At 59.8% G+C, this 57,671-nt stretch carries 50 protein-coding genes and 6 pseudogenes (1 of these 56 running past the window's edge); 34 read left to right on the top strand and 22 right to left on the bottom strand.

Going from position 1 to position 57,671, the window contains the following annotated elements:
* The 9 genes from czcN to czcE all read left to right on the top strand — a co-directional run.
* Positions 1-146: the final stretch of a heavy metal efflux RND transporter CzcN gene (czcN, locus tag ABDB81_RS08000; protein ID WP_020206397.1), read on the top strand. Its footprint begins 505 nt before the window's first position; the window shows 146 of its 651 coding nt (coding positions 506-651); the start codon falls outside the window, past its left edge; its stop codon occupies positions 144-146.
* A 314-nt stretch (positions 147-460) separates the two neighbouring features.
* Positions 461-808: a CDF family cobalt-zinc-cadmium transporter CzcI gene (gene czcI, locus ABDB81_RS07995; RefSeq protein WP_137924345.1), complete on the top strand. Its 348-nt coding sequence runs from the start codon at positions 461-463 to the stop codon at positions 806-808.
* Between the two features lie 75 nt (positions 809-883).
* Positions 884-2,140 carry a heavy metal efflux RND transporter CzcC gene (gene czcC, locus ABDB81_RS07990; RefSeq protein WP_024570390.1) on the top strand — a complete coding sequence of 419 codons (1,257 nt, stop codon included), beginning with the start codon at positions 884-886 and terminating at the stop codon, positions 2,138-2,140.
* A gap of 17 nt (positions 2,141-2,157) precedes the next feature.
* Positions 2,158-3,720 (top strand): heavy metal efflux RND transporter CzcB, encoded by a 1,563-nt coding sequence (czcB, locus tag ABDB81_RS07985; protein ID WP_004635340.1) that lies wholly within the window; start codon positions 2,158-2,160, stop codon positions 3,718-3,720.
* A 16-nt stretch (positions 3,721-3,736) separates the two neighbouring features.
* Entirely contained in the window at positions 3,737-6,928 is a 3,192-nt protein-coding gene (gene czcA / locus ABDB81_RS07980) for a heavy metal efflux RND transporter CzcA (RefSeq protein WP_004635342.1), read from the top strand.
* Between the two features lie 50 nt (positions 6,929-6,978).
* Positions 6,979-7,929: a cation diffusion facilitator family transporter gene (locus ABDB81_RS07975; RefSeq protein ID WP_004635344.1), complete on the top strand. Its 951-nt coding sequence runs from the start codon at positions 6,979-6,981 to the stop codon at positions 7,927-7,929.
* Between the two features lies 1 nt (position 7,930).
* Complete coding sequence (czcR, locus tag ABDB81_RS07970) at positions 7,931-8,608, top strand: heavy metal homeostasis two-component system response regulator CzcR (protein ID WP_008646724.1); 678 nt, start codon at positions 7,931-7,933, stop codon at positions 8,606-8,608.
* A 4-nt stretch (positions 8,609-8,612) separates the two neighbouring features.
* Positions 8,613-10,043, top strand: a complete 1,431-nt coding sequence (czcS, locus tag ABDB81_RS07965; protein ID WP_011229349.1) for a sensor histidine kinase CzcS — start codon at positions 8,613-8,615, stop codon at positions 10,041-10,043.
* A gap of 108 nt (positions 10,044-10,151) precedes the next feature.
* On the top strand, positions 10,152-10,553 hold the full coding sequence (gene czcE / locus ABDB81_RS07960) for a copper-binding periplasmic protein CzcE (protein WP_011514820.1): 402 nt from the start codon (positions 10,152-10,154) through the stop codon (positions 10,551-10,553).
* A gap of 298 nt (positions 10,554-10,851) precedes the next feature.
* Here czcE and ABDB81_RS07955 read toward each other — a convergent pair whose 3' ends face one another.
* Both ABDB81_RS07955 and ABDB81_RS07950 read right to left on the bottom strand, forming a co-directional pair.
* The gene (locus ABDB81_RS07955) at positions 10,852-11,130 is read right to left on the bottom strand and encodes a hypothetical protein (RefSeq protein WP_008646716.1); all 279 of its coding nucleotides are present in this window, start codon (positions 11,128-11,130) and stop codon (positions 10,852-10,854) included.
* Positions 11,131-11,312: 182 nt separating this feature from the next.
* Entirely contained in the window at positions 11,313-12,380 is a 1,068-nt protein-coding gene (locus tag ABDB81_RS07950) for a porin (protein WP_011229350.1), read from the bottom strand.
* A gap of 296 nt (positions 12,381-12,676) precedes the next feature.
* Between ABDB81_RS07950 and flgB the strand changes: the two genes are divergently transcribed.
* Both flgB and ABDB81_RS07940 read left to right on the top strand, forming a co-directional pair.
* Positions 12,677-13,099 carry a flagellar basal body rod protein FlgB gene (flgB, locus tag ABDB81_RS07945; protein WP_008650726.1) on the top strand — a complete coding sequence of 141 codons (423 nt, stop codon included), beginning with the start codon at positions 12,677-12,679 and terminating at the stop codon, positions 13,097-13,099.
* A gap of 499 nt (positions 13,100-13,598) precedes the next feature.
* On the top strand, positions 13,599-16,088 hold the full coding sequence (locus tag ABDB81_RS07940; protein WP_011514822.1) for a heavy metal translocating P-type ATPase: 2,490 nt from the start codon (positions 13,599-13,601) through the stop codon (positions 16,086-16,088).
* 57 nt (positions 16,089-16,145) lie between these two features.
* Here ABDB81_RS07940 and ABDB81_RS07935 read toward each other — a convergent pair whose 3' ends face one another.
* From ABDB81_RS07935 to ABDB81_RS07920, 4 genes are all read right to left on the bottom strand, one after another.
* Positions 16,146-16,424: a zinc ribbon domain-containing protein gene (locus ABDB81_RS07935; RefSeq protein ID WP_223277440.1), complete on the bottom strand. Its 279-nt coding sequence runs from the start codon at positions 16,422-16,424 to the stop codon at positions 16,146-16,148.
* A 256-nt stretch (positions 16,425-16,680) separates the two neighbouring features.
* Positions 16,681-17,802: a glycosyltransferase family 2 protein gene (locus tag ABDB81_RS07930; RefSeq protein ID WP_008650723.1), complete on the bottom strand. Its 1,122-nt coding sequence runs from the start codon at positions 17,800-17,802 to the stop codon at positions 16,681-16,683.
* Complete coding sequence (locus tag ABDB81_RS07925) at positions 17,799-18,182, bottom strand: GtrA family protein (RefSeq protein WP_008650722.1); 384 nt, start codon at positions 18,180-18,182, stop codon at positions 17,799-17,801. Before ABDB81_RS07925 ends, ABDB81_RS07930 begins: the two co-directional genes overlap by 4 nt.
* Positions 18,179-19,786, bottom strand: a complete 1,608-nt coding sequence (locus ABDB81_RS07920) for a glycosyltransferase family 39 protein (protein WP_008650720.1) — start codon at positions 19,784-19,786, stop codon at positions 18,179-18,181. Before ABDB81_RS07920 ends, ABDB81_RS07925 begins: the two co-directional genes overlap by 4 nt.
* Before the next feature lie 849 nt (positions 19,787-20,635).
* Here ABDB81_RS07920 and ABDB81_RS07915 point away from each other — a divergent pair.
* Positions 20,636-20,962 (top strand): hypothetical protein, encoded by a 327-nt coding sequence (locus ABDB81_RS07915; protein ID WP_049768032.1) that lies wholly within the window; start codon positions 20,636-20,638, stop codon positions 20,960-20,962.
* Positions 20,963-21,060: 98 nt separating this feature from the next.
* On the top strand, positions 21,061-21,624 hold the full coding sequence (locus ABDB81_RS07910; protein ID WP_012435773.1) for a mechanosensitive ion channel family protein: 564 nt from the start codon (positions 21,061-21,063) through the stop codon (positions 21,622-21,624).
* Between the two features lie 145 nt (positions 21,625-21,769).
* Here the strand turns inward: ABDB81_RS07910 and ABDB81_RS07905 are convergent, their stop codons facing one another.
* Positions 21,770-21,847, bottom strand: a complete 78-nt coding sequence (locus tag ABDB81_RS07905) for a YHYH domain-containing protein (protein ID WP_223819874.1) — start codon at positions 21,845-21,847, stop codon at positions 21,770-21,772.
* Between the two features lie 200 nt (positions 21,848-22,047).
* Between ABDB81_RS07905 and ABDB81_RS07900 the strand changes: the two are divergent.
* The 4 genes and pseudogenes from ABDB81_RS07900 to ABDB81_RS07885 all read left to right on the top strand — a co-directional run.
* Positions 22,048-23,557, top strand: a pseudogene (locus ABDB81_RS07900) (phage integrase family protein); the annotation flags it as partial.
* A gap of 195 nt (positions 23,558-23,752) precedes the next feature.
* Entirely contained in the window at positions 23,753-24,784 is a 1,032-nt protein-coding gene (locus ABDB81_RS07895; RefSeq protein WP_237381006.1) for a GDP-L-fucose synthase, read from the top strand.
* A gap of 136 nt (positions 24,785-24,920) precedes the next feature.
* Positions 24,921-25,295: an NUDIX domain-containing protein gene (locus ABDB81_RS07890; protein WP_137928166.1), complete on the top strand. Its 375-nt coding sequence runs from the start codon at positions 24,921-24,923 to the stop codon at positions 25,293-25,295.
* 508 nt (positions 25,296-25,803) lie between these two features.
* A complete protein-coding gene (locus ABDB81_RS07885) occupies positions 25,804-26,538 on the top strand; it encodes a glycosyltransferase (protein ID WP_137928167.1) in 735 nt (244 codons plus the stop codon).
* Between the two features lie 355 nt (positions 26,539-26,893).
* Here ABDB81_RS07885 and ABDB81_RS07880 read toward each other — a convergent pair whose 3' ends face one another.
* Positions 26,894-27,103 (bottom strand): hypothetical protein, encoded by a 210-nt coding sequence (locus ABDB81_RS07880; RefSeq protein ID WP_137928168.1) that lies wholly within the window; start codon positions 27,101-27,103, stop codon positions 26,894-26,896.
* 1,005 nt (positions 27,104-28,108) lie between these two features.
* Here ABDB81_RS07880 and ABDB81_RS07875 point away from each other — a divergent pair.
* On the top strand, positions 28,109-28,570 hold the full coding sequence (locus tag ABDB81_RS07875; RefSeq protein ID WP_137928169.1) for a CzcE family metal-binding protein: 462 nt from the start codon (positions 28,109-28,111) through the stop codon (positions 28,568-28,570).
* Positions 28,571-28,692: 122 nt separating this feature from the next.
* Positions 28,693-28,929, top strand: a complete 237-nt coding sequence (locus tag ABDB81_RS07870; protein WP_137928170.1) for a hypothetical protein — start codon at positions 28,693-28,695, stop codon at positions 28,927-28,929.
* 109 nt (positions 28,930-29,038) lie between these two features.
* On the opposite strand, the gene ABDB81_RS07865 is transcribed toward ABDB81_RS07870, so the two are convergent.
* Positions 29,039-30,304: a type II restriction endonuclease gene (locus ABDB81_RS07865; RefSeq protein ID WP_137928171.1), complete on the bottom strand. Its 1,266-nt coding sequence runs from the start codon at positions 30,302-30,304 to the stop codon at positions 29,039-29,041.
* A 161-nt stretch (positions 30,305-30,465) separates the two neighbouring features.
* On the opposite strand from ABDB81_RS07865, the gene ABDB81_RS07860 reads away from it, so the two are divergent.
* Genes ABDB81_RS07860 through ABDB81_RS07840 form a run of 5 tightly spaced genes read left to right on the top strand, consistent with a single transcriptional unit; the run spans position 30,466 to position 34,179 of the window.
* Complete coding sequence (locus ABDB81_RS07860; protein WP_137928172.1) at positions 30,466-30,738, top strand: DUF2933 domain-containing protein; 273 nt, start codon at positions 30,466-30,468, stop codon at positions 30,736-30,738.
* On the top strand, positions 30,735-30,875 hold the full coding sequence (locus tag ABDB81_RS07855; protein ID WP_237381005.1) for a hypothetical protein: 141 nt from the start codon (positions 30,735-30,737) through the stop codon (positions 30,873-30,875). The genes ABDB81_RS07860 and ABDB81_RS07855 overlap by 4 nt, the downstream gene beginning before the upstream one ends.
* A complete protein-coding gene (locus ABDB81_RS07850; protein WP_255459752.1) occupies positions 30,872-33,148 on the top strand; it encodes a heavy metal translocating P-type ATPase in 2,277 nt (758 codons plus the stop codon). The genes ABDB81_RS07855 and ABDB81_RS07850 overlap by 4 nt, the downstream gene beginning before the upstream one ends.
* A 48-nt stretch (positions 33,149-33,196) precedes the next feature.
* Positions 33,197-33,610, top strand: a complete 414-nt coding sequence (locus ABDB81_RS07845; protein WP_137928065.1) for a DUF411 domain-containing protein — start codon at positions 33,197-33,199, stop codon at positions 33,608-33,610.
* A gap of 44 nt (positions 33,611-33,654) precedes the next feature.
* Positions 33,655-34,179 carry a cytochrome c gene (locus tag ABDB81_RS07840; RefSeq protein ID WP_137928064.1) on the top strand — a complete coding sequence of 175 codons (525 nt, stop codon included), beginning with the start codon at positions 33,655-33,657 and terminating at the stop codon, positions 34,177-34,179.
* 94 nt (positions 34,180-34,273) lie between these two features.
* On the opposite strand, the gene ABDB81_RS07835 is transcribed toward ABDB81_RS07840, so the two are convergent.
* The 5 genes from ABDB81_RS07835 to ABDB81_RS07815 all read right to left on the bottom strand — a co-directional run bounded on the left by ABDB81_RS07835 (position 34,274) and on the right by ABDB81_RS07815 (position 39,604).
* Positions 34,274-34,750 carry a cupredoxin family protein gene (locus ABDB81_RS07835; protein ID WP_137928063.1) on the bottom strand — a complete coding sequence of 159 codons (477 nt, stop codon included), beginning with the start codon at positions 34,748-34,750 and terminating at the stop codon, positions 34,274-34,276.
* A 71-nt stretch (positions 34,751-34,821) separates the two neighbouring features.
* Entirely contained in the window at positions 34,822-35,739 is a 918-nt protein-coding gene (gene copD / locus ABDB81_RS07830; RefSeq protein WP_137928062.1) for a copper homeostasis membrane protein CopD, read from the bottom strand.
* Positions 35,740-35,745: 6 nt separating this feature from the next.
* Positions 35,746-36,132, bottom strand: a complete 387-nt coding sequence (copC, locus tag ABDB81_RS07825; RefSeq protein ID WP_137928061.1) for a copper homeostasis periplasmic binding protein CopC — start codon at positions 36,130-36,132, stop codon at positions 35,746-35,748.
* 42 nt (positions 36,133-36,174) lie between these two features.
* Complete coding sequence (locus ABDB81_RS07820; protein WP_346810621.1) at positions 36,175-37,137, bottom strand: copper resistance protein B; 963 nt, start codon at positions 37,135-37,137, stop codon at positions 36,175-36,177.
* 604 nt (positions 37,138-37,741) lie between these two features.
* Positions 37,742-39,604: a copper resistance system multicopper oxidase gene (locus tag ABDB81_RS07815; protein ID WP_160475184.1), complete on the bottom strand. Its 1,863-nt coding sequence runs from the start codon at positions 39,602-39,604 to the stop codon at positions 37,742-37,744.
* Positions 39,605-39,805: 201 nt separating this feature from the next.
* On the opposite strand from ABDB81_RS07815, the gene ABDB81_RS07810 reads away from it, so the two are divergent.
* The 3 genes from ABDB81_RS07810 to ABDB81_RS07800 all read left to right on the top strand — a co-directional run bounded on the left by ABDB81_RS07810 (position 39,806) and on the right by ABDB81_RS07800 (position 42,423).
* A complete protein-coding gene (locus ABDB81_RS07810) occupies positions 39,806-40,492 on the top strand; it encodes a heavy metal response regulator transcription factor (protein WP_137928059.1) in 687 nt (228 codons plus the stop codon).
* Entirely contained in the window at positions 40,489-41,874 is a 1,386-nt protein-coding gene (locus ABDB81_RS07805) for a heavy metal sensor histidine kinase (RefSeq protein ID WP_137928058.1), read from the top strand. The genes ABDB81_RS07810 and ABDB81_RS07805 overlap by 4 nt, the downstream gene beginning before the upstream one ends.
* 132 nt (positions 41,875-42,006) lie before the next feature.
* Entirely contained in the window at positions 42,007-42,423 is a 417-nt protein-coding gene (locus ABDB81_RS07800) for a copper resistance protein CopN (protein ID WP_237381003.1), read from the top strand.
* Positions 42,424-42,447: 24 nt separating this feature from the next.
* Here the strand turns inward: ABDB81_RS07800 and copK are convergent, their stop codons facing one another.
* Both copK and ABDB81_RS07790 read right to left on the bottom strand, forming a co-directional pair.
* Complete coding sequence (gene copK / locus ABDB81_RS07795; RefSeq protein ID WP_029307141.1) at positions 42,448-42,732, bottom strand: periplasmic Cu(I)/Cu(II)-binding protein CopK; 285 nt, start codon at positions 42,730-42,732, stop codon at positions 42,448-42,450.
* A gap of 549 nt (positions 42,733-43,281) precedes the next feature.
* The gene (locus tag ABDB81_RS07790; RefSeq protein WP_137928056.1) at positions 43,282-43,470 is read right to left on the bottom strand and encodes a hypothetical protein; all 189 of its coding nucleotides are present in this window, start codon (positions 43,468-43,470) and stop codon (positions 43,282-43,284) included.
* On the opposite strand from ABDB81_RS07790, the gene ABDB81_RS07785 reads away from it, so the two are divergent.
* The 5 genes and pseudogenes from ABDB81_RS07785 to ABDB81_RS07765 form a co-directional block, all read left to right on the top strand.
* The gene (locus ABDB81_RS07785; RefSeq protein WP_137928055.1) at positions 43,469-43,750 is read left to right on the top strand and encodes a hypothetical protein; all 282 of its coding nucleotides are present in this window, start codon (positions 43,469-43,471) and stop codon (positions 43,748-43,750) included. The two genes, ABDB81_RS07790 and ABDB81_RS07785, sit on opposite strands and share 2 nt — an antisense overlap.
* A 1,034-nt stretch (positions 43,751-44,784) precedes the next feature.
* Positions 44,785-45,186, top strand: a complete 402-nt coding sequence (locus ABDB81_RS07780; protein WP_137928054.1) for a hypothetical protein — start codon at positions 44,785-44,787, stop codon at positions 45,184-45,186.
* A gap of 195 nt (positions 45,187-45,381) precedes the next feature.
* Positions 45,382-45,858, top strand: a pseudogene (locus ABDB81_RS07775) (ATP-binding protein); the annotation flags it as partial.
* A 15-nt stretch (positions 45,859-45,873) separates the two neighbouring features.
* A pseudogene (locus ABDB81_RS07770) lies at positions 45,874-46,082 on the top strand (hypothetical protein).
* 27 nt (positions 46,083-46,109) lie between these two features.
* Positions 46,110-46,208 (top strand): annotated as a pseudogene (locus ABDB81_RS07765) (transposase); the annotation flags it as partial.
* 287 nt (positions 46,209-46,495) lie between these two features.
* On the opposite strand, the gene ABDB81_RS07760 reads toward ABDB81_RS07765, so the two are convergent.
* The 5 genes and pseudogenes from ABDB81_RS07760 to ABDB81_RS07740 all read right to left on the bottom strand — a co-directional run.
* The gene (locus ABDB81_RS07760) at positions 46,496-47,437 is read right to left on the bottom strand and encodes an NAD(P)/FAD-dependent oxidoreductase (RefSeq protein ID WP_171020518.1); all 942 of its coding nucleotides are present in this window, start codon (positions 47,435-47,437) and stop codon (positions 46,496-46,498) included.
* A gap of 491 nt (positions 47,438-47,928) precedes the next feature.
* Positions 47,929-48,447, bottom strand: a pseudogene (locus ABDB81_RS07755) (Tn3 family transposase); the annotation flags it as partial.
* A 62-nt stretch (positions 48,448-48,509) separates the two neighbouring features.
* Positions 48,510-50,414: a tyrosine-type recombinase/integrase gene (locus ABDB81_RS07750; protein WP_137928053.1), complete on the bottom strand. Its 1,905-nt coding sequence runs from the start codon at positions 50,412-50,414 to the stop codon at positions 48,510-48,512.
* A gap of 155 nt (positions 50,415-50,569) precedes the next feature.
* On the bottom strand, positions 50,570-51,739 hold the full coding sequence (locus ABDB81_RS07745) for a tyrosine-type recombinase/integrase (RefSeq protein ID WP_137928052.1): 1,170 nt from the start codon (positions 51,737-51,739) through the stop codon (positions 50,570-50,572).
* A gap of 171 nt (positions 51,740-51,910) precedes the next feature.
* Positions 51,911-54,125: pseudogene (locus tag ABDB81_RS07740) on the bottom strand (Tn3 family transposase); the annotation flags it as partial.
* 265 nt (positions 54,126-54,390) lie between these two features.
* Between ABDB81_RS07740 and ABDB81_RS07735 the strand changes: the two are divergent.
* On the top strand, positions 54,391-54,882 hold the full coding sequence (locus ABDB81_RS07735) for a hypothetical protein (RefSeq protein ID WP_137928051.1): 492 nt from the start codon (positions 54,391-54,393) through the stop codon (positions 54,880-54,882).
* Positions 54,883-55,693: 811 nt separating this feature from the next.
* Here ABDB81_RS07735 and ABDB81_RS07730 read toward each other — a convergent pair.
* A complete protein-coding gene (locus tag ABDB81_RS07730) occupies positions 55,694-56,140 on the bottom strand; it encodes a carboxymuconolactone decarboxylase family protein (protein WP_029306687.1) in 447 nt (148 codons plus the stop codon).
* A 154-nt stretch (positions 56,141-56,294) separates the two neighbouring features.
* On the opposite strand from ABDB81_RS07730, the gene ABDB81_RS07725 reads away from it, so the two are divergent.
* The coding region (locus ABDB81_RS07725; protein WP_346810575.1) for a PLP-dependent aminotransferase family protein at positions 56,295-57,671 on the top strand (1,377 nt) is incomplete at its 3' end.

The raw sequence follows: 57,671 nt of genomic DNA, 5'->3' as shown, positions 1-57,671 counted from the left end.
GGGAGTCGACATGGACGGTCCATGTGTCTTCCTTTCAACGCAATATTGCGGACTCGGTCTGGTTTCTCGGCCTGTCGGTGGTCGTGGAGTCGTTTGATTTGTTCCATGACGCCGGCGTCCTCCGGGCGGTCGTGACGCTTGCCTGATGCGGGCAACTCCGCATACACGTACAGCCATGCACTACGCTCACGTCTCCGATTCTGTTGTCGAGAGCATGCTCGTGATGCTGGTCGGCCTGATCGTCCTGTATGTGGGGTTCGCTGTCTATTTGCGGTGGAAGCATGGGCCCGCCCCCAAGCGTAAGACTGATGAGGGGCGAAAGCGGCACCCCAAAACGAGCAGGCGAAAGCGATAATCGTAATCTGCTCTTAATGCTGGTGATCGAGGATTCATGTAAACTTCGGCGACGGCCCAGCCGTTAGTACTTTAACCCCAAGCCCCCCGCACAGTCTCCCAAGGAATGCGACGTTTCGTTCTGATCTTCGTGCTGCTCATTTTGCCGTTCCAGTTTTCCTGGGCGGCAGCGGCACGCTATTGTCAGCACGAGAAAGCCACGGCCACTTGGCACCTTGGGCACCACGAGCATCGTCATCAGCAGCCGGAAGGTAAAACGGATGCCGAGAAAAAGCCATTCGTGGATACAGACTGCGGGGTATGCCATCTGGTCTCCCTCCCGTTCGTCTATGGACAGACGCAGGACGTGTTGATAGCGAATCGGGTAGAAGTGACCGATACTCAACATGCGTCCGAGTTCTCGTCTCTGAATGCCAGGGCTCCCGACCGTCCTCAGTGGCAGCGTCTCGCTTGATCGGCGAGACGACGACTCTTTTTCTCCTTTCGTCTCTCGCCGAATTCTCCTGGTCACATACCTTGGTGCAATTCGATGCGAAGACTATTTCTGCCGCTCGGGCTGGCGGTAGCATTTCTCAGCCCAAACTTTGCCGTAGCGCAATCTGACACCGGCACGTCCATGGTGCCCGTCTTCCCAAGGGAAGCGGCGGGACCGTTGACCCTCGAGGCCGCGTTGTCGCTGGCGGCAGGAAGCAATTTCAACCTGTCCGCCGCCGCCAAGGAACTCGATTCCACAGAAGGTGGGATCATGCAGGCCCGGGTTATTCCGAACCCGGAACTCCAGACGCTGGTCGAGGACACGCGGAAATCCACCCGTACATCCACCGCCCAGATGAATATCCCCATCGAACTGGGCGGCAAGCGCTCGGCTCGTATCAATGCCGCGGAAAGGACGCGCGAACTGGCGCAGGCAACGCTGGCTGGCGTTCGCGGTGACATTCGGGCGCAGGTAATCGAGAGCTTTTTTTCCGTCTTGATCGCACAGGAACGCGTCAAGCTGGCAACTGGCTCCGCGGATATCGCTGCGAGGGGCGCGCAAGCCGCTTCACGCCGCGTCGCGGCCGGCAAGATCTCCCCGGTTGACGAAACTAAGGCACGTGTCGAACAGGCCAACGCCGAACTTGAATTGGCCGAAGCAACGGCGAGCCTGCAGTCCGCCCGTCAGGCGTTGACGGCGTTGTGGGGCAATGCATCGCCGCAGTTTGCCGAAGCACAGGGCAATCTGGACGCGCTGCCATCCAGGCCGGCGCCTGAACTCCTTCAGAAGGAGCTGGAAAACTCACCGCTGGTGGCCGCAAGCCGCGCTGAACTTGACCGCCGCCAGGCATTGGTGGGCGTTGAGCGCAGCCGCCAGTATCCGGATCTGACAGTCAGTCTGGGTGCCAAGCGAGATACAGAAGCCAACCGCAACATGGCGGTGATCGGTGTGGCGATCCCGTTGCCGATTTTTGACCGGAATCAGGGCAACTTGTATTCGGCCATTCGCCAGGCGGACAAGGCCCAGGATGAATATCTGGCCAATCGCATCAGCCTGACCCGAAATCTCCTGATGGCATCGAACCAGCTGTCGGTATCGCGCGCCTCGGCACAAACGCTGAAGCAGACCGTCTTGCCAGGCGCCGAGCAAGCCTTCAACGCGGCGACCATTGGCTTCGAGGCCGGCAAGTTCAATTATCTGGACGTCCTGGATGCCCAGCGCACGCTGTTCCAGGCACGCATCCGCTATCTCGGCGTGCTTGGACAAACCTATCAGGCGGCGACCACGATCGATCGCATTCTGGGACGTTAAGACGGGATTCATAAAACATGGCTATTTCGAACAAACAAAAGGCTGCCATTGCGGCCATCGTACTGGTGGGCGGCGTCGCGACTGGTGGCGTTCTGCTGAGCGGGCGCTCTGCGCCGGAAGAGCAGGGTGGGCACTCGGAATCCAAGGGGCATGGCGACACCGAGCACCATGGCAAGCAGGCGGCGGAAGCCGACCACAAGGATGACAAGTCACACGGCGACGGCGAGCATCACGAGGTCAAGAAGGGCCCCAATGGTGGCGCGCTCTTTTCGCGTGATGGCTATGACGTCGAAATTGGCACGGCCGAATCCAAGGGCGAGGCCCGTATTCGGCTCTGGGTTAGCAAGTCTGGGAAGGCGGTGGCAAATGGCGTGGCAGCGACAGGCCAGCTCGTGCGGGCTACGGGCGAGTCTCAAGCGCTCAAGTTCGTGGTGTCTGGCGACGCGCTGGAAAGCCAACAGCCAGTTGCCGAGCCCCATGTCTTTGACGTGACCGCAAATGTGACCTTGCCCGGTTCGTCTTCGCCACTCGCCGTGCGGCTCTCGAAAGAGGAAGGCAAGATTGAGTTGACAGCGGACCAGCTGGCCAAGACAGGGGTAGTGGTTCAAACCGCGGGCTCGGCAAAGGTCCAGGCTGGCGTCCAGTTCCCCGGCGAAATCCGTTTCAACGAAGACAAGACAGCCCACGTGGTGCCGCGACTGGCTGGCGTCGTAGAGAGCGTTCCGGCCAATATTGGGCAACAGGTTAAGAAGGGACAGGTTCTCGCGGTCATCGCGAGCACCGGACTTTCTGACCAGCGCAGCGAACTGCTCGCAGCACAGAAACGTCTGGATCTGGCGCGTGTCACTTATGACCGCGAGAAGAAGCTCTGGGAACAGAAGATCTCTGCGGAGCAAGATTATCTGAGCGCCCGCAACGCGCTGCAGGAAGCGCAGATCAGTGTCCAGAACGCGCAGCAGAAGCTGACCGCCATTGGCGCCAGCAACAGCTCGACGGCACTCAATCGCTACGAGCTGCGCGCACCGTTCGACGGCATGATCGTTGAAAAGCATATCTCGCTTGGGGAAGCGGTGGCGGACAACGCCAACGTGTTCACGCTGTCGGATCTGTCGTCCGTCTGGGCCGAGTTCGTGGTGTCTGCCAAGGATGTCGAGCGGGTGCGCATCGGCGAAAAGGCGTCGATCAATTCGGCATCGTCCGATGTGAAGGCAGATGGCACCGTTTCATACGTGGGTTCGCTGCTGGGCGAGCAGACGCGGACGGCGAAGGCCCGCGTAACATTGACCAATCCACAGATGGCTTGGCGACCGGGTCTCTTCGTCACGGTCGACGTATTCGGTGCTGATGTCGAGGTGCCCGTTGCGGTGAAGACCGAGGCCGTCCAGGACGTCAATGGCGAGAGCGTAGTCTTTGTCGCGGTTCAAGGTGGATTCGTGCCGCAGCCGGTGAAGGTCGGCCGGACAAACGGCAAGGTCATCGAGATTGTCGAGGGCCTGAAGCCGGGCGCACGTTACGCCGCCGCCAACAGTTTTGTTCTGAAGGCCGAACTTGGCAAATCCAGCGCCGAACACGGCCATTGATACGGGGGAAACAGCAATGTTTGAACGTATCATTAGTTTCGCCATCCAGCAGCGATGGCTGGTCCTGCTCGCCGTGTTTGGAATGGCCGGGTTAGGGATTTTCAGCTACAACCGACTACCGATCGACGCGGTCCCTGACATTACCAACGTTCAGGTTCAGGTCAATACCTCGGCACCAGGCTATTCACCGCTCGAAACCGAACAGCGTGTTACGTATCCGATCGAGGTCGTGATGGCCGGCCTGCCGGGACTCGAACAGACGCGTTCCCTGTCCCGCTATGGCTTGTCGCAGGTGACGGTCATCTTCAAGGATGGCACGGACGTCTATTTCGCGCGCCAACTCGTCAACCAGCGCATCCAGGAAGCCAAGGACAATCTGCCTGAAGGCGTTGTGCCGGCGATGGGGCCTATTTCGACCGGCCTCGGGGAGATCTATCTATGGACCGTTGAAGCCGAAGAGGGTGCTCGCAAAGCTGACGGGACTGCCTATACGCCGACAGATTTGCGCGAAATCCAGGATTGGGTGGTACGGCCGCAACTGCGTAACGTGCCCGGTGTCACCGAGATCAATACTATCGGTGGTTTCAACAAGCAGTACCTGGTCGCGCCGAGTCTTGAACGGCTAGCGTCGTACGGGCTGACGCTGACCGACGTCGTCAATGCGCTGAACAAGAACAACGACAACGTGGGTGCGGGCTACATCGAGCGTAGGGGCGAGCAGTATCTGGTTCGTGCGCCGGGTCAGGTTGCGTCCGAAGACGACATCCGCAACATTATTGTCGGTACAGCGCAGGGGCAGCCGATCCGCATTCGCGACATCGGGGATGTGGAGATTGGCAAGGAACTGCGTACCGGTGCGGCAACCGAGAATGGCAAGGAAGTTGTGCTGGGCACGGTATTCATGCTCATCGGCGAAAACAGCCGGGCTGTGTCAAAAGCGGTCGATGAAAAGGTCGCTTCCATTAACCGTACGATGCCGGAAGGTGTGAAGATCGTAACGGTATACGACCGGACACGTCTGGTCGACAAGGCCATTGCGACCGTCAAGAAGAACCTTCTTGAAGGCGCGGTGCTCGTCATCGTAATTCTGTTCCTTTTCCTGGGTAACATCCGCGCGGCGCTGATTACCGCGACGATCATTCCGCTGGCGATGTTGTTCACCTTCACGGGGATGGTGAACTACAAGATCAGTGCGAACCTGATGAGCTTGGGCGCGCTCGACTTCGGCATCATCATCGATGGCGCGGTGGTGATTGTCGAAAACTGTGTGAGGCGACTGGCGCATGCGCAGGAACACCATGGCCGGCCATTGACGCGCTCCGAGCGGTTCCATGAGGTGTTTGCCGCAGCGAAGGAGGCGCGTCGCCCACTGATCTTCGGTCAGCTCATCATTATGATCGTCTACCTGCCGATCTTTGCGCTGACGGGGGTGGAAGGCAAGATGTTCCACCCGATGGCGTTCACGGTCGTCCTGGCGCTGCTGGGCGCGATGATTCTGTCCGTGACGTTCGTTCCGGCTGCGGTCGCCTTGTTCATCGGCGAACGGGTGGCCGAGAAAGAAAATCGTCTCATGCTCTGGGCGAAGCGTCGCTACGAGCCGCTGCTGGAAAAGTCGCTCGCGAACACGGCCGTTGTATTGACGTTTGCCGCGGTGTCAATTGTTCTGTGCGTGGCCATTGCGGCCCGCCTGGGCAGCGAGTTCATCCCCAATCTGAACGAAGGCGACATTGCCATCCAGGCGCTGCGCATTCCTGGCACGAGCCTGTCGCAGTCCGTGGAGATGCAGAAGACGATCGAGACGACCCTCAAGGCAAAATTCCCCGAAATCGAGCGCGTGTTTGCGCGGACAGGTACGGCGGAGATTGCATCCGATCCGATGCCGCCGAATATTTCGGATGGCTACATCATGCTCAAGCCTGAGAAGGATTGGCCAGAGCCGAAGAAAACACATGCCGAACTGCTGTCCGCCATCCAGGAGGAAGCCGGCAAGATCCCCGGGAACAACTACGAGTTCTCCCAACCGATCCAGCTGCGGTTCAACGAGCTGATCTCCGGGGTCCGCTCGGACGTCGCAGTCAAGATCTTCGGCGATGACAACAACGTGCTCAGCGAGACGGCGAAGAAGGTATCGGCCGTGCTGCAGGGCATCCCCGGCGCGCAGGAGGTGAAGGTAGAACAGACCACCGGCTTGCCGATGCTGACGGTCAAGATCGATCGGGAGAAGGCGGCGCGATACGGGCTTAACATGAGCGACGTGCAAGACGCGGTGGCAACGGGCGTCGGAGGCCGTGATTCCGGAACCTTCTTCCAGGGCGATCGTCGTTTCGATATCGTGGTCCGCCTGCCCGAAGCTGTGCGCGGCGAGGTCGAGGCTCTGCGCCGATTGCCGATTCCGTTGCCAAAAGGAGTGGACGCGAGAACGACGTTTATCCCATTGAGCGAGGTGGCGACGCTGGAAATGGCGCCCGGCCCGAACCAGATCTCGCGCGAGAACGGCAAGCGCCGCATCGTGATCAGTGCCAACGTTCGTGGACGTGATATTGGTTCATTCGTGCCCGAGGCGGAAGCGGCTATCCAAAGCCAGGTCAAGATCCCGGCTGGCTACTGGATGACATGGGGTGGCACCTTTGAGCAACTGCAGTCCGCCACCACCCGCCTGCAGGTGGTAGTGCCGGTGGCGCTGTTGCTGGTCTTCGTACTGTTGTTTGCGATGTTCAACAACATCAAGGATGGCTTGCTAGTCTTCACGGGCATTCCCTTTGCGCTGACTGGCGGGATTCTTGCCCTGTGGATACGCGGCATTCCGATGTCCATTACTGCAGCGGTGGGCTTCATCGCGCTGTGCGGGGTGGCGGTGCTCAATGGTCTGGTGATGCTGTCGTTTATCCGATCGCTGCGCGAAGAAGGGCATTCCCTCGACAGCGCGGTCCGAGTTGGCGCCCTGACGCGACTGCGTCCGGTGCTGATGACGGCCCTGGTGGCATCCCTGGGTTTCGTGCCGATGGCCATCGCCACCGGTACGGGCGCTGAGGTGCAACGTCCCCTCGCAACGGTGGTAATCGGTGGCATCTTGTCGTCCACGGCGCTGACCCTACTGGTGTTGCCGGTGCTCTATCGACTTGCTCACCGCAAGGATGAGGACGCGGAAGATACTCGCGAGCCAGTCACTCAGACGCATCAACCGGATCAAGGCCGCCAGCCTGCATGACGTAAATCCTTGGGCGGTCATCGTACCGCCCAATTTTTATAGGAGTTTCTATGGGCGCAGGTCACTCACACGACCATCCCGGTGGCAACGAGCGATCGCTCAAGATCGCCCTTGCGCTGACCGGTACGTTCCTGATTGCCGAAGTGGTCGGTGGTGTCATGACGAAGAGCCTGGCGTTGATCTCCGACGCCGCGCACATGCTCACGGACACCGTCGCACTGGCCATCGCACTGGCTGCTATTGCGATCGCCAAGCGACCCGCGGACAAGAAGCGGACATTTGGCTACTACCGTTTTGAGATTCTTGCCGCGGCCTTTAACGCATTGCTGCTGTTCGGTGTGGCTATCTACATCCTGTACGAAGCCTACCTGCGGCTGAAATCGCCACCTCAGATTGAGTCAACCGGCATGTTCGTCGTGGCTGTGCTGGGCCTGATCATCAATCTCATCAGCATGCGCATGCTGTCCTCCGGGCAAAGCAGCAGCCTGAACGTGAAGGGTGCTTATCTGGAAGTCTGGAGCGATCTGCTCGGGTCGGTTGGCGTCATCGCCGGTGCGATCATCATCCGCTTCACGGGCTGGGCGTGGGTCGACTCCGCCATTGCGGTGCTGATCGGCCTCTGGGTACTGCCTCGCACGTGGATCCTGCTGAAGTCGAGCCTGAATGTGCTGCTCGAAGGCGTACCCGATGACGTGGATCTGGCAGAGGTTGAGAAGCAAATTCTGGCGACGCCCGGGGTAAAAAGCTTCCATGACCTCCACATCTGGGCACTTACCAGCGGCAAGGCGAGCTTGACGGTTCATGTCGTGAATGACACGGCCGTCAACCCGGAAATGGAAGTGCTACCGGAATTGAAGCAGATGCTGGCTGACAAATTCGATATCACGCACGTGACCATTCAGTTCGAACTGGCACCATGCGAACAAGCGGATGCAGCTCAGCATTTCAATGCATCGCCAGCACTGGTCGGATCGAAGTCGCTTGCTGCAGGAGGAAACTAAGGTGCGGGTACTTGTTGTAGAAGACGAACCGCGTACTGCGGAGTATTTGCAGAAGGGATTGTCGGAGTCGGGTTTCGTGGTCGACATCGCGAACAATGGTGGCGATGGGCTCCACATGGCGGAAGAGACCGACTACGACGTCATCATCCTGGACGTCATGCTGCCAGGTATGGACGGGTGGACGGTCATCAAGTCCATTCGATCCAAGTCCGAGACACCCGTACTGTTTCTGACGGCGCTGGATGATGTGGCGGATCGTGTCAGAGGCTTCGAGTTGGGGGCAGACGATTACCTGGTCAAGCCCTTCGCCTTTGCCGAGCTCCTTGCCCGTATCCGGCGTTGCTTGCGCCAAAGCACCTCGAAGGAGTCCGAGCGATTGCGCATTGCCGATCTGGACATCGACGTGCTTGGAAGGCGGGTATTCCGGGGAACTACCCGCATTGAATTGACGAATCAGGAGTTCTCGCTGTTGCACCTGCTCATGCGCCGGAGAGGGGAGGTGCTGTCGCGAACCACGATCGCGTCCCAGGTCTGGGACGTCAACTTCGACACGGATACCAATGTCGTTGACGTCGCGATCCGGCGCCTGAGATCCAAGGTGGATGATCCCTTCGATCAAAAGCTGATCCATACCGTACGGGGAATGGGCTATGTCCTCGACCCAGAGCGCGGCCGGTGACGGAATGAGGCCCGGGACTTCGATAACCCCGCTGTCACTGACGAGGCGGCTTGGGCTCTTCTTTGCATTGGTACTGTCTATCGCGCTGGCCAGCATGGGCGCCTTTGCTTACTACTCGCTCGCCGCGCAACTCGAGGCCAGAGACGATGAGGTTGTAAAGGGAAAACTCGAACAGGTCGAGCATTTCTTGCGCGAGGTGGACGGGGTGCAGGGCGTCCCGGCGGCGCAGCATCGCTTCGATGATCTGGTGCGAGGTTACTCGGACCTCATCGTTCGCGTCACGGCGCTGGATGGCCGGCTTTTGTTTCGCACGGGCAACGATGCATTGCTGGAAGGCACTGACCAAGCGGCGGTCACGGGAAAGTCATCGCTCATGTTCCAGTCCGCCGATGCGGTGTTGGGGCGAGACGGTACGCGGGCGACGGTGTTCGTGGCGAAGTCTGGCGAGGACAGGAAGCAGGTGACTGCGCGATTCCGGACGACGCTCGTGCTTGGTACCACCGTCGGTGTGATATTGACGGCCCTGGTGGGGGCGGCCATTACGCGCCGTGAGCTGGAGCCGGCGCACGTACTTATCAAGCAGATCAACCGGATCAGTGTGGAACGGCTGAGCTACCGGGTGGACATGCCACCCAAGCCCACCGAAGTGCGTGATATCGCCTCTGCGTTCAATGCGATGCTGCAACGCCTCGAGGATGGTTATCAGAAGCTGTCGCGGTTCTCCGCCGATCTTGCCCATGATTTGCGCACGCCGCTTAACAACCTCATTGGACATGCCGAGGTCGCCTTGTCACGAGACCGCACCGGGCCCGAGTATGTCGCCTTGGTGGAGGAAAGCCTGGTCGAATACCAGCGACTTGCGAGGATGATCGATGCGATGTTGTTCCTCGCGCGAGCTGACAGTGCCAATGTGGCGCTCGAGTTGACGGAACTCCAGTTGAATGCAGAACTTCGCAAGTTGTCCGCCTACTTTTCGGTGCTTGCAGAGGAGCGAAGCGTCGTAATCAGGGTAAGCGGGGATGCCACCCTGGTCGCTGATGCCATTCTGTTCCAGCGTGCGATCAACAATGTTCTGTCAAATGCGGTCCGTCATGCGTGGCCGAATTCGATGATAGATCTGGTGGTGCGCCGCGAAGCGGCACATTGTTGCATCGACATCACGAACGTTGGAGACCCAATCCCGGAGCGGGAACTTTCCCTCATCTTTGATCGGTTCTTCCGTGGGGATAGGGCGAGATCCAACTCGTCACAGTCCACGGGGCTGGGCCTGGCCATCGTCCTGTCGATCATGGAGCTCCATGGCGGCGACGCGTCAGCCGTGAGCGGCTTGGATGGGAAGACACGCTTTACATTGCGCTTCCCGCTCAACGGTGCTGAAGCCTCAGCGCGGGTTTCGGTGGGTAGGCCGAGTCAGGACCGACCAGTCGTTGGGTAGAGTGGTGCAATGAGCCCGATTGCCTATTTGTAATCGCCGGGCAAGGCTGCAGCATGCGTACAATTTATACACTCGTTTTCATAGATCAACGAAGTCTCTAGAAAGGAGATGACTATGAAAACGAAGAAACACGCCTTGCTGTTTGCGGCGTTGCTGTTGGGTGGGATGTCGGCTTCGTATGCTTTGGAAATGACCGGGTTGAAACCGGGCGTGCCTGCGTCGACGGCGACGGCGCAGGCGATGGCGAAGCGTCACGCGACCTTGTATGGCGATCCAGCCGGCCAATCTCAGGCCAGTCGCATTATCGACGTGAAGCCAGGGATGCGGTATGTCAACGTGGACTCTGGCGAGACGGTGGCGTTTCGGGCCGGCGAGAAGATCGTCGCATGGACCTTCGCCCAGATGGTCAGGGATACGAGTGTGGACCTTGGCTTGTTGATGCCGGATCTGCCGGGTAGCGCTGGCGTGCGCGTCTATATTGATAGAAGCGACCTCTTCACAGGTGGCTGAACGTTGCTGAACCGGTGAACTACAGGCCCCGCACAATGCGGGGCCTTTTTCATCGTCATTGGCGTCGGTTCTGCCGCTTAGCAATACACGAGGCGATGGGAAGTTGTAGCACGCGCCACCGCATCATGAACGGCACCGGATTGACGCCGATGGAGGGAAAAAAAGCTTGCCCTCCGGGGAGGGCAAGCTTCGGAAGCTTTCGCCATCGGGATAAAGCGAAAGAGCACCAAGAGCCAAGCAACTGACGGGTGCCTGGCTCCCCCACAGAGGTCGGTCTGAGTTTCAGGGACGGCTTGCGTCAAATTCCGCGTGCGCCATCGGTGAACACATCACGCGGCCCAATACGCGAGCCGTCGGTAAATACGTCACGCTGGCCGAGGCGTGCGCCGTCGGTGAACACGTCGCGCTTGTCGATGCGTGCACCGCCGGCGTAAATGTCGTTGACTGCGGCGCGTCCGCCGTCGGTGTAGGGGTCGCGGGGACGGTGGATCTGGCCATCAGGGGTAGCAGCGATGGCGGAGCCGGCGGCAGCAATCGTGAGGGCAGCAGCAATCAGGGCAGTGTGAATCGTCTTCATGGAATCTCTCCGGAGTCAATGTTTGTGAGTCTCTAATCGCTCACCGTGTTCACAGTCTAGCTACCGGACCTGCTCCACTGAATTACCCGCGTATTACGATCCTGTCATAAAAAAATGCCTCCCGGTTGGGAGGCACAAACTCTCTTGAATTAACAAGAAAGTGTCGATTCTTTTGAGCTCGCTCAGAACTTGTGGCGTACGCCTACGACGACGCCGGTCTGATCCTTGCCAGGGACAACGTTGGTCGGGCTGCCGGTCGTCGAGTTGTAGCCGTTCATGCCCAGCTGCGAGTTGCCGCGGTTCAGTGCATAACCGACGTTCATATACACATCGGTACGCTTCGAGAAAGCGTAATCTGCCGAGGCAACGAACAGGAACGGGTCTGCGCCAGAATTGCGGCTGTCCGTGTAGTAGGCGGCGCCGGTCAGCGTCAGTGCGGGCGTCAGGCCATAGCGCAGGCCGGCCCAGTAAATGTTAGAACCGTTCGTCGGCAGCGCACCGACATTGCCGTTGTACCAGCGATAACCAATAAATGCCTTAGCCGGTCCGAAAGCGTAGCTCGCGCCAATTAGAGCGCGGCGGTCCTTGCGGTCGGCCGTGGCGACGGTGCTGCCCTGGATCTCGTCGTACACCGCGCCGACAGCGAGGGCGCCGGTTTCATACATGAGCGATACGCCCATGTTTCGATCGACCTTGTAGTTCCCCGGCACTTCGCCGCCGCCGGTGCGGCTAAAGCTGTAGAGGCCGGTGACCGTCAGGCCACTGAAGATGCCACGGTACTTGATAGCATTGTCAGCGCGACCCGCCAAGACGTCATCCATCTTGAAGAGCGAGTAGCGCGGCGCGAAGCCCATCGGGTCGAGTTGCAGCGTGGTGTCATACATTGGTGTCGTTTGACGACCCAACGTCAGTTGACCATATTTGCTACCCAATCCTACGAAGGCACTACGATCAAAAAGACGGGTGCTGTTGTTCTGTGCGCCGGTGTCGAACGAAATGCCGCTTTCCAATTCGAAGATGGCTTTCAGACCGCCGCCAAGGTCTTCGACGCCACGCAGGCCCCAACGCGACGTCGACATGTTGCCGGAGGTCATGCGAACCTGGTTCGAGCCACCGGGCGAAGCCGATGGGACGTTGCTCAGATACTCGATACCCGCGTCGGCCACACCATACAGCGTGACGCTCGATTGAGCGAATGCGGTTGTAGCGAACAGACCGAGGGATGCGACGGCAATGCGACTAATCTTCATGGATTCTCCTCATTAAGACCCGAAATTAATTTGGTGGGGGCGAGTATAGAAATCTGCAGATGACGGTCAGATTGCGAAGTAATTACGTGGGGTCACTTCGTCGCGTGATGACGACAAGGTGGAACGTACCGGGGTTATGTGGATTGACATGGCTTTCGCGCGGACGCGTCAACCTGTGTGCGCGCGAACATTGCGGGCCGGTAATGGGAAACTCACGAAAAGAGGTCGCTTCTCTCGAAGCAAGATCGACTGCCTTTGCAATACGCTGCGGGTTCCGATCTAGTTGGAGAGTAAGGATGGACACGCCATACGTCGCAAAATGGGCGCGTAGCGAAGACAGCGTTCATGAGCAAGCGCTGCGACTTCGCACACGGAGGTTCGAGCTGCTGTCTGCAAATATTGCAAATGCGGATACGCCGAACTACAAGGCGCGCGATATCGACTTCAGCGCCGAGTTGGATAGGGTGATGGGCAGTGGCCAGAATTTTGCGGGCATGACCATGACTTCGCCGCGACACATCGAGGCAAGCAAGCCCGCGCTGGAAGAGGATCTGATGTATCGCGTCCCCCTGCAGTCGAGTATGGACGGCAACACCGTGGAGATGGACGTCGAGCGTGTGGCGTTTGCAGAGAACGCGCTGCGGATGCGGTTCTCCATTCAAAAGACTGCCGACGAGTACAAGGACATGCTCAAGCTCTACCAGGACATGCGGCCCTAGCGGGGAAACCGCGACTACTGGCAGGGCGGCTTGGGTGCGGCGACAGCGCTGGACGCGTCTCTGGAAGACGGCTCCGGTGTGCTCGCTGCGGATTCCTGCTTCGACGGATGTTTGGCTGTGCGATGTCGCGGGTTGGCCGCCCAGGCAACCCGTTGGTCGCGGGAGGCGTATCCCGTGTCTGAATGTCCAATGGCGAGGGTGTGCCACTGGGTCGGCTTCTCGCTGAGTCGATCACCGGTCGCAGGAGCCGGCAAAGCGTAGGCCAGCAAGGCAGAGCATGCGACGGCGCTAATCATCTGTATGGTTCCTGGACGGATGACATGAGGATCCTGTCATCCGCAAGATAGTACGCTCAGATTGCGGGCACATTACCAACGCATTACGGCGGGGCATTGGGGCGCTGACTCGTTGAGCTTTGTTGTTGCAATGCGGGGCACACTAGTTGCTAATAGTGTGCAACGGCGTGAATGCCGATTCAGACTGACTGGAGCCCGCGACAATGACCGAAAAGCTGCGCCTGGACATTCCTGTCTTGCTTCCTGGCCTTCCCGATTCCTCTGATCCCTGTGTAGAACGGTTGCTGTCCGAACTGAGAGGGAAAGAGGGCGTCGAGGCGGCGCATATAAAAACTGCAAATGTTGATAGCGATTCACAGATATGTGTCCACTACGATCCCGCAGCGATTTCCCTTGCCCGCATCCGGGAGCTGGTGACAAGCACGGGTGCGGTGATTTCGTCGCGGTTTGGTCATGTGCTTTGGCAATTGAAGGGCGTCTGGCACGAACGACGAGCGCGAACCGTAGCTAGCCAACTGCGGGCCTTGCCCGGCGTCATCGAGGCCGAAGTCAGCGCCTCCGGCATAGCGCGCGTCGAATTCGACAACGATCGGATCTCCGCGGCAGGGATCGAGCAGGCCCTGTCAAAACGCGGGCTCGCGCCGGTTGAGATCGGTGCCCGGAAGAGCGGTCATGCAGACCATGAACACCGCGAAGGCGTCAAGGATCATGCACATGGGGAAGGCGAGGGGCATGAGGCCCACGCACACGGCAGCGTGTTTGGCCCGAATACTGAGCTAATCTTCTCCCTGATCTGTGGGGCCTTGCTTGGTCTCGGATTTGCCGTTGGTAAGCTGTTCGGCAGCCTGCCAGCATGGATTCCGGTTGCCTTCTTTGTCGGCGCGTATTTTTTTGGTGGTTTCTATACCGTTCGGGAAGCGATAGAGAACCTCCGGCTAAAGAAGTTCGAAATCGACACACTGATGCTGGTAGCCGCCGCAGGGGCGGCGGCGTTAGGCGCTTGGGCGGAAGGCGCGCTACTTCTCTTTTTGTTCAGTCTCGGCCACGGGCTCGAACACTACGCCATGGGGCGCGCCAAGCGGGCGATCGAAGCGTTGGCGGCGCTCGCACCGGCTACAGCAAGTGTGCGGCGTGAAGGCGAGGTACGAGAGGTCCCCGTCGAGGAATTGCAGGTGGGGGATGTGGTGGTGGTTCGGCCGAACGAACGCCTCCCCGCCGATGGTTTTCTGGTAAAGGGGGCTTCCGCAGTCAATCAAGCGCCGGTTACTGGCGAAAGCATCCCGGTCGACAAGCAGCCCGTGGATGACGCCGCCGCAGCCAGGAGGAAGCCCGATGCCGTAGGGGCCGTGTCCCGCGTGTTCGCCGGAACCATCAATGGCGCCGGCGCCATTGAAGTGGAAGTGACGCGCCTTTCCACGGACAGCGCCCTGGCGAAAGTCGTCAAGATGGTCAACGAGGCCGAAGCGCAAAAGTCACCGAGCCAGCGGTTCACTGAGAAGTTCGAACGGATCTTTGTTCCTGCAGTGCTTGTGCTGGCGGTATTGCTGCTGTTTGCAGGGCTAGTGATCAATGAGCCGTTCAGTGCGACCTTCTACCGCGCCATGGCGGTGCTGGTTGCCGCCAGCCCATGCGCGCTCGCCATCGCGACACCGAGCGCGGTGCTGTCGGGGGTAGCGCGCGCCGCTAGAGGGGGTGTACTGATCAAGGGCGGGGCGCCGCTCGAAAACCTGGGTTCACTGAAAGCCATTGCATTCGATAAGACGGGGACGCTGACGGAGGGGCGCCCCCGTATTACCGATGTGATGGTCGCCGAAGGAGTAGCTGAAGCGGAATTGTTGAGCGTAGCGGTCGCCGTGGAGTCGCTCAGCGACCACCCGTTGGCTGCGGCCATTGCCCGCGATGGCCGCAAGCGCCTGGAAGGCAGTTCCATCCCGGAAGCGTCTCATCTCCAAAGCTTGACCGGACGCGGGGTCACGGCGACGTTGTGCGGTAAGACCGTCTGGATTGGCAAGCCTGACATGTTCGGCGCCGACGGGATTGCACCGCTTAGCGAATCGATGGCGAGCGCAGTGCAGACGCTGCGCAGCACTGGCCGCACGACAATGATCGTCAGGCAGGGAGATCGGGACCTCGGCGCCATTGGGCTGATGGACACGCCGCGCGCCTCGGCGCGCGCTGCCCTCGAGGCACTGCGCAGGCTGGGTATCACACGCATGATCATGATCTCCGGCGATCACCAGCGCGCAGCCGAAGCCGTCGCCAAGGACGTAGGTATCGATGAAGCCTGGGGCGATCTGATGCCTGAGGACAAGGTCAAAGCCATCCAGACGTTGCGCGCGGAAGCCAAAGTGGCCATGGTCGGCGACGGCGTCAACGACGCGCCGGCAATGGCCAACGCCACGGTGGGCATCGCAATGGGTGCGGCAGGTTCAGATGTGGCACTGGAAACGGCGGATGTTGCGCTGATGGCCGACGACCTCCAACACCTGCCTTTTGTGGTCGGTTTAAGCCGACATACGCGGGCCATCATCCTTCAGAACGTGTATATCAGCCTCGGCGTCGTGGCGTTCCTTCTGCCAGCCACGATCCTCGGCCTCGGTATCGGGCCCGCCGTGGCCATGCATGAGGGGTCGACGCTGATCGTCGTGTTCAATGCGCTTCGACTGCTAGCCTATCGCGACAAATCCCCATGACGGGCCCCGGCCGCAATGATGGCGATGCCAGATGCGGCGGCAGCTATGGCCGCCGACTCATTTGGCGGCATTGCCGCAACTTCCACAGAACTTTGCGTCGCGTGGGAGTAAGGTGCCGCATCGACTGCACGGCGCCGGAGCCAGTGAACTGCCGCATTGCTGGCAGAAGCGCGCGCCCTGGGCGCTCACCGTGCCGCAGTTGGGGCAGTGGACGCCGGCGGGGCTTTGTGGTGGCAAAGGATTCCCATAGCCGTAGCTGCCGCCACCATCATGATGACCTCCTCGACGACCGTGCTCACTTCCGCCGCCGTGATGACCGCCGCTGTGACGGCCCATGAGCCTTTCCAAGAAACCCATCATTCCTCCTAAGTGGATGGATCGTCGCTGCGGCCCCGTGGTGTCGGGTGCTGCGACGACTTGCGCTGCTACGCGTCAGCCAATGCCTGTAGTAAATAGTCTGTAGTGACTACAGGGTCAATGGTCGGTGGATGCGAAGAACGGAATAAGTTGAATACGAGGCTCTTTCTTTCGAAAACGTCATGATCCCGATAGTTGCTGGCCATGTCGTGAGAGCGCATGGAAGGCGGGCTGTCTATCGGCTTGGCGCAAGGGTTTCCGTGAGGATGGCATCCCGCTGAGGAGCCTCGGGGAGGCCAGGAGCTTTGCCTTCCGGGCATCCGGGTGCGTGAAAGATTGCTGCAGGCGGGGTGCCACCCCGTGTCGCTGCGGCCACCTGCCCCGGCTCAGCGGTGGGGGTGCCGGGGCCGATCGGCGCCGTATAGCTTGCCACCAGATACACCGGCCGCCGCTTGACTTCATTGAACAGACGCCCAACATATTCCCCGAGCACGCCTAGGAAAACCAGTTGCAGGCCGCCCAGCAGAAGCAGGGCGGTCATCATGGATGGGTAGCCGTGTACGGGGTCGCCGTAGAGCAGCGTCTTGCCAACGATGAAGGCGGCCATGCCAAAGGCGGGAACGGCAACAAGCAGGCCGATCGAGGTTGCAAACTTGAGCGGCACGGTGGAAAAGGCAGTGATGCCATCCACGGCAAAACGCAACAGCTTGCGGTAGTTGAACTTGGTCGTCCCGGATGCCCGCGCGTCACGCCGATACAAGACGGCCGTCTGCCGGAATCCTATCCAGGCATACAGCCCCTTCATGAAGCGGTGCTGCTCCCGGAGTTGTCCGAGTGCGGCAACGGCACGACGGCTCATGACGCGGAAGTCGCCGGTGTCGGCCGGAATCTCCGTATCGCTGAGCTTGCCCATCAGGCGGTAAAACCAGTGCGCGGTGAACTTCTTGAGGAACGATTCGCCATCCCGGGAAGTGCGCGTGGCGTACACCACGTCGAACCCCTCGCGCCATTTCTCGATCAACGACGGAATCAGTTCGGGCGGATCCTGCAGATCGGCGTCGATGATCACAACGGCGTCGCCGCTTGCCACGTCGAGGCCCGCCGTTAGCGCGGCTTCCTTGCCGAAGTTGCGACTCAGCTCGACAATGCCGACGCGCGCTTCGGCCGCCTTGAGATTGTGTGCAACCGCCAGTGATCGATCGCGGCTGCCATCGTCCACGTAGATAATCTCGTAGTCCGATGCCAATCCATCCATCACGCGGAGAAGCCGAAAGTGAAACTGTGGCAGGACAGCTTCTTCATTGAAGAGCGGTACGACGACCGAGATCTTCTCTGGCAGCAGGCTGGCGGCATTCATCGCATCGCTCCATTCATGAACGTCCAATTTGCATGGAGTACGTAGTTGACCAACATGACGAAAATTGTCGAGAGGATTTGAGCAACCAGGTAGTGAAGCCCCAATGCTAGTCCAGCCCACATCAGAAGTGAGTTAAGAAAGAACGCCAGCGCGGAAACGAGAATGAACCGTCCGAAAGTGGCGCGTTGTGGTCGGACTGGTGTGAACACCCATCGGCTGCTGATGCAGTAGTGCGTCAGAAGGCCTGCAACACTGCCGGCGGCAGACGCCGGTAGCGCTGCAACCCCGAAACCGACCAGCGTGATCAGTGTTGCGTAGTGTGTAGCGGTTGCCGTCGCCCCCGCGCCCAGAAACCGTACAAATCGTGATGGGATGTTCATGGTTTTTGCACCAGAACGTTGACGCCATGTCGTCCGATCACAGTTGTGTTGCCGCCGAGCAGCGGTCTCAGTCGATGAAACGTCTCGTGCCGCATGACCGCGAGCTTGTGACCAGGGGTCAGCCATCGCTGCGCAAAAGCTTCTTCATTAGCAATCCACTTGTCGGGCTCGACCGAGAAGCCGAGATCCAGCTCGGATCTGGCCCCGACAATGATCGGTTCTCGTTCGGCGTAAAACGCCAGACCTCGGTCAATCTGGCCCACGTTGAACAGTTGTGTGTTGTCGCGGGACGCCGCCTTGGCTTCCAAGCCAAGTGGTTTGATGGAGAGGGACCCAAACGCCCGAGACGCCATCAAGCCAGCCTGAAGGCTGGCCAGCGTCGCCAGCGAAGCGACGGCAACCGCGCAGAGCCTGTGGCCGCGCAGGGCGATCCCAAAGGCCAGGAAGCCACCGATGACCAGAATGCCCATCGTGATGGCGCCCCAGGTATGCAATGAGGCCGGATTGCTGATATTGAGCTTCAGTACCGCATTCGACATTGTCGGATGCCATAGCAGCACGGCGATGGCAACGCCGAGCACAGGCATGGCAAGAAAGCTTGCCGCCAGTGTGGGGCGGGCTGCAGTCATGGATCTGTACGCGAGCAAGACGGCCACCGGTGGTAAGGCGGGCAGGATATAGAGCGGCAGCTTCGAGCGCGAAATCGAAAAGAAGGCAATGACAACGACTACCCACAGCGACAGAAACAGTCGTGCGTCGAAGCCAGGCGTTGCCTGTGCGCTGCGAGAGCGGAGTGCGATAGCACGGGGAATCAAGCCCATGAACGGCAGGACGCCTGCCGCACCAACGGCCAGGAAGAACCAGAATGGCTTGTCCCGCTCGTGAACCGAGGACGAGAATCTCGCGAAGTGTTCGTGGATGAAGAAGTAATTCAGAAATTCGGGGTTGCGCTGGGACACCACGACAAACCAAGGCATGGTGATGGCCACCGCAAGCAGGCTCCAGCGCCAGAATCTCGCGCTAAAAAATGCGGAAAATTGTCGAGTGACCGCCCCGTATAGCAGCAGCGTGATTCCTGGCAGTACCAGGGCAATCAGGCCTTTGGCAAGAAATGCCAGACCGACCAACAACCAGATCAGGGGGTATAAGCGAGGTTCCCGATTCTGGTAGGCCACGGCGAAAACGAGAGCGGCACTGCCGAGCAGTGCGCCGACACCAATGTCTGTTGTTGTCAGATTCGAGCCGAGAATCCAGAGGGGAGCGCCGATGAGCACCAGCGCTGAGGCGAGGCCTATGCGCGTGTCATAGAGCGATCGCGCCGCCCACCATGCGGCGAGTGCGCCCAGCAGTCCCACAAGCGCACTCCAGATCCTTGCTGTCCACTCGGACGGCCCGAAGAGCGTATAGGCGCTGGCGGTCGCCCAATACTGCAGGGGCGGCTTGTCGAAGAACTTGATGCCGTTCAACCGCGGCGTGACCCAATCGCCGGAGACGAACATCTCGCGCGGAACCTCGGCGTAACGACCCTCGTCGGGTTCATAGAGGGGACGCACGGATAGCGTGGACATCCAGAGGACCACCGTGAGTGCGATGGTCAAAGCCATGAAAATCTGTCGCTTCAAGAGACTGCCCGTCCAGGTGTGCGGTGGCCACTGCTACCGCGCTTGGTCAAATGCTCTCAGGGCGCAACGACATAGATGCCGGATGTGGTTCGTCGCCGTCGTGATGTTGGATCATGGAGCAGTTCACGCGGCGCCGCTTGACGCCCCACGAGCCGAGGATGCGATTCACGCGGGAGTCCGAAGGATGGCGACTTGGCCAGCAGAGAGCGAACAGCGGGATTCTAGGGCGCTCACCTGTCGGGGGGATTACGAGATGATGACGGCGCAGTCCGCCGTCGAGTGCTTTGCGGCAGAAGAAGTTGCCTGACGAAGCGTCAGCGTTAGCTCATGGTAACCCAAGTGCTTCGGAGAACGGGCGTCGGGTTCGATGCGTTGGTGCGTAACCATTCGGCAATGTCGCCGCAATGTTCTGCATAGTAAACTTGACGCCCCGCAGTTGTCAGCGGGCCTCATCACCCTTAGTGCTCAAGCCTAGGAAGTCGCTTTCCATCAGATGTTCTTAGGCGCAGCCTCTTTCGAAGGTGCTTGTCTTTCGCGCTGCGCTTAGATCCGGGGTGTTCGTTGTCAACCCCAAAAAGTCGCAAGGACTTCGCTGCTATGCGGTCGAGACTGACGGCACTTCTGATGGCAATCTCGACCTATCAGGCGTGGGATTTCTACCACCTTGCAACGCGAACACCGGACGCTCATGTCGTCGCCGACGCAGTCGCGTAGGTAGTGGGCGGCCTCGCGATCCTTTGGTTCGTGATTCGAAAACGGTGTCGTCGTGTCAGCCCAAACCGACCTGTTTCTGAGGCGCTACCTGGCGCAGCCAAGGTACGAGGGCAGGTGATGGCGGAACGAAACGAGGTGGCAATTCAGGCGACGCGGCAGTTGTTGCAGTCGATGCTGCTGCAGTTCGAGCGCTGGAAATATACGCCATCGGAAACGGAAGTGGCGATGCTTCTCATAAAAGGGTTGACCCTTGAAGAGTGCGCTCACTCGCTAGCGTGGCATGATGTGACGGTGCGGACAATTGCCGCGGGCGTATTCGCCAAGGCGAACCTCAGCAATCGCCATCAATTTGCCGCCTACTTTTTCGGTGATCTGTTGGTTGAGCCGATCGAGCCTGCACCTCGATCAAAAACCGGTGAGTGTAGGCACGACGCCGGCATGTAAGTTGTCGCGCTTGACCTTCAAGCAAAGACCGGAACGGTAAAAATCCGATTATTGGTATCTGTGCCACAGTACGGTGCTGTGGCTGTATCTCTATTTCGATGAACAAACTTCTTCAAGCTATACACGAAAGCTTGCCGCAGTGGCTGGCAGATTGGTTCGACATTCTTGTTCCCGCTATCGAGGTCGTGCTGATTGCGGCTGGCGCATGGTTAGCAGTGCGCATCGCGCGGCGGTTGCTTAGAAAGCTGACCAATACATATTCTCTGCCAGGAAAAGTTGCGGCGCTGTCTTTGCGTGTGGTCGCGACCATCGTGTACGTAGCTGCCACGCTCTGGGCTCTGGAGCGAATGGGCGTGTCTGGAACCGTCCTGTGGACCGCATTCACGGGATTTGCCACTGTCGGGGCGGTCGCGTTTTTCGCCGCGTGGAGTGTACTCTCGAACCTGTTCTGCGCGCTCCTGATATACGTCACCGGTGCGTTCCGCATTGGGGATGTTGTGGAGCTTCTTGAGAACGGGGAAAAGCCGGGAATTAAGGGCCGTGTGCTCGACGTAAATCTCGTCTATACCACCTTACTGGAAACAACAGTCGAAGGACAAGAGGTGGTGCTGCAGCTGCCGAACAGTCTGGTGTTTCAACGTGTGCTACGAAGGTGGAAGTAACCGCAAGGGTGGCGCGGTCAGGCAAGGACGGAGACCGGCGCAAGAAGGGAAGCCCCGCTTCGCTTTTTTGAGGCCGAGCAAACTACTCAAGACCTTAAGCCGCTGGCGTCCGCGATGTCGGCGGACGCCGCAATACTGCTTGACTTCAGTGGCAGTGACGAATGCCGGTCTTGTGGTCCATATGGCAGCCTTGGCTGTCAGTCCCACCACTATGCGCCCACACGCCGCCCGACGCACAGGCCAGAACGGCCGTGAGAATGATGGTGATCCGTTTCAAGAAAGGTCTCCCTGGAGTGTTGGTTAGCGGTCTCAGTCTGCCGCAAGTTCCACACTATCATCACTGCGATTGCCAGCCCTCCCCGCCGCGGTAGGGCTGTTGCGGCTGTGTCACAACTGTCTGCGCTCGCTACGGCCAACGCACCTCAGCAACTTAACGAAAATGCTGACGGCCGCTGGCGCCCAAGTTTGTAGGTGAATCGACGCATAGCGTCCCCGCAATCCCGATGGCCTCGCCGATGGCCAGGCCATCAGGGTTCTGCGTGCTCTGCCTGCGCCGCAGCCACAGGTCACCGACGACATTGAACTGTGGCTGGCACCGCGGGCCGTGCGCGCATTGCGAGCCCACGGCATTTCCACACTGGCGGACCTGACCGTGCGCGTGCCGCGCCGGCGCCGCTGGTGGGGCGCGATCCCGGGGCTGGGGCAAGCGAGCGCGCGGCACATCGAGGCCTTCTTCCACGCCCATCCGCGGTTGACGGAGCGTGCGCGTGCCCTGATCGTCGGCGCGCCGCCAGGCGAGGTGGTCCCGTGGGAGCGGCTGAAACTGCCCGACGAGGTGGACGGCTCGCGAGGCAGCTTCCGGGCACCGCGACAGGCCTGCACGCTCGACGCATCGAACGACTACGAAGCCGTGCAGGCCTGGCTCGCCCTGCACGAAACCCAGACCACGCAGCGCGCCTATCGCAAGGAGGCGGAACGCCTGATCCTGTGGGCGATTATCGAGCGCGGTCGGGCGCTGTCGTCGCTTACGACCGAGGACGCCATCGCCTACCGCGGGTTCCTGCGGCGACCAACTCCGCGTGAGCGCTGGATCGGGCCACCGCGGGCACGCAGCGCGCCCGACTGGCGCCCCTTCGCACGGGGGCTATCGGCACGTTCGACGGCCTACGCCCTCACGGTGCTGGGCGCCATGTTCCGATGGCTGATCGAGCAGCGCTATGTATTGGCCAACCCGTTTGCCGGCATCAAAGTCCGCGGCCGCACGCGGGTCGCGCCACTCGATACCACACGTGGCTTTACTGAGGGCGAATGGCTGCTGGTGCGCACCATTGCCGATGGCCTGGAATGGTCGTACGGGTGGGACGTGCCCGCAGCGCAGCGCTTGCGCTTCATTCTCGATTTTGCCTACGCGACCGGCCTGCGGGCCAGCGAACTGGTTGGCGCGACGCTGGGCGATATCCGCACTGACGAGCGCAACGACCGCTGGCTGCACCTGGTCGGCAAAGGTGGGCGCCCGGGAAAGGTGGCGCTACCGCCACTTGCGCGAACCGCACTCGATCAGCATCTTGTACAGCGCGGACTGCCGGTGACACCAGCCCGTTGGGACCCCAGGACACCCTTGATCGCCAGCCTGGAGCAGGACAGCGTCACTAACATCACCGGCACCCGGCTGTGGATGGTAATGCGGCGCTTCTTTGGCCAGGCCGCGGACATCATCGCCGGCGACCACCCGACACTCGCCGAAAAGCTGCGCCGAGCCAGTCCCCACTGGACGCGGCATACCCACGCTACACACGCCCTCGCTCGCGGCGCGGAACTGACCACCGTGCGCGATAACCTACGCCACGCGTCGGTGGCCACCACCTCGATTTACTTGCAAAGCGACGAAGTCAAGCGGGCACACCAAATAGGTCAGGCCTTTGCCGCTCGGTAGCCGACGTCCGTGCCGACTGGCTTAGCGTGCAATATTTTCCGTTTTCTGAAGCGACCCCATAAAGTCATGCCACGGGCAAGCAGTGAACATGACGCTTCACGTCGGCGAATTCGTGAATGAAATGATCGAAGCACACTTCCTGTCTGCGCACCACGAGACGCTGGTCAAGATGGCAGACCTCTCCCAATGACAATCATGAACAAACCTATCCAACGAGTGTTCGTGGCCGGCCATCGCGGCATGGTCGGCTCAGCGATTGCGCGTGCGCTGGCCAAGCGCGATGACGTGGAACTGGTCGTCCGCACGCATGCCGAGGTCGATCTCACCGACCAGCAGGAAGTCAGCTACTTCTTCGCCACCGAAGGGATCTCGCAAGTCTATCTGGCGGCAGCGCGTGTGGGCGGTATCCACGCCAATGACACCTACCCAGCCGAGTTCATCCAGCAGAATCTGATGATTGCCGCTAACGTGATACACGAGGCCTGGCGCAACGGCGTCGAACGGCTACTGTTTCTCGGGTCAAGTTGCATCTATCCGAAGTTCGCGCCGCAACCGATCAAGGAATCCGCACTGCTGTGCGGCGAACTGGAGCCCACCGATGCGCCTTACGCCATTGCCAAGATCGCGGGCATGACGCTGTGCAAGACCTACAACCGTCAGTACGATGCGGACTTTCGCTGCGTGATGCCGACCAATCTCTATGGGCTCGGCGATAACTACCATCCCGAGAACAGCCACGTGATCCCCGCGCTGATCCGACGCTTTCACGAAGCGAAGATTGCGGATGCACCCGAGGTGACGGTATGGGGATCGGGTACGCCGATGCGCGAGTTCCTGTATACCGACGACCTGGCGCACGCTTGCTTGCACGTGATGGGCCTGTCCCGCCAGGCCTACTGGACACACGCAGGCAAGGCCGGTTTCCTGAACGTCGGTACTGGAGAGGAAGTCTCGCTCCGCCAGTTGGCGCTGCTGGTGGCGCAAGTGGTGGGCTATCAGGGCAGCATCGTGTTCGACAGCGCGCGTCCTGACGGCACGCCGCGCAAGCGCCTGGACTGCAGTGTCATCAGCGCTTCGGGCTGGCAACCGCTGGTAACGCTGGAATCCGGATTACCGCTTGCGTACCAGGATGCCATTGCAAGGGAAGCGTCTGAGCTTTCACGGGAATGGGCAGACAGTCGGCACGAACAACCATGTCCAGTAAGACGAACCGCCGCAGTCGGCTGACGCAAGACGCGGAAGTCCGTCCGTTCTCGAGCGGGGTGTTCTGGTCTGCGCGCCGATGCCAGCGAACCTGGCGTTACGAAAGCATTTGCCTTGGGTGCAACCTCAGGCCCATCGCTGACTTCAGCCCAAGGGATCAATGAAGACGAAAGTAAGGGCCACAGTCGTTTGTACACGCGGGGGCCGCATACTACTCGTTACCAAGGATGACAGCAGATGGGCTTTGCCTGGTGGGCGTCCGGGCAAAGCTGAAGTTCTTGCCAGTGCCGCAGCACGGGTGCTTTATGAAGAGACGACGCTGATCGCAAAAGGGCGTGAGTTCCTATTTCAAGTGATTGTTGCGACAACGGTGCACCACGTTTTCGTTGCGAATATCAGCAAGACCGACGCCGCCATGCCGGGCAAGGAGATCCAGCGCTGCCAGTGGTTCGCCCCATCCGAGCTGGACGAGATTGTCGTTAGCCCGACGACGCGCCACATCATTGAAGGATTCTGCATCGTACGCAATCGGTAGAGGCAAGGTGTGCGCGTCGACGCGAGAGTCCCTGCACGAAGCGCAGGATCGCGGCGCTTTCACAAATCAATCCTCCTGCTGCGACGCGATTCACCACGCCGTGTGCATGCGTTGAAACCCGCCATCCCGCCCAAACGGCGGGGTAGGAGCCGGGACAATATTCGAGGCCGACGGGAGGCGTTGATTGCAACCTGCATGACGGGAGCTTTTCTCCAGGATGATACGGAGCCACGCATGGCGCATGAATGCCGCCATGAACAAGGGCGCTCATCCGACAGGTTGCTGCGATGGCGCCAGCCGGTAACCAGTTGGACAGGTATTCGTCACCTTCGATCCTCTATCCTGATCGGTGCAGTGGCTTTTGTTAATCGGTGAATAGAGTCGTGGCAAGAGTTGGGCGATGATGGATTTGTACGGCCGGTCAATTTTTGCGGGACAAAAAGAATGCCGGACGACGAGCACGCGGGGTGGTACATGGCACTGTGCTTTCGCACCTTAGGCTAGTGGGATGGCGATGACCTTAGTATCTGTTATAACCGTCAATCTCAACAATTGCGTCGGGCTGTCAAGGACAATCGATAGCGTGTCCGCGCAGGTTCGTGACAATTTCCGTGTTGAGTTCATTATTGTCGACGGCGCCTCTACGGATGGATCCGTTGAGCTGGCAAAGCTACGGCGATCAGAAGTCGACCATTTTTTTAGTGAGCCGGATGGCGGAGTGTACGCCGCAATGAACAAAGGGTTAAACGTTGCGAGAGGAGAGTGGGCGGTATTCATGAATTCGGGGGATTGCTTCGCTTCGCCAGGCGTACTCTCTGAGATGATGCGGAGCAAGAACGAATCCTCGGCGGAGCCCTGGTTGATCTATGGTGACAATCTTGGCCGGAATGGTCTGGAGCCTGCCGCACCGTTACTGAGGCTTCGCGCCGGCGTTATTCACGCATGCCATCAAGCGATGGCATTTCGTGTTTGCGATCTGCGCTACGAGGAAAGATACAGGATCTATTCGGACCTGGATTTCGTTATTCAATATTACAAGCGATATGCGGCCGGAGCGTTCCGCTATGTTCCGATGGCGTTTTCATGCATAGAGCCAAGTGGAATCAGTGCATCGTTTCCCAGGGAGAAGCGATTGGAGAAGTTTAGAATCATCTACAATCGCCTTGGATTGAATGGTGTGATATACGCCGTGGCCGTCTCGATTTCCATGGCCGCTCGCGCAAAATTGGCAAGAAAAAAGTGACGCGTGGGCATGGATCACCAAAGGATGGTGAGTCATTTGGGGCTGAGCTTCCAGCGTTCCGCCAGAGATGCGGGCTTTGGTGCCGATCATAGCTTGTAGCCCGGCGTTCGTAGCGTTAACTGTCGATAGGTCGATACCGTGCCAGTCCCCAATCGTCTGGAGGCGTCTCGCCAAAAAAAGTGGTTGCCTAGATCGGAGCAACCGCTATGTTCCACCGGGGGAACGGCAGATCTCATGGATATCGAACCCGGCGATGCGAAGATGAGGGCCATTGGAGGAGTGGGCCGATATCGTGTCCTGTGTTCGTACAAGTCAAATCCGCGAGGCTGGCGTTTCCACTGCATTCTTGGCTGGGCTATTTCGCGATGTCTTCACCCACGCGATGCTCAATCTTTGCGCCACCGCCGTACACATCGAAGTCGGCGGCTTTAGCGCCGTCCGTGTACGGATCCCTCGGTCGATGAATCTGTCCACGCTCAGTATTGCGCGCGGTTTCTGCAATGGCGCTGCCGATACCGACGATCGAGATCGTGAGAGCGAACAGGGCCGCAGTGGTACGTTTCATGAGTTGCCTCCTGTTGAGTTCTATTCAATACGATCCGGTCCCCCTTTGGACAAGGATCGTCTGCGCGTGTGCCGGAACGCTATGAGCACAACGGTCGGGGGGCGCGATACGCCCTACCAATTCGACAATGCCAGTCTAGTCCGGCCAACCGAACCTACAGATGACCCTCCCATTACAACTGCAGAACGTTTTTGGGGTGAATTAGGCCTCGTTGCGAGGAACCGCAAATCGGCGGCGATCTTCAGCGCTTACCCATTGCGCGAGAGCGGAGTCGGACAACTGTGTCGCACATAGGTTGTACCACTGGCGAATGGCATCCGCCCAGATTCTTCTCTCAGCGGCTAGCGGCGCGAGGTGGAACCGGAGCCCCGCCGGCAATCGGGCAGGATTGCCCATCTTTGCTACCGATCGAGAATTCATCCAGAGCTCGCTGCAGGCCTTCGCGTCTGTGCGCCCACCACTCGTCTTTGCCCCGCTGCGCCAGCAAACACTGCAGATGGCCTCGCAGCGCGACGACCTTGGACCATGCGACGACAGACAGTTCTTCGTTGCTGCTACGCAGCCAGTTTGACAGCACATCGACTTCAGGGTCTCCCGTGCTTCCGAGGAGGCCTGGCATGTATGAAGCCATCGGCGAGACGGCGTCCTGGAGCCGTGATAACGGCAGAGGGTAGGGACCGCAGCCACTGGATGAGGGCGTAGGGGGGTGACGGGGAATATGGGGTGGGGCAAGCCATAAGCATGTAAACAGCAAGAAATAGGTTCTCGTCCTTCGGTCTGAGATGGGCATTACATCGGTGCCACTAGCCCGTCGGGACAGGTCACGATGCATCGTGACGCGATGCTTTAGCGTGAGCGTCTGGCATGGCTAACGCAAGGCTGACGATCTCGGTTGCGCTATTCGTGGGGCTTTCCGAGTTGTAACGGGTGGGTAAGGTGTTCGCCTGGGCTGGATGGCTAACATCGTTGGCAAGGGTTAGGCCCGAAACTCATAAGGAGAAAATCATGACATCTCAAAAGCCCTCGATCGCGTCGCTCATGCTCGGCGTCGCCGCACTTCTCGCAGCCTCCGCTGCATGGAGCGCTGACAAGCTCGAATCCACCAGCGCAGCCGGCTGGTCGCAGCAAGCCCAGATGCAAGCGGCTGCACATCATGATCATGGCGCCGGAGCGGGCCTCTCTTCGTTGTCCGCTATCAAGCCCGGCCCGCAGGCTTCGCTGTTCGGCAGCGAGGCGCCGGCGGGAAGCACCTCGCGTGTCGTCGACGTTGCGCCGGGCCTGAAGTATGTGAATGTCGATTCGGGCGAGACCGTAACCTTCAAGAGTGGGGCGAGCGAGATCACTTTCGCGTTCGGGCAGTTGGCCCGCACCAAGGCCATTGCCCTCAACGTACTCTTCCCGGAATTGCCTAACAGCCAGGGTGTCTGGGTGTACATCGAGCGGAGCGAACTGTACACCGGCCACTGACCAGGCACGGCGCTAGCCGCGCACCTGTCTGTTTTGTCATGTTTCGGTCAGGCGTGGGTCGGCAACCGTCACGTAAGCTGTATATGAACGGTTCGCTGAACCCCTACTCCTTGGAGATTACGATGAAAACGCTGAAAAAGAGTGTCCTTCTGGTGCTGGCAGTCGCCACGCTTGGTGGAGCGGCAGGGGTCGCGAACGCCGGGGTAACTTCCCTGCGCGATCCCTATACGGATGGCGGCCACTCGATGGGGGTGCGCGATCCGTTCACGGATGGTGCGCATTCGATGGGCACGCGTGACCCGTTCACCGACGGCGGACATTCCGTCGGAACCCGCGATACGTTCTCTGACGGCGCTTGATCGTCAAGGTCCTGGCTGAGACGGCACGCGCCCATGGCGCACCGAGTAAGGCTCGGTGTCCTCCATGGGCGTTGTGCATTTTGGGGCCCCGCCGGCCGTGAAGCGCGAACTACAAGGATTTGGCGATCGCCTCGATCGGCTTGATGCCCGTGCCAAAGCGCGCGATGTTCTCCCGATGCTCGCGAAGGCTGGAGTATGGGACGTATCGCATATTGAGTTCCGCGACACGGTTGAATGCCGGCCGGCTGAGTTGCGCACGGACTTCCGCTTCTCGGTTATCTGGCGCCACGAGGAATAGATGTTTGGTGGCGGATTGACTGGTGCCCAGGGCAAGATCCAGCAGCCGCACGATGCCGGAGTAGATCGATGTCGAATGCTCGACCTCGAACGCGGCGGCCACCTCAAGGGTTGCGGGATCCAGCCAGACCGCGTCGATCAGCGGGACCGTCTCACCGCCCGAGACGAGCAGCGTCGCCGGTAAGGCGGACAAACACCCAAGACTGAGGGGCTCGCCATTGTATTCGCGCCCCCGGTCGTTGGTCGCGATCCAAACCGCGTAGCCGAGCGACTTGCCGAGATCTCTTAGCCAGCCTTGGACTTCGGTATGTGTGGCATCTTCAAGTTTGCCTGCCTGGATCTGCTTGGCGAGTGCAGACGCCTGTTCCCTGACCTTGGCCAGATCGTCTTCCCACGCGCTGACCTCGCCGGGCAGATCGTTGCGTGGCGGAGCGGGATAACGCCCTGTGCCGACGTCAAATAGCAGGCCGGCCAGCGCACCCAGATCATTGGAAAGGACCTCACGATAGCGATGATTGAGCGCCAGGATGCCGTCGCGCATTGCAAGGTAGTGATCCCACTTGCCCAGCTTGACCGCCGCACCGGTCAGGGCGTTGTAGCCGTTCACGATCGCAGTATTGAACGGTGGCAGCAGGGTGGGGTGGATGAAATAGAGCAGGTTGGCGACGGCGGGACCGAGGCCTTTGATTCCCACGCCGCTCAGTCGCTGGATGGCGGTGAGCATCTCTGCCTCGGTATCACAACAATTGCACGTGTGAAGCAACCTTGCGAACGCCCGCTGGTTGTCGGCGTTCTCGTAAATATCGGGAATGCGCAGTTTTGGCTTCCAAAGAAACGCGTGATCGGCACCCTTGAAGATCTGTCGCTGTTCGGCAATCGAAGCGACAACGGTCTCCAGAGACGATCCTCGGTACGCATTGCCAAAGGTGCCTGCGTGAATTTCCTCGACGACGGCGCCGATCCCGCGCCGGATGGATCTGAAATTCTTGAGGCGTTCAGGCCAGAGGAACCAGGTTTGATAGGTGCCGTTCGGATCGGATTTCCAGCGTTCAATGAGAGTTCGGGTGGTGTCTGTCATGGCGTCACTTTTTTGCCGGGCAGTGTATCACCGCGGGCGCGGAATACTGTGCGCCAAAACGGTCTCAAGCGAACTTGACCTTCCCACGGCGGGAAGGATTATGGTGTATCGGGTAAGCGTTGTCGGGTCGTGGCTTGGAAAATTATCTGAAAGGTGACGTCATGGATTCCCACGTAGTACCGGATGCTGGTTCGAAGACCGGGCTTAACCGGCGGGCGATTGGGTGGCTTGCACTGGGGGCCGTGTTGATCGTCGTGCTCGCTTTCGCTAACTCGGGCTGGAAGCGGCTTGCGTCGAAGTTGCCTTTTGGGCTAGTGTTGCTGTGCCCGTTGATGCATTTCCATCACGCCGGGCGCCAGCGGAATTCGTCCTCGGCGAGAGGTAACGAGGCAAACGAAGAGCGCGTCGGAACACAGGAGTCGCACAATGAATGAACGTAGTCCGCTCCAGCCACACGATCACGCTGCGCACGGCGCAGCGTCGCCCGGCGATCATGACGCGCATCATGGCCATTCGCATGCCGGGCATGGTTCGCCATGCGATGGCAAGCGCGCGCCCGAGACCGACTTGAAAGATCCGGTTTGCGGGATGGCGGTATCGACGGAATCCAAATTCCGCGACGAACACGATGGCAAGCAGTATTACTTTTGCAGTAACTCCTGCCATCAGAAGTTTCTGCAGGGGCCGGCGAAGTATGCGGGGGTGACGACCTCTGATGCTGCGCCACTGGTTGCCGAACCGGAAGGGACCATCTATACGTGCCCGATGCACCCGGAGATTCGTCGGGATCATCCCGGGAACTGCCCGAAGTGCGGGATGGCCCTGGAGCCGCTGTTGCCGGATATCGAGGACGGCGAAAATCCTGAGCTGACGGATTTTCGACGCCGCTTCTGGTGGACGCTTCCGCTGACCGCAATCGTCTTTGTACTTGCGATGTTCGGATCTCGGCTGGGCTTGATGTCACCCGACACGCAAAGCTGGGTGGAGTTTGTTCTGGCGACGCCGGTCGTCCTGTGGGCGGGTTGGCCATTCTTCGAACGCTGCCTGCAATCGTTCATCAATCGTAGTCCGAACATGTGGACCCTGATTGGGCTGGGAACCGGTGCTGCCTATATTTATAGCGTGGTGGCGACGGTTGCGCCGGGCGTTTTCCCGCCCGCGTTCGCCGCGCATGGGCGTATCGGCGTGTATTTTGAAGCCGCCGCGGTCATCATCTCGCTCACCCTGCTCGGGCAGCTTCTTGAGTTGAAGGCGCGCTCGCAGACCTCCGCCGCAATCAAATCGCTGCTCGGCCTGGCACCAAAAACTGCCCGGCGCATTGGCCCCGACGGACAAGAGGAAGATGTGGCCCTGACCCACGTTCACGTGGGAGACCTGTTGCGGGTCCGGCCCGGCGAAAAAGTGCCGGCGGACGGTGTCGTTACGGAGGGTAGCAGCTCGATTGACGAATCGATGATTACGGGCGAGCCCATGCCGGTTTCCAAACGCGCGGGTGACCATGTCATTGGCGCGACGATCAACACTTCGGGCAGCCTGATCATTCGGTCGGAGAAGGTCGGTGCGCAGACCATGTTGTCGCAGATCGTCCAGATGGTTGCCCAGGCGCAGCGGTCGAAGGCGCCGATGCAGCGCATGGCCGATCGGGTCGCCGGGGTATTCGTGCTCGCAGTCATCGGTGTGGCGGTGACCACGTTTCTCGCATGGGGGCTCTTCGGTCCCGAACCGAGTTGGGTGTTTGGCCTGATCAACGCCGTTGCCGTGCTGATTATCGCTTGCCCGTGTGCGCTCGGATTGGCCACGCCAATGTCGATCATGGTCGCAAGCGGTAAGGGAGCTGCAAACGGCGTGCTGTTTCGCGACGCGGCGGCGATCGAGAACCTGCGCAAGGTTACCGCACTGATCGTCGACAAGACCGGTACATTGACCGAGGGCAGGCCCGCCTTCGCGCGATCTGTTGGCGTCAATGGCTATGCCGAGGAAGAGGTGCTGTGGCTTGCCGCAAGCCTTGACCAGGGGAGCGAGCATCCGCTGGCTGCCGCACTGGTTAGCGCCGCGCTGGATGCGGGACTGTCCCTGGAGAAGGCTGAGAATTTTGAATCGAGCACGGGGATTGGCGTTCGAGGAATCGTGGCCGGGAAAAGGCTCGCCATTGGCAACACGGCGCTCATGGAGGAGGAGCGTGTCCAGGTCGAGCCGCTGCGTGCGCAAGCCGACGACCTGCGCGTGCAAGGAGCCAGCGTCATGTATTTGTCCATTGACGGCACGCTGGCTGGGCTACTTGCCGTATCGGACCCCATCAAGCACTCGACGCCGGAAGCGTTGCAGAGTCTGCGGGACGAGGGTATCCGCGTGATCATGGCCACCGGCGATGGCCTCGCCACAGCGAAGGCGGTGGCCACCAATCTGAACATCGACGAGTTCCGCGGGGAAGTGAAGCCCGCCGACAAGCTTGCGTTGGTGACGCAACTGCAGGACGCTGGCGACGTGGTAGCCATGGCGGGTGACGGGATCAACGACGCACCTGCACTGGCCAAGGCCGATGTGGGCATCGCCATGGGCACCGGGACCGATGTGGCAATGAACAGTGCCCAGGTTACCCTGGTCAAGGGCGATTTGCGCGGCATCGCCCGAGCCCGAAACCTCTCGGAAGCGACGATCCGCAACATGAAGCAAAACCTGGCATTTGCCTTTGTCTATAACGCGCTTGGCGTGCCCTTGGCCGCTGGCGTCCTGTACCCGTTTACTGGGTTGTTGCTGTCCCCCATGATTGCGGCACTCGCGATGAGCCTGAGTTCCGCATCGGTGATTTCCAACGCGCTGAGGCTCAGGCGGACGAGTGTCTGACGCGAGCCGGGCGTTGTTTCAAGTAAGTTCAGTACAAGGAAAATTCTAATGAAATACCTGTTTGCCGCTGCCATCCTGGCAGGAAGTACCGTGTCGTATGCCGCGGCGCCTGCCATGATGGTCTATAAGGATCCCAACTGCGGTTGTTGCGAAGAGTGGGTGAAGCACGTCAATCAGGCCGGCTTCCCCACCAAGGTGATCAACTCGACGGATGTGACCTCGGTAAAGACGCGACTTGGCGTGCCTGCCTCATTCAGTTCCTGCCACACCGCCGTGCTCGAAAATAGCGGTCAGGTTATCGAGGGGCACGTGCCGGCCGCCGCTATCCAGAAACTGGTGGCCAATCGCGCAGTCAAGGGCGTTGCAGTGCCCGGCATGCCGACCAATTCACCGGGCATGGGCAAGCTGAACGGCGGCCTGGTCACGGTGGATTTCCAGGGTAAGCCCTTCTCCCAAGACTAACGGAATCAGAGCTGGCGGCGCCCATGCCACCAGACAATGCTGGCATGGAAGAATCCAACAAGCCGCGCTGGAGGATCATCTGCCTCCTGGGGTTAGGTACCGTCGCCGCGACGGTCATCGCGCTGCAGACCAAACGCTATCTGGAGACACCGCCAATCCTCGATCGGGCAGGGAGTGGGCGCGAATTGCGCATCGACGCATCGGATTCACAGCGGGTGGAGCGAGGCAGGCAGCTATATGCGCAGGCATGTGCCGCGTGCCACGGTGCCAAACTGGAAGGGCAGCCTAACTGGCGCGATCGGCTTCCGAGTGGGCGGCTGCCGGCCCCGCCACACGACGCGTCAGGCCATACCTGGCACCATGCAGACGCGATACTGTTCTCGCTCACGAAGAATGGATTGGTACCAGGCGTCTCTGCACCGAGCAATTATGTCAGCGACATGCCGGCCTTCAAGTCGTCGATGTCAGACGAGGACATCGTTGCAGTACTGGCCTACATCAAAAGCACCTGGCCAGAGAAGGTGCAGGCCGCCCAGCGCGAGGCGACCAACGAGTACATCGGTCGCTAGTCTGTCGAGCAACAAGAACGGCCTCCATGCCTGTCGTCGTCACAGGTTGGAGGCCATCGGTCTGTTTGGCGGGAGTGGTTAGTCGCGCGCCGCGCTATTTTCTCACAACGACCTTGCCGACCATACCGGCTTCGAAGTGGCCGGGCACCAGGCAGGCGAAATCGACGGTACCAGGCTTGTCAAACCGCCAGACGAGAGTTCCCTGTGCGCCCGGTGCGAGCGTGAGCTTGTTCGGGGCAGCGTGCTTTTCGCCGGCCATCTCCCGCATCATTTTTGCATGCTCTTCCAGTTCGGCCGTCGTGCCGATCACCATTTCGTGCTCGACCATCCCGGCATTGCGTACCTGGAACCGGATGGTGTCACCCGCTTTCACCGGGATCGCGTCGGGCGAGAATCGCATGGTGTCGTTCATCGTGACGTCCACCGTGCGCGTGGCCTTGGCACTATCGCCAGGTTGTCCTGTGACCGATGCAGCCGGTTTGCGAGTGGCCGAGCTGTCATTGCTCGGGGCGGCTGTCGCCAGCAACGGTACAAAGGCCACGGCGATGAGGGAAAGCGCGAGTGTCTTCATGGCGAACCTCGGTGGTGGGATGTTAGGGCTGGGCTGAGTCGGATCGACTCAGCCCATGGACTAGATAGGTCTTACATTGCCATGGGGGAAAGAATGCCGAGCGACGCAACCAGAACCAGGATCAGCGTCGCGGCGCCGGTCTCGATCGTCAAACTGCGTTGCAGCGTGCGTACGGCGACCACGTGATCCCCGGTGCGAACCGCATGTTCAAGCTGCGGGCTGAGATGGAAACGGTTGGCAGCCGCGAGCAGCAGCATGACGCCGAAGAGCGCTAGCTTGAATAGCAGCAGGCCACCGTACGATGCCAGGCTCAGTTCCGGCAGTTGCAACCCAATAATCATCCAGTAGTTGACGACGCCGGTGACCACCAGGGTGGCAACCACCATCGTGCCGACCTGGGCGAACCCGTTGGACGTCCGGCTCAGTAGCGCCACCTTGTTGGGGGTTGCGGCCGTGCGGGACAACACAACGAAGGCGATCAGGGCACCGAACCATGCGCCGGCTGCGATCAGGTGCGCGATGTCTGATGCAAGGTGGATATAGCCCTTTACGCCGTCGTCCATCGCGCCGTGCCCCCCCCACGCCAACGTTGCCAGGGCGAACGCGGCACCGCCTGTTATGGCGCTGAACTGGGACAGCGGCCGATTACGCAGGAAAAGCGCGGCAAGCAGGCACAGAAACAGGGCAACCAGACGAACCATCCAGGCCGTACCGAACGCGGTCCCGGTCACAATCATCTCGAAAACGTGGCCTTGAAGTTCGGTGTACGAAGCGGCGCCCGTCATGCCCTTCGCCATAACGGCGATGTTCACGAACGACAGGACGATACCGAGCGTTGCGGCCACCTTGCAAAGGGTTGCAAAGGAGGCGCCGATCGATGACCGCCGCTCCTCCTGGCGCAATGCATACAAGGCGAACAGCGGAAGGCCAAACAGCGCTGCGAGATCTAGATAGAGTGCGAAACGCACTGCGACAGTTGCCCAGTCCATTGCAGCTTACTTGACGGTGAAGGTGATATTGCCGTTGATCGGATGGGTGTCGGACGATACAGCGCGCCATTCCACACGATAGTTGCCGGGGCTAAGCGGCTGCGCGGGCGTGACCACCATGGTCTTGGGATCGTCGCCGCTGGCTACCTTTGCTGCGATCTTCATCGGCGAGTGGTCAGCCATGCCCGGCATGCCGGTCATCAGGAGATTTGCGCCGGAGAACTGCGTCGAAAGATTCTCTGAGAACTTCAGTTCGATCTTTTGGGGGGCGGCGACTTCCGCCTTGTCAGCGGGGGTCGACGTGAGCAGCTTCGGGTGCGCAAAGGCCACGGAGCTGACGAGCAATGCGGCAGCCGTGAGGGTCGCACGAATAGTGAGGCGTGATGCTTGCATGAAGAACTCCAAGTACTGGTGGGGTGTGAAAAGAAAAGACGGTCAGAACCACATGCGAATACCCGCGACGAAGCGCGTCTCGCCGCTGCGGCCACCGGAGGCTCGGACCATGTTTGCGGTATTGCCGAAGCTTTGCGAGCGTTCGATACCGATGTACGGCGCAAACTGCCGGCTAAATTCATAGCGCAATCGCACTCCGACAGCGCCGCTGGAAAGGCCACTGCCGATACCGATTTCGGGGTCGTTCTTTCCGTATAGGCTGGCTTCCAACCTGGGCTGCAAGATCAGCCTCTGGGTCAGCAGCAAATCATATTCACCGGAGAGGCGCAGCGCGGTTCGCCCCTCGGTGCCGACATAGCCGGTCGCCTCGACTTCGAACCAGTAAGGCGCCAACCCTTGCACACCGAACGCAAGCCAGTTGCGTGCTGGGCGCCCATAGCCGGCGTCGTTCCGGATACCCAGTTGGGTGTCCCAATACGTAGAAATGGCGTGTCCCCACAACAGTTCGGTGCGGGCTTCGGGAACCTTGCCCTTTTCGACCTCGCCTTCTGCCTTGATGACGAACTTGTTGAACGCATTCCCAATCCACGCCTGCGCTTCATAGGAAGCCGCATTGCTTTCGTTGCCTTTCGTCCATTCAAGGCGATCAACGAGAACGGACGTGAAGATATGTTCGTCCGCCATATGCAGCGATCTGCTGGGTCCGATCGCGTATTGGCCGACACCGAGCTTTGCGCCGTCGGAATACGCATCTGGATCTCTGGCGTCCGGCGGAGCGCTTCCACCCTGCATCTGCATGGCGCCATGATCCATGCCCTGCATCTGGCTGTGGTCCATGCCTTGCATCGAGCCCTGCTCCATGCCTTGTATCTGGCTGTGGTCCATGCCCTGCATCGAGTCCTGGCCCATGCCCTGCATCTGGCTGTGGTCCATGCCCTGCATTGAGCCTTGGCCCATGCCCTGCATCTGGCTGTGGTCCATCCCCTGCATCGAACCCTGGCCCATGCCCTGCATCTGGCTGTGGTCCATGCCCTGCATTGAGCCTTGGCCCATGCCCTGCATCTGGCTGTGGTCCATCCCCTGCATCGAACCCTGGCCCATGCCCTGCATCTGGCTGTGGTCCATGCCCTGCATTGAGCCTTGGCCCATGCCCTGCATCTGGCTGTGGTCCATCCCCTGCATCGAACCCTGGCCCATGCCCTGCATCTGGCTGTGGTCCATGCCCTGCATTGAGCCTTGGCCCATGCCCTGCATCTGGCTGTGGTCCATCCCCTGCATCGAACCCTGGCCCATGCCCTGCATCTGGCTGTGGTCCATGCCCTGCATTGAGCCTTGGCCCATGCCCTGCATCTGGCTGTGGTCCATCCCCTGCATCGAACCTTGTCCTGCGCTCGGCGTCGAGCCCTGCTTCTTCGCGGTTGGGGCTGTCGCCTTCTGGGGGCGTGAATCCGGCGTTGCTTCGTTTGCCGGCGCACCATCATTGTTTGAACTGTTGGGCGAATGCGAGTGCTGTGCCCACGCGGCGCTCATTCCCGCAGTAAGTAGGACGGCGACTGCAATTCGTGTGTACTTGTACATGGGATCTGGTAGTCGGTTGAAGAGAGTCGGATCAGGCCACAAGTACTTCGCGGAACATCCCGGCATCCATGTGCAGCATGAGATGGCAGTGCCATGCCCAGCGGCCCAGTGCGTCGGCGGTTACCAGGAAGCTGATCCGCTGCGCAGGTTGGACCGGGATGGTATGTCGACGCGCCTGGAACGAGCCGTCAGGTGACTCGAGCTCGCTCCACATGCCGTGCAGGTGCATCGGGTGGGTCATCATCGTGTCGTTGTGCAGAATCACACGCAGTCGTTCACCGTACTTGAAGCGGACAGGTGTCGATTTGCCGTACTCAACACCATCGATCGACCAGGAGTAGCGTTCCATGTTGCCGGTCAGGTGCAGTTCGACTTCCCGAGCGGGACCGCGCCTGTCGAGGGGGCCGCCAATGGTATGTTGATCGGCCAGCGTGAGAACTCGGCGGCCGTTGTTGCGCAGACCGATGCCAGGGTCGTCGAGATTGGTTCTGGCCATGTCCACGTGCATGTCCGTGGTCGCGCCATATTCGGTCTTGGCGTGCCGAGCCTTCGTGCTGGGGACCTTGAGCGAAGCATCCATGGCCATGCCACCCATCGCGTGCTGGCTATGGTCCATGGTCATGGCCCCATGGTTCATGCCAGCCATGCCGCCTTGGCTCGTGCCGCCCATGTCCATCTTGCTGTGGTCCATGCCACCCATGCCACCCATGCCACCCATGCCACCCATGCTTCCCATCATGTCGGTCATGGTGAGCCACTCGGGCTTGTCCACGGCCGGCACCTGGGCGCTGAGTCCTGCTCGCACCGCGAGTGTGCCGCGGGCGTAGCCAGTGCGATCCATGGATTGGGAGAAGATCGTATAGGCGTCGTCTCGCGGTTCCACCAGCACGTCGTAGGTCTCGCCGGGACCAAAGCGGAACTCGTCAACGCTTACGGGCTCCAGATTCTGGCCGTCGACTTGAATGACCTTGAGCTTCAGGCCGGGAATACGGACGTCATAAAACGTATTTCCGGACCCGTTGATGAATCGTAGGCGCACTTTCTCACCGGGCTTGAACAGGCCTGTCCAATTGCCAGCGGGGGTGACGCCATTGGTCAGATAGGTCAGCGTGGCACTGGAAAGGTCTGCGAGGTCGGTCGGATTCATCCGCATCTCGTTCCACATCTTGCGCTTTTCGAAAGCGCTCTTCACACCGTCGTTTGAAACGTCGCGGAAGAAATCGAAGACGGTCGGCTTGTTGTAGTTGTAGTAGTCGCCTTGAACCTTCAGTTTTGACAGGACCCGCATAGGATCTTCGTCGGTCCAGTCCGAGAGCAGAATCGTGTAGTCCCGGTCGGCTCGGACACCGTCCACACCGGCGGCCGGATCAATCACGATGCCGCCATACACGCCGGTCATTTCCTGGAAGCCGGAATGCGAGTGATACCAGTAGCTGCCGGTCTGTTCGACCTTGAACTGGTAGGTAAATGTCTCGCCGGGGGCGATACCGGCAAAGCTGATTCCCGGTACGCCGTCCATCTGGAACGGCAGGATGATGCCGTGCCAGTGGATCGAGGTATGCTCGCGTAAGCGGTTCGTTACGCGGATCGTGACCGTGTCGCCTTGCCGCCAGCGCAGCGTCGGACCGGGAAGCATCCCATTGATCGTTGTCGCTAGCCGGGGCGTACCGGTAAAGTTGACAACCGATTCGGCGATGACAAGGTCAAACTCCGTCCCAGTCAATACCGGGGCGGTGCCGGATGAAGTGCTTTCGGGGAGGCCCGAGGATTGTGCCCAAGCAGTTCCGCCCAAGGCACTCAGCCCCGCCATTACCCCGCCGGCGGCCAAACCTTGTACGAAACGGCGGCGCGGCAGGTTGGGCAGCAAGATGCCAGACGGTCGATCACGTCGCATGAAAATAGTCCTTTTCGCTTGAATGGCCGCGTCGGTTTTGCGGCAGATCAAAGAGTAGCGAGATGCTGGCTACCGACGACTTACCTGAATATTACATTCCGGACAGGTTGGGGTCACCTCGGTGCGTACTGGGTAGACTACGCCGAAGATAACATTTGTATTAACAAAACCCGGTCGATCGGGTTGGGAGGAGGCTGGGCAATGAAGCTGCTGGTAGTGGAAGATGAAATCAAGACGGGAGAATATCTCCGGCAAGGCCTAACCGAGGCGGGGTTCGTGGTCGACCTGATCGCCAATGGACTCGATGGTCAACATCTCGCGGTCAACGAAACCTACGATCTCATCGTCCTCGATGTCATGCTGCCCGACGTCGACGGATGGCATATCCTGCATGCCATCCGCGCGTCAGGGAACGCGGTCCCTGTCTTGTTTCTGACAGCGCGAGACAGTGTTGCTGATCGCGTGCGAGGCCTGGAACTCGGGGCGGACGATTATCTGGTCAAGCCATTTGCTTTTTCAGAGCTGCTTGCCAGGGTCAGGACGCTGCTGCGTCGAGGCGCGGTGCAGTTGGCAATGGACCGGATTCAGGTTGCCGATCTGATTCTGGACCTGAGCCGGCGACGGGCTTCTCGCGGTGGCCGACGCATCACGCTGACCAGCAAGGAATTCGCCTTGCTCGAGTTGTTTGCGCGTCGAAGGGGGGAGGTGCTGCCCCGATCCCTCATTGCCTCCCAGGTGTGGGACATGAACTTCGACAGCGACAGCAACGTGATCGACGTGGCGATCCGGCGCCTGCGGGCAAAAATCGATGACGGCTTTGAGGTAAAACTGATCCAGACCGTGCGCGGCATGGGATACGTACTCGAGGCGCCCGAGGATCCGTTATGAGGCACCGTCTGTCTCTGACTGTTCGGCTGACCATCCTGTTCTCGCTGTCTTCTGCAGTCGTCCTGCTCGGACTCGGAGTGCTCATCTGGCTGGCGATGGAGAGGCATTTTGCCAATGAAGATTTTGTGGTGCTGGGTGACAACATCCGTCTGATTGAACGCGTCGCGCATGAAACGCCTGTGGATCGTTTGCCTGCGCGCCTGCGGGAGCTGGTGGAACACCATCCGGGCTTTGTCGCGCGGGTGCAGACCGCTCAAGGCAAGATGCTTTTTGCCACGCGGGATTTCGATTTCAGGCCGGCGGAGAGCGCTACGAACGAGGGGCTGACCTACGAAGGCACCTTCGTGTGGCAGCAGGAAGCCAAGTACTACCGCGGCATGCGCGCGGAAGTTCCCATGTTAGGCGCCGGCGCTTTGAAAATAGTCGTCGGAATGGACACTGAGATTCATGCACACTTCATGCATGCTTTCCGCCGGTCCTTGGCTTTCTATACAATGCTTGCCGCCTTCGCCAGCGGCTTGCTGGGCTGGTGGGCCGCACGCCGCGGTCTTGCGCCACTGCGCATGATGGCATCGCGCGCGAAAGATGTGACGGCGAACAGGTTAGATGCGCGCATGCCGGTGGCTGCGGTGCCGGTTGAGATGGCGGATCTCGCGGCGACATTGAACGCGATGCTCGAGCGTCTGCAGAACGACTTTCAACGATTGTCCGAGTTTTCGTCAGATCTGGCGCACGAGTTGCGCACCCCGATTACCAACCTCATGACGCAGACACATGTCGTTCTGGCCCAGCCGCGTGACGCTGCAAAGTATCGTGACGTGCTCACCTCAAACGCCGAGGAGTTTCAGCGTCTTGGACGGATGGTCTCGGATATGCTGTACCTGGCAAAAATGGAGCACGGCATTACGCTGCCCAACGAGGAATCGATCGACATTGCCGACGAGGTCCAGGCACTCTTCGACTTCTACGACGCGCTGGCCGAGGACAAGGGCGTCAACCTGCAACTTCACGGCAATGCCCGAATCACGGGAGATCGCCTGATGGTGCGTCGGGCGCTCAGCAACCTCTTGTCTAATGCGCTGCGTTACACCGCGGAGGGCCGTCAGATCATGGTTTCTGTGCGGGAGCAGGGTACAACTGCCATGATTGTGGTGGAGAATGAAGGCGAGGAGATCCGGCCGGATCTGCTTCCTTATATCTTTGATCGGTTTTATCGGGCCGACAAGTCAAGGGCGCGACTGGATTCAGACAGTGTCGGGCTGGGGCTGTCGATCACGAAGGCGATCGTTGTTGCGCATGGCGGAAATATTGCCGCGTCGTCTTCCGGCGGAAGAACCCGTTTCACCATGACTTTCCCGCATGGTCGCATCGGACTGACCTGATCCCACACGAGCGCGCGCGGTCAAAGGGGGGCCCCACCGGGGCGCGTTACCGTACCGGGCCGCTATCGCCGGGACACAGATGCACGTGACCGCAGTTTGTGTTTCAACTTTTCTACTGAGAAGGAGATAACGTTGCGTCGAATCAAGTTTGGAATTTTTGGGCTGGCGGGGTTGTCCGGGCTTGTCGCTCACGCACACATCATTCCCGTGCCGGGCGTGCATCCTGCGGCGGCCGCATATCTGGCGCCCGGCGCGTCAGGGAAGACATTGCCGGCGACGGAGTGGGTGGTGGAAGTGGACCATCTCGACGGCCAGCCTGCGAGCCGTGCCGTCCGGACCGGTGAGACGGTTTCGCTCAGCTTGCGAAACCTGGGTGACAAAAGCATCGACATCGCTGTCGTGCTATCCCAGAGTGAAGCCATAACGCCGATGGCGAATAGTCAGCCCGTGACGATTCATTTGCTTGCGGGGGAACGGCAGGAATGGAGAATACAGGCAACGAAACCGTTGCGGATCTTTGTTTCTGCGCTCCCTGAGTGGGCCAAGTAGGGCGCTTAAAGCGCCCTTGTCAGATTAGCCCCCTTCGCTGTGGCCCTTCTTGAGGGCTTCGTCAAGCCTGAAAATCTCATTGCCCTTCATGATGATTTTCGTGCCGTCCTTGGTCTCCATGACCTTTCCTTCGGGCATGCTCATGGACTTGCCAAACTTGTTCTCCATGCCCATCTTGCCGTCCTTGAAGACGTGCACTTTCGAACCATCCTGCAATTCGTAGGTTTTTACGACATTGCTCATATCGACCGCGGCCGCAGTCAGCGATACGGCAGCAATGAAGGCTCCGACCATCAGCTTTTGTTTCATCGTTTAGATCTCCATGTTATGGTCCTGCACTAGGGCGCATTGGGTCCACTATTTTTGGGAACAACGGGTTCAATGGACCTTGTCTTCTTGTCATCTTCGCAACCCGCCTGTTGACTGTCCGGCGCAGATGCCGTTCCGACCGGTCCGTCGGGAGGTTCGTAGCCTTCGGCGGCGTAACGTGCTTCATCAAGTGATGCCGGGGATTGGCCGCCAACGCCAATAGTTGGACCTCATCCCCTCCGTCGAGGCCTTCGGCCTTGATTCCTTCAATGCCGAGTCCAGCAGGAGTCTCGGCAACCCATGCCAGTTGTATCGCCCACATCTGTCCAGGCGCAAGGCAGAGGGCCACGCCAACGGATATGGATAACGGCATGCCTGAGTTCATTCCCGTCCTTACATCACAAGTAGCGGATCGAATCTTCTATCCGAAGCGTTTTCCGATTGCATTTTATTCCCCGACGTAGGTCGCAGGCCGAATAGGAGCATAAATGTAATGATCCTGAAAGATTGAGGTTAACTTGGGTGCTCCAATCCCGCGCTGCAACACCATCAAAGTCGCTGCTTCCGCACGAATTGCGGAAAACCAGAAAGCTCTTCCAATAGTTCATCCTTGACTTCGATGAGGTACGAGCCATCAGGTAGGCACTCCCAAGCTACCAAGAATCCGAGTCGGGCTAAGTTGGATAGCACGCGTTCGAATTCCACCACTTCGGAGACAGGTTCGAGGACAAGTTCCATGATCGTTCGTACTTTATGGCGACCACTGAGTTTGGTTTTAAACTATGTCGGCGATGCTTTACCTAAGCCCGTCAAATGGATATTCGACTGCTTGACGAAACCGTACAACAATAACGTATGTCGCCGTGTTAGCAAGGATCTCTCCAGCGAGCGCGCAACAATAGCGGGTGGCCCTGCCGGAGAGGTTCAGTATGAAGGAAAATGGATCAACGCACTTCTTCCCGACGGCGGGCAGTTGCCACAAATTGAGCATAGACCGCAGTGCAGCGTTCTCCTGTGATTCGCGACCGGACTTGACAAGGGAAAATCGCGCACCAAAGGCTCTGGTCGTCCGGTGCCATTTTTCACTTGAGGCGGGACGGTTCGACGCCATCAGCCGGAACCGCAGGGCATACCGTCCGTCCTGCCGACGTTCTGACGGCGCGTTAATGCGCGAGTCTGCGAGGAGCATGAGCTGATGCGAAAGCTGTTCGGATGAGATCAGCATGATACTAAGCGAGCGTCGCGCGCTGATCAATAACGGCGTCGTGTGCCGGCAACGGTTTATCAGACGGTATAATTACCGTACCGTAATGGTTTTGTAATCCACCACTACCGTCTCTATTCGGAATATTTCAATAACTACTTGGTGCTATAGCAACCTCGGCCTAAATTAAATTCAGCGAGTCGCCTGCGCCGTTCGCTCGATGACATTTCTTCTTTAAAAGCGACTCGGCGATTGTTTTACTTTATGTGCCAGTTTTAAAGTTAATGGTGAAAGAAATGCGTTTCTTTATTCTGATTAGTATCATGATGGTAGTTGGATGCACGACGGTATCCGAGCGTACGGCTCAAGCCGAGCACGACATGGATGTTTCTCTCCTGATATACGGTCCAGCTTGCGAAAAACTCGGGTATCAGAAGGATTCCGATTCTTGGCGCGGGTGCGTTTTACGTCTGGACGCCAAGCGCGGCCCCTGTATGCATCGTCGGCTCTGAATGGGCTGACGAACGGAGCCCGCCAGCGGTCGTCGGCCGCCTGCGGGCGGATGCTATGCGTCAAATCAGGCGTGGTTTTCACTTGACGGACGCATCGTCATAGTCGCATCCTCACGACTGTCAATAGCGAAATCGAATGCCGCGTCGAACTACGAAGCGGTCGCCGCCCCATTGCCGCGCAATGAGGGAGCGCTAGATCGAACGCTAGCGAGTGCGTCGGCTTAATCCTGAGTGCCCCCCGACCGCGTCCAAGGCGACTCCAGGCGGGCAGAATGTTACGTCAGTACACTCACACCCGACGCACGTAAGCAGGTTTGCATTTGACGCAGAGTAGCAATGAGAACTTTCGTCCGTTCGATCGTGGAGTTGCTGCTTGTTCTTGCCACAGCGGTTTTCGGTATCGCATATTTTGGCGCCTATAACGTGGCCGCCGATGAACGGCACTGGCCGACTACGGAGAAGTTTCTCGAATTGGTGCGGTCGCGTGCGATTGGCCGGCAACCCGAGAAGCTGAATCCGCCAAATCTGAATGATGCGCAGCGCATTCTTAAAGGCGCAGGCCAGTATGCGTCCATGTGGCGCCGTTTGCCACCGCGCTGCGAGCTTGCCGGACAACCAGTTGAACCGAGGACTTTATCCCGCACCGCCACGTCTGGACCGAAACCGCAAGGATCCCAAGCATGCCTTTGTTGTGATCAAACATGGCTTAAGAATGACCGACATGCCAGCCTGGGGTAGCGAACATGGCGATAATGCAATTTGAGACCTGGGTCGCATTCGTTGAGAATCTGGCCTGCTCGCTAACGGTGGGTTACCTGAACTGGAGGCCTTGCGCGAGGAGTTTGCGCCCCGGCAGGCCGATTGCCCGGTGGTCAATGTCGAGATGCCACCGGCGAGCTGCTATGACGCGTTGCTCAGTGAGGGGGTAGCAGCATGAACATGCCTATCACCTACGACACCGCGCGTCTGACCCTGATGCTCAATGACCTGCGCCTGCCAACCATCGGCCGCCTCTGGCCGGAGTTCGCGCAGCGTGCCGACAAGGAAGGCTGGCAGGCAACCCGGCTGCTGGGTGCCTTGCTCGAGCATGAGTTGGCCGAGCGAGCGAAGCGTCGTATCGAACGACAGCGCACGGAATCTCGCCTGGACCCGACCAAGACGTTGGCCAGCTTCGACTTCAATGCAGTACCGATGGTCTCCAAGGCCCACGTCATGGCGCTGGCCATCGGTGACTCCTGGCTCGACAAAGGGGCCAACGTCCTGATCTTCGGTCCGCCAGGTGGCGGCAAGAGCCATCTTGGGTCAGCGATCGGCCATGCGCTGATCGACGCCGGCTACCGCGTGCTGTTCACGCGAACCAGCGAACTCGTCCAGAAGCTCCAGGCGGCCAGGCAAAGCCTGCAGTTGCCGGCAGCCCTGACCAAGATCCATCACAACACGGACCCCACTTTTCGAGGGCTCCCACTCACCGCCGAGCAAAACTCGGAAATTCGTCACTACTTGAACAGGACGACGCGCTGGCCGCCGCAGAGCGCGCGGCCGCGTTCGTCGATCAGGACATGGAGCCAATCGAGGCATTTGAGGAACTACATGCCGCGATCGAAGCCGAGAGCATGAAAGGCGATTCGCACTAACGGGAGCTACCCCGTTCCATCGAAGGCGTTGAACGCAGGGCGGCGATATACGCGCGGGATGGCGTCGAGTTGAGCCGCTCGACACTTGCCGACTGGGTCGGACAAGCCAGCGCTCTATCACGCCCGCACCAGTACTTGAACCTTTGGCAGCGAGGTTGCGGATCTGCATGTCGTGCAGCATGCGTTCGCGGAGCGGTGTCATGGAGGACCTCCTGGGAACAGTGGACGGAATTCGGGCACCTCCATCCTGCTCCTGGCCGCCGGCTCATCCCTTCACGATGTCCCGGCATCCGAAGCTGGCTTCAGCGCGCCCAAGTCGCCGCAGAGGTCAGCGTCGAACAAGTAGCGCGCGCACATCACGACAAAGCGCGGCCCGGTCCAGAACACCCTCGCAGTCGGCGCCAAAAAATGGGTCAGGCGAGATCCTCTTGGAGCAACTCAGTGTTGATGCCGATCGCGGCCTGCGCCCCCTCGCTGGCCGCGACGATCGCCTGCAGGACGTCGCGTGATGCATCTCCTGCGACGTACAGACCCGGTACATGGGTAGCCTGCTGGTGGCTCTCCACCTCGCATCCTTGGGGGTCGTACCTGTCGCACCCCAGGCGCTTGGCAAGGTCCGTAGACTGGCATCTGGTGGTGTTAAAGAACAAGCCAGCGCGGTGCAGGCACGGTCCGGAGTCGAATACAATGTCGAAGGATGCACGGTACGGAAGACGGCTGCCAATGTCCAGACGCAGGATCCTCTCCTCCCGCAGTGCGATGCCATGCCGTCGAAGCCGTTGGCCGCACTCGGGGGTGAGGTCGCTCGGGCCGTCGCTGCACAAGACGACATCCTGGCTCCAGAGCTTCATTTCGAGCGCCAGTCCGGCGCCCTTGTCGTCTCCACGCCCGTAGACGGCTAGCGGCTGGTCACGCATTTCCCAACCATCGCAGTACGGACAATGGAACACGCCCCTGCCGTAAAGTTCGGCGAAACCAGGCGCCTCAGGCAGGACGTCGACAACACCGGCAGACAACAGCAGCTTGCGCGCGCGGAACTCGCGGCCGTCCGAGGTACACACCGTGAATCCGGTTTCCGTCCGCGCGGCATCCACTACCTGCTCTGCATCGAGAGTGACCGACGGGTATAAAGCGAGCTGCTCTCTGCCGATCGCGCGCAGTTGCGCAGGGTCGACTCCATCCCGGCTTAGGAACCCATGCAGCGCATGCGACACCGCATTGCGAGGCTTTCCGTCATCGAAAATTAGAACCCGCCGGCGGCAGCGACCCAACACCAGGGCCGCATTGAGTCCGGCAGGCCCGCCGCCGACGATAATGACGTCCCACAAGAAATCTTGCACGGCCGAGTGGTTCATGGTCATTCGCTTAGCAGGCGGGCGCGTAACGCATCGTGTGACTGGGATGCCGGGTTCGCCAGCAGATCGCGCAACTGTCGGCACCGGTCCGAACTTGAGGCATCCTGTCCACCAAAATTTGAGCCGGGGGGGCGCCGAACCCGCGATGTGATCGCCTGGATGCTGTCCAGCACGGCTCCGCGGCCCAGCACCTTCGCGGGTCCGACCTCTCCAGCATCCATATATTCTATTTCTAGCCGCCCACCTTCACGTGGGGTGATAACGAAATGTAATGCCTCGGAAAGATTGGTGTTATCTGGTGCCGGGCAAATCGAATTCTATGATGCCTGCTCTGCTAGACGACTCAAGGGGCGAAACTTTCCTGCCTATTTATGGCTAATGCGCTATACGTAGTCGCCGGTTAGGTTGCTCCCACCCTAAAGGCGATAAGTAGGGATACAGCGCCGGATCGACGGCATGCCGCTGCTCTCCATTGCCTGCACAGCGCGCTAAAGATAGACGGTGTTCCAGGCCATCAGGGCATTGGCAAGCAAAGTCAGGGCTGAGGACACGGCTGCCAGCGACGCATCGTGCCGCGTCAGTTCGACAGGGATCTTGCCGTGATGGATAGCCCGCTGGACCACATGGACGGCTTCGCCGCGGTTCAGCACATGCTGCATCTCATGGCGGAACGCGGGTATGGTGAAATAGTCGATCAGGAAGATTGTGCGAAACAACCGACCGAGATGCACGCCGGCCTCGTAGACAGGCTGCCCGCGCGCGGCTGCACCGAATCGCGTGAGCGCCTGGACAGCCGTGCACTGCCCACTCTGAACAGAGGCCGCGATGCGGACCAACTCATCCCAGGCCGGCTCGATGAGGGTCAGTCGGATGTCGTCGTCAGTAACAGCGGCCAACTCGGGCGGCACGTCGTGCCATCTGGGCACGTGCAGGCGCCTGTCACGCAAGTGCGCAAGCCGAGGGCACAGATCAAAACCCAGCAGACGGGACTGGCTCATCGCGAAATCGGTATTTATATGGACAAGTCGCGTTTTTTGCCAGTCAGGCGACTGACGTCCCAACCGGATCAGCGTCAGTCTGAGTCCTTTCCTGACTCCCCCAAATCGATCAGAAGTTGCTCAATGCGTCTGGCGATGGCCAAATGCCGCTCTCGTTCCTTGGGCCAACCGCGTGCCTGTGCATCCTTAGCCAGCGTCATTTCGAGCTTGCGGCGTTCTTTCAGTCGTGGCATGTATGCCGGCGTCGTCACGAACTTCGCGCACGTCAAGTACATATCGCACTCGCAAGGTCCCTCGGCCGGCAAGCGCAAACAATGACCGAGTTCCAGTTCGGTCTTGAAGAAGTTGCACTTTAGCCAATCTACGGAGGACTTCGGCAAGGTCCCGCCGCGGAGCTGCGCCGCAGCGGGACCCGCAAGGATTGCTCCGGGCTCCAGAACAGCCTTGTAGTCGCGTAATACCTCACGATCGCTGATCTGGGCATAGACAAGCGACATTGATGCACTACGATGCCCCAGTATGCTCATGATCGTGTGCAGCTTCGCACCCCGCTCGGCCAGTTGCGTACCGACGGTGTGACGGAAGCGATGAGGGCTGATGGTCCGACGGCCCTTCTCATCGATAGTGCCGGCGACTTCGCAGGCGAGTTTCAACGATGCCTGGAAGAGGTAAGCACACGAGAGCAGTCTGCCGTGCTCCATGAATACGTATCGCGTCGGTGTTCCCGTGAGTTCATCGGTCAGTGCGCGCTCGCGCCTCTGATTTCGTTGGGCGATCAACTTCCTCAGTTCAATTGCCGCTTCTTCATGCAACGGCACGACGCGTTCGCGATATGTTTTGCCCGCTGGTAAGCGCAGACGGGCCGTACCATCGGGATAGCTATCGAGGCAATCGACGGACAGTCGCTGAATCTCCCCCTTTCGAGCCCCGGTCCATCGGGCGATGAGCAGAGCGGTACGTTGATACGGACACTCCAGGTTACCGACGGCAACCATCAGACGCGCGAGCTCATTGGCTGGAATGAATCGAGGCACTCGCACCGGCATCTTCGGCAGATCTCCAGAGCCGAGCAATGGGCGCCCCGGTGTGTCATCCCATTCCCATGCAGCAGTGTTGCGAAAGAATTGTGAGAGCGCGGAAACATGCCCGCGTCGAGCCAGTATGCCCAAGGGCTGCCCCGTTCGCGGGCTCGGCTGCTCCGATAACGCCACCAGATACTCCAGGACATCGTCTCGCGTGACCTGCGCAAAGCTTTTCACCGCCGGCCGTTCATTGTTCAGCCACACCATAAACCGATACAGCGCGAGCTCGAATTTCTGCACGCTTAGCGGCCGGTCAGTAGCGCTACGCGCCTCGAGCCAGCGCTCCACCACCGCCTGCATGCGCGGGACAACGGGCGTTCGTTCCTTGATGCTGCGCATGAACTTCTTCGGCTGTGCATCCAGTTGCCCTCGATGGAACAGCAGCAACTCAAGCTGATTCACACGCAGCGTCCAGCTCTTTCGGCAAGCCTCGAAGTTGCTTGAGGCGCTCGGATAGAACTCGTGAAGGTCGCGGCTGGCAAGGAACGCCGCCACGCCTGCGCGTAGTTCATCCACATGGGCTCCGCTGAGCATCGATACGTCGAGGCATCCGGTATGCAATATCACCCGACTCACAGTCCAGCGCAACGTTGCGTCGATACCGAACTTGCCAAAGCCAAGGCGCTGGGCATCACGCCAGAGGGCGTCGATACCTAGATCCAGCCCCATTTCTCGCGCTGTCTCCGGAACGAACAGCGGGCTGCTGGCGAAGAGCCATGGATAGTCGAACTGCACGAAACCGCGAAGCCCCAGGAACAGAAGAAACGGCCGTCCAGTGTGGGAAATTTCGGCATCAAGCCCATATTGATTTCTCGCAGGCACACTGCCGACACGGACGGCAAGGGGCTCCGCAAACCAGCTTCGAAGGTCCGGCCAGCGACGTACGAAGCGGCGCATGTCATTAAGCCTGCGGCGGGATCGGGTGGGAGACCCGGGCAGCGCATTGGCAAACTCTGCATATTCAGACTCGGAGCAATACGAACCAACTCGATGTGGTGTATCGAGCGGTTTCGCTGCAACGTTTGTCGGTCGCGGCATCGATCCTAGATCGTTCAGGTGGTCAGCGGAACGCCGCTCATCGGTTCGACATGATCAAGACCCAGCGCTTGTCGATAATCGGCGACGACCTGTCGATCGGAGATACGGGTGTAGATGCGCGTCGACTCTGGGGATGCATGGCCGAGCCGCTTCTGGAGCGTCAGCTCACGCATACCCGCCTCCCACATACGCGTGGCATGGGTGTGTCGCAGGCTGTGCGGCGTTACCCATGGTTCCCGAATTTTGGCTCGCTCACAAGCCCTGATGAACAGCTTGAACAAGGCAGGATAGCCGGGTGGTTCGAGCCGACGCCTCCCGGCGCCACCGACGAGAAATACGAAGGGACTGTCCCCGTCGTTCGGCCTTTCGGTCATGACGTACATGTTCACGATTTCCAGCGTGGTGGGATCGTGCAGATCAACGACGCGTTCGAAGCGTGACTTAGCCCGTACGCCCTTCGGATGATCGTTGCGATATCGCACCATGATGCGACGCTGGCCGTACCGGACGTCTTCCAAATGCAGGCCCAATGCTTCTCCTGGCCGTAACCCACCATCCAGCATCAATCGCAGAATCGCCCGGTCACGCTGGCAATGAAGCTCCGCGAAGAGCGCGTCGATCTGTTCATCGGACATCGGACGAGGCAATCGATCCACGGTCTTTACGGACACCCGCCTGCGCAACGGCCTTTGGCGGCTCGCGCCGTCCATGAAAGGTCGATGCCTACTGGTTACGCGCTGCTGTTGGTGATCAAGCGTCTTCTCAAGCGGGTTAGCGCTGTCCAGTTGGGCCGAGAGAATTGCAAAATCATAGAACGACGAGACGGCTGCAAGTATCCGGTTGACAGTGGCCGGGGCCAGTTGCGCCATTGCCCTTCCGTCGATCGTCAGCGCCTCGGCGATCGAACGCCGGCGAGGCGACAATGGAATCCGGACCGATCTCAGATAACCAAGAAGTTCGACGGTATGCCACACCCTGAACTCTTGCCACTCCAGTCGCTGTTGCGTGAGGAAGCGCCACAGGTGTTGCAGATCGTGGGCATAGGCAATCAGCGTGTTTGGCGAACAGTTTCGTGCCGCAAGGTGTCGCAGGTAGTCATTGACGACCTGAACAGGTTCGCCAGCGTCATCCAGCAGCAAGACGCTTCTTTGCCCATTTGGAAAAAGGGTGTTGCGAACGGCCATGGCAGACTCCTTTCGAAGCGCCGATTAGCTCCCGGCGCATAAACGCAGGGGTCTCCCGGTTCGCCGTTTATCGGTCGGCAGTGCCGCCTGGCTGGCAGGCGACGTATCTGTCCTTATCTATAGGCCTTACCTATGGCGGAAAGATGACAATGTCCACGTAACAATAAAACCATGCGTATCGACGGCCAGTTGCGCTACTTCTTCGGCGCCGCCTTGTCGGATCACACCCTCGATTGCCACGCCGGCCTGCCGTTCGTTGAGCAGGATCGGCTGGTCATAGAAGATCCCCCAACGATCACCAACGTGTGTGTACATGCCGATCGACGGCGTGCGGCGATGCGGATCGGCCCGCGCACGCCACACCGTACGTGTTGTTTCCAGTGACATCATGTCCGACGACGCCAGATCGGCGCGCCCCCAGTGCACGGCGATCGAATGCTGATGCATGAAGGTCAATACGGCGTCAGCAGCTTGCCTCAGCTTTCGCTCGTCCGCAATGCGATGCATCATCTGCCGGATCGCGCTGGGCGACAACTCCGGCACCATGCGCGCCAGATCCGCTGCCGACATCGACGTGCCGTGCGCCAGCACTGCCGCGTAGACCAGCAGCAATTCCGTGCGCGCATAGGGTTCCCGGCCAAGCAGAAGCCAACTGAAGTGCGTGCTGCTGTCGATTTCCAACAGGATCTCGGGCAACTGTCCGCCGGGGTGCCGCTCGAACAAGGCGCGCCGCAGGGCCTCCACCGAAGCGATCGGGGCCTTTGCCACCAACGGGTCAATGTGGATCGCCTCGTCGATCTTGATCTCGCCGCGCACGGCGGCATCCCGCAGGCGGGCTAGGCCTGTGTCCAGGTGTGCGATCACGGGCCCCAGAAAGGCATTGACGTCCTGTGGCAGCTTCAAGTGACCATAAAAGTGATTGCGCTTGGCCAGCCATTCGTCGTTCGCGATCAGGAGCGTCGCCTGGCTACGGAAGGCAAAGCTGTGCTCGAGAAAAACTGACCCATTGCGCAGCGCCACCCGCAAGCCCAAAAGGGTGCCCCATTCAAAGGCAGCAAGTGGCCGCTGGCGGTCATGCCCTTCCAGCGGCTGCCTGCCAGGCGCGGCCTAGCTGGATCCCGGAGCGCTCCGGCAGCCAGTCAGCGTTACGGGCGTAAAGCGTCTGCAACATCGCGAGCGCCTCGGTCACCGGGTGTGCCGATTGCGACGTGAAAGGCAACAGCACTAGTCTGGCGAGCAAGGCACGGGCCGGCCGATGCCTGGACAATAGCTGGGCACGGATCAGTTTGGCGCGGCTGAGCCGATGCTGGGTAAGCGCGGCGTCGGCCAGGGCGGCCAACTGCTGGCAAAGCGCCTCGCGCGTCAAGGCGGAATCTTCAGCCAGCGCTTTGACGGCGGTCGCGAACTCGCGCATCCTCGTGCTGGGGTCGGCCTGACCGGCATCGATCAGGCGCCCCGCATCATTGATGGACTTCCGGATCCAGTGCCGCAACATGGACGCCAGTTGGTCCGTTGCCGAGCACAGGGCATAGCGGAGAAAACAGGCCGTCTCCAATCGACGCGATTGCTGCGCGATGCGCTTGCTGACTGATGCCGGACGATTGGCACAGCGTCTGGCATAGTGACGCACTACGGCCTCGTTGCACGCCGCTGGCCAGCCGTGGTGAATCCCCAGCTTGTACAGACGATTGATCTTGTCGAACAGTTCACCCATTTGATGGGTCGAAGTCCGTAACGGCACGGCCCAGAGCCATTGCTGCAGGCTCGGGCGGTTGCCTTCCGGTCGCGCCAGTAATGTGCCCCACGCGTCCAGGGAGGCTTCACCGTAGGCAAGTACTAGCGCCTCGGTCAGTGCTACCTCGGAGGCCGTCACGGCTTGACCGATCAGACGCTTCAGGGCGCGGTCATGGGGAATCAGGATGCGGTGCTCGTACAGCCAGCGCTTCAGTTCATGCAGCAACTCGATACGACTGGGCTGACCGGCCAGTCGCTCCTTAAGCCAGCGAGTCACGTAACGGCGCTGGTGCTCGACGATCGGGCTGAACCCGAGGGCCTGGTATGCGAGCATCTGGTGGTCCACCAGGGTATCGGTGCGCCCGTCATAGAGGGCAGTCAGCGTGCCCATGTCCGGTGGTGGTACCCCGATCTGTGCACCGACATGAGCCCAGAGAAATCTGGGCACGTGCCTGGAGGCATCCAGCGTGCGGCCCGTCATGCGGATGAAGCCGATGTGGACAGCGACGGCAAGACGGTACAGGTGACTGCGGCGAGCCTCTATTAGCGCCCGTTCCTTCGGAGAGTAGGAGAAGAACGTGGCAAGTTCGAACTCGCTGAGCTCGCGCGGCATCTGCCGCATTCCCAGATAGGCCAACCGCCAGTAATCCATCGCGCTCTCCAAGCGTGAGACGGACTGCGGAGGTTAGCGGCAATGCAATGGCGGCGCAACGTACTGGGCACAAAAGTGCTGCATCAAGCAACTTGGCGTGTTCGAAAAACGGCAGACAGCAAGTCGTTGATTGTTGGGGGATTTTGTCCGGGTACCTCCCGGAAACCCGCGTGGGTGCTAGATGTGGCTGCCCCGGTAAATTGCATGGAAATCAAGAGGCCCCCTATCCTCGTCTTTGCCCTTGGTCCCATCGCTAATACAGAACGTGCTCAATCTTGCCGAAATCGAACGAGTAACAGTCGCCTGCCGACGCGGGCTGGAACTCTTTGCAAAAGCACAACCATCGCTGGAGCTACGGTACTTTCCTGCGGGCGCCTGCGGGGATGCGACCACAATTCTCGGCTTGCTCATTGAGAAGTACTTGGGGCACTCCGGAACCTATATATGTGGTTGGGAGCATCCCAACCTCCGAGAAAACCAGTCTCATGCGTGGGTCCTCGTCTCCGGAATTCTGATTGACATAACGCACGATCAATTCCCAGGCACAGCTATATCGGGCTGGGTCTTTTCCGGCGGTACAGCTTGGCACGACAAATTCGCCCGGCAGGAGGACCACGGCGGATTCAGCAGCCACTTGCAATGGCCACCGTATCTTCACGAAGCGTATTGGGCTGCCGACGTTGCTGTCGCGGAATTCGTGACGCGTCACGATATGCTCTCCATCAGCGGCAACACGGTGCCTGTAACCGTCGTCTGACGTGGCCACGTCCATCACTTGCCGGGAGAGAACATGACCGGGCCGCTGTCGTAGACCGTACCAAATTTGTCACCGTTGCGCCAGTAAATCTGTCAACTCGCCTGGCAATTTCGGTCAGTTACGCGCCATCCCTTGCTGGGCAAGCGTTTGCTGGTCGCGAACTGAATTTGTCACCAAGATGCTGGGGCCGGAAGGCCAGCGGTGCCCCCTGGCTCCGGCCACGGGCAGAGATCGGCCAGAAGCGGACCATCGCACGCCCCTGCAGATCGTCGACAATCAACGTCGATGCGGCCGATACGATCAGATCGCGCTCGAAATAACGAATTCTCGACGAACTCTCCCATGACATGTGAACGGTGTACGGATGTCTGTGTCCGCTATGCAGTCCGATCCCCTAGCGAACTGCGCAAGGCCATACAGATCGCAGCGGAGAACCTCACGGATCAAACATTAATAGAGGTAATTCCTTCTACTCCATGTGTGTCCGTCCCGTTTATTGATCTCTCAAAAGGCGCAGCATGGGATGACTACGTCGAGTACCATTTCCGTTGCCTGCATTGCAACGAGGCTTTTTGGCTTTGTGCAGAGACATACCACGGCAGCGGTGGCTACAGGGAGCCGAAGAATCCTGCGGCGATTCGCGCCCGTATCGACAACTAAGCGCACTGCAAGTGCGACATACCGTGCGCCCGAGACCGGCCAATAGACGCCCCTCGAAAAACCCGGCTCGATTGCGCGCAATTCGTCCGTAGGGTCTAAGAAAACTCCGGTCGGCCCCTGAGCCATCAGTCCCCATTAGCCTGTGGAAGAATCACGACGCGGCGGCAACAGGAAGGCGAAACGGCGCACCGAGTCGGTTAAACGCATTCATTGCGGCGATTGTGATCGTGAGGTCGACGAGGTCCTTGGGCGTGAACGCAGCCGAGGCAGCGGCATACGCTTCATCTGAGGCATGCGTTTCGCTGACCCGGGTCACTTCCTCCGCCCAGGCCAGCGCGGCGCGTTCCCGGTCGGAGAATAGATGGTGCACCTCGTCCCAGACCGGTACCAATGTGATCTTGTCGATCGACATGGTTTTCCGAAGGTCGCGACTGTGCATGTCGATGCAGTGGGCACAGCCGTTGATCTGCGAAACGCGAAGGAACACAAGGTGGACAAGTTCCTCCGGCAGATTCGTTTTCTTGGTTACATAGTGGTGGATACCAAACAGAGCCTTCGCACCGTCAGGTGCGATCTCTTGCCAGTTTAAGCGGGTCATCTCGGTCCTTTCCTGTCATTGAGGTACGTAAAGGGCAGTCGGGGCGCACGGTCCGTATATCGACGTCGGGCGCGGAACATGTCATAAAACATCACGTTACTCCGCCGGGCATTGAAGGAACAGGCCCAAAAACTACCGAAACGACTGATCCAAGATGACTGATCCGAATACGCCCGCAGCGTTTTCCATTCAACTGGACCGTGCCAAAGCCGTGCCCATCGTCGACCAGATCCATGCAAGCCTGCGACTGGCAATCGTCGACGGCCGGCTGGCACCCGGACAGCGTTTGCCGTCTGGCCGGGATCTCGCGACCCAGCTTGGCGTCGCGCGCGGCACCATCCGCGTGGTCTACGATCGGTTGATTGCCGAGAACCTGGTGCTCGGCGCTGGCTCTGCAGGCACCCGAGTATGCGCTGGGTTGCTGGCCGGGCGAGCAGACGAGGAACCGCCACTCGACGGGCCGTTGGCAGGGTTCACACGCCCATATTCGAGCGCTCCGCTGCCATTCCAGATGGGTGTACCCGCCGATGACGCGTTTCCCGCCAAACTCTGGGCCCGCATGCGCACGCGCGCCGTACGCAACGATGCCATCGCTTTCACGACCTACGCCGACCCGCGCGGCGAGCCCGAGCTACGCGTCCAGATTGCCAGCTATCTGGCCGTCAGCCGGCACGTGCATTGCCATCCCGATCAGATCATCGTCACCAGCGGATACCGGCAGGGCTTGATGCTTGCGCTGACGGCACTGCACGCGCACGGACGCAAGGCATGGATAGAGGAGCCAGGTTACCCGCTGGGAAGGCGCGCGCTGGAACTGATGGGAGCCGAAGTTGAACCCGTCCCCGTGGATGCCGAGGGACTGCGCGTGGAAGATGGCATCGCCAGCGCGCCAGACGCCCTGCTGGCGCTGGTTTCACCGGGCCAGCACGCACCGCTTGGCGTGACAATGTCGCCAGCACGAAGACACGCCTTGCTCGACTGGGCGACGACAAAGAATGCCTGGATCATCGAAGATGACTATCTGGGAGAGCTACAGCTCGAAGGCCGCGCGGCGCCGGCCCTTGCGGCAGGTAAAGGCGCGGAGCGCGTGATTCACATCGGCGCGTTTAGCAAGACGATCAGCCCGGCGCTGGGTCTCGGTTTCATCGTCGCGCCACACTCGGTGGCAGAGCGTTTGGTCGAGGTCGCTGCCGTATTGGCGCCGGCTCCGAATCGGACCACACAGTTGGCAGTCACGGAGTTTCTGGAGGATGGGCACTTTCTGCGGCACCTGCGCCGGATGAAGGCGCTCTATGCCAGGCGCCGCAGTCTTGCGCTGGACTGTCTCAACGCGTTTCTGCCTGGCACGCTGACTGCGGGCCTTGGCCTGATCGCACCGCTTCCAACGACCGCCAACGACACCGCTGTGGTCGACATTGCCCGCTCGCGCGGCCTCGCGCCTTCTGCTCTCTCCGCCTGGTACCTTCGCCGCAGTCACGCGCAACAAGGCCTGCTACTCAGCACGACGAACCTGCGCCTCGACAACCTCGAT

The sequence above is a fragment of the Cupriavidus sp. DL-D2 genome, assembly GCF_039710735.1.
In the GTDB taxonomy this organism is placed as follows: Bacteria; Pseudomonadota; Gammaproteobacteria; order Burkholderiales; family Burkholderiaceae; genus Cupriavidus.
This window is presented reverse-complemented; position numbering and strand designations above follow the sequence as displayed.

Coding starts and splice junctions, on each gene's coding strand:
- flgB (WP_008650726.1), top strand. CDS start 12,677: ATGGACACGCCATACGTCGCAAAATGGGCGCGTAGCGAAGACAGCGTT.
- ABDB81_RS07890 (WP_137928166.1), top strand. CDS start 24,921: ATGAAGACGAAAGTAAGGGCCACAGTCGTTTGTACACGCGGGGGCCGC.
- ABDB81_RS07730 (WP_029306687.1), bottom strand. CDS start 56,140: ATGACCCGCTTAAACTGGCAAGAGATCGCACCTGACGGTGCGAAGGCT.
- ABDB81_RS07820 (WP_346810621.1), bottom strand. CDS start 37,137: ATGGGCCAGGGTTCGATGCAGGGGATGGACCACAGCCAGATGCAGGGC.
- ABDB81_RS07780 (WP_137928054.1), top strand. CDS start 44,785: ATGAGAACTTTCGTCCGTTCGATCGTGGAGTTGCTGCTTGTTCTTGCC.
- ABDB81_RS07910 (WP_012435773.1), top strand. CDS start 21,061: ATGAACAAACTTCTTCAAGCTATACACGAAAGCTTGCCGCAGTGGCTG.
- czcB (WP_004635340.1), top strand. CDS start 2,158: ATGGCTATTTCGAACAAACAAAAGGCTGCCATTGCGGCCATCGTACTG.
- ABDB81_RS07855 (WP_237381005.1), top strand. CDS start 30,735: ATGAACGTAGTCCGCTCCAGCCACACGATCACGCTGCGCACGGCGCAG.
- ABDB81_RS07920 (WP_008650720.1), bottom strand. CDS start 19,786: ATGGCTTTGACCATCGCACTCACGGTGGTCCTCTGGATGTCCACGCTA.
- ABDB81_RS07790 (WP_137928056.1), bottom strand. CDS start 43,470: ATGGAACTTGTCCTCGAACCTGTCTCCGAAGTGGTGGAATTCGAACGC.
- ABDB81_RS07935 (WP_223277440.1), bottom strand. CDS start 16,424: ATGGGCCGTCACAGCGGCGGTCATCACGGCGGCGGAAGTGAGCACGGT.
- copC (WP_137928061.1), bottom strand. CDS start 36,132: ATGCAAGCATCACGCCTCACTATTCGTGCGACCCTCACGGCTGCCGCA.
- czcI (WP_137924345.1), top strand. CDS start 461: ATGCGACGTTTCGTTCTGATCTTCGTGCTGCTCATTTTGCCGTTCCAG.
- ABDB81_RS07840 (WP_137928064.1), top strand. CDS start 33,655: ATGGAAGAATCCAACAAGCCGCGCTGGAGGATCATCTGCCTCCTGGGG.
- czcE (WP_011514820.1), top strand. CDS start 10,152: ATGACTATGAAAACGAAGAAACACGCCTTGCTGTTTGCGGCGTTGCTG.
- ABDB81_RS07915 (WP_049768032.1), top strand. CDS start 20,636: ATGGCGGAACGAAACGAGGTGGCAATTCAGGCGACGCGGCAGTTGTTG.
- ABDB81_RS07760 (WP_171020518.1), bottom strand. CDS start 47,437: ATGAACCACTCGGCCGTGCAAGATTTCTTGTGGGACGTCATTATCGTC.
- ABDB81_RS07870 (WP_137928170.1), top strand. CDS start 28,693: ATGAAAACGCTGAAAAAGAGTGTCCTTCTGGTGCTGGCAGTCGCCACG.
- czcA (WP_004635342.1), top strand. CDS start 3,737: ATGTTTGAACGTATCATTAGTTTCGCCATCCAGCAGCGATGGCTGGTC.
- ABDB81_RS07930 (WP_008650723.1), bottom strand. CDS start 17,802: ATGAATGCCGCCAGCCTGCTGCCAGAGAAGATCTCGGTCGTCGTACCG.
- ABDB81_RS07955 (WP_008646716.1), bottom strand. CDS start 11,130: ATGAAGACGATTCACACTGCCCTGATTGCTGCTGCCCTCACGATTGCT.
- ABDB81_RS07815 (WP_160475184.1), bottom strand. CDS start 39,604: ATGCGACGTGATCGACCGTCTGGCATCTTGCTGCCCAACCTGCCGCGC.
- ABDB81_RS07860 (WP_137928172.1), top strand. CDS start 30,466: ATGGATTCCCACGTAGTACCGGATGCTGGTTCGAAGACCGGGCTTAAC.
- ABDB81_RS07845 (WP_137928065.1), top strand. CDS start 33,197: ATGAAATACCTGTTTGCCGCTGCCATCCTGGCAGGAAGTACCGTGTCG.
- ABDB81_RS07745 (WP_137928052.1), bottom strand. CDS start 51,739: ATGGCCGTTCGCAACACCCTTTTTCCAAATGGGCAAAGAAGCGTCTTG.
- ABDB81_RS07750 (WP_137928053.1), bottom strand. CDS start 50,414: ATGCGCCGCTTCGTACGTCGCTGGCCGGACCTTCGAAGCTGGTTTGCG.
- ABDB81_RS07940 (WP_011514822.1), top strand. CDS start 13,599: ATGACCGAAAAGCTGCGCCTGGACATTCCTGTCTTGCTTCCTGGCCTT.
- ABDB81_RS07835 (WP_137928063.1), bottom strand. CDS start 34,750: ATGAAGACACTCGCGCTTTCCCTCATCGCCGTGGCCTTTGTACCGTTG.
- ABDB81_RS07785 (WP_137928055.1), top strand. CDS start 43,469: ATGATCGTTCGTACTTTATGGCGACCACTGAGTTTGGTTTTAAACTAT.
- ABDB81_RS07885 (WP_137928167.1), top strand. CDS start 25,804: ATGGCGATGACCTTAGTATCTGTTATAACCGTCAATCTCAACAATTGC.
- ABDB81_RS07975 (WP_004635344.1), top strand. CDS start 6,979: ATGGGCGCAGGTCACTCACACGACCATCCCGGTGGCAACGAGCGATCG.
- ABDB81_RS07865 (WP_137928171.1), bottom strand. CDS start 30,304: ATGACAGACACCACCCGAACTCTCATTGAACGCTGGAAATCCGATCCG.
- ABDB81_RS07880 (WP_137928168.1), bottom strand. CDS start 27,103: ATGAAACGTACCACTGCGGCCCTGTTCGCTCTCACGATCTCGATCGTC.
- czcS (WP_011229349.1), top strand. CDS start 8,613: ATGAGGCCCGGGACTTCGATAACCCCGCTGTCACTGACGAGGCGGCTT.
- ABDB81_RS07875 (WP_137928169.1), top strand. CDS start 28,109: ATGACATCTCAAAAGCCCTCGATCGCGTCGCTCATGCTCGGCGTCGCC.
- czcC (WP_024570390.1), top strand. CDS start 884: ATGCGAAGACTATTTCTGCCGCTCGGGCTGGCGGTAGCATTTCTCAGC.
- ABDB81_RS07810 (WP_137928059.1), top strand. CDS start 39,806: ATGAAGCTGCTGGTAGTGGAAGATGAAATCAAGACGGGAGAATATCTC.
- copD (WP_137928062.1), bottom strand. CDS start 35,739: ATGGACTGGGCAACTGTCGCAGTGCGTTTCGCACTCTATCTAGATCTC.
- ABDB81_RS07805 (WP_137928058.1), top strand. CDS start 40,489: ATGAGGCACCGTCTGTCTCTGACTGTTCGGCTGACCATCCTGTTCTCG.
- ABDB81_RS07950 (WP_011229350.1), bottom strand. CDS start 12,380: ATGAAGATTAGTCGCATTGCCGTCGCATCCCTCGGTCTGTTCGCTACA.
- ABDB81_RS07895 (WP_237381006.1), top strand. CDS start 23,753: ATGAACAAACCTATCCAACGAGTGTTCGTGGCCGGCCATCGCGGCATG.
- ABDB81_RS07925 (WP_008650722.1), bottom strand. CDS start 18,182: ATGAACATCCCATCACGATTTGTACGGTTTCTGGGCGCGGGGGCGACG.
- copK (WP_029307141.1), bottom strand. CDS start 42,732: ATGAAACAAAAGCTGATGGTCGGAGCCTTCATTGCTGCCGTATCGCTG.